The organism is Allobosea sp. 05T438, from assembly GCF_056396025.1.
In genome coordinates, this window is the sequence record NZ_JBFTKQ010000005.1 from 166,960 (window position 1) to 223,435 (window position 56,476).

54 protein-coding genes (2 of these 54 running past the window's edge) are annotated in these 56,476 nt (G+C 66.5%); 19 read left to right on the forward strand and 35 right to left on the reverse strand.

The window, feature by feature from the left end:
* The 3 genes from tsf to AC1DIN_RS13380 form a co-directional block, all read right to left on the reverse strand.
* Positions 1 to 349: the 5' portion of a translation elongation factor Ts gene (gene tsf / locus AC1DIN_RS13370; protein ID WP_476810170.1), read on the reverse strand. The gene continues 575 nt to the left of window position 1, outside the view; the window shows 349 of its 924 coding nt (coding positions 1-349); it begins with the start codon at positions 347 to 349; its stop codon lies beyond the left edge, outside the window.
* 177 nt (positions 350 to 526) lie between these two features.
* Positions 527 to 1,528, reverse strand: a complete 1,002-nt coding sequence (locus AC1DIN_RS13375; protein WP_441470564.1) for a 30S ribosomal protein S2 — start codon at positions 1,526 to 1,528, stop codon at positions 527 to 529.
* Between the two features lie 251 nt (positions 1,529 to 1,779).
* Positions 1,780 to 2,166, reverse strand: coding sequence for a pore-forming ESAT-6 family protein (locus AC1DIN_RS13380; RefSeq protein ID WP_476810171.1), 387 nt, complete (start codon positions 2,164 to 2,166; stop codon positions 1,780 to 1,782).
* 239 nt (positions 2,167 to 2,405) lie between these two features.
* On the opposite strand from AC1DIN_RS13380, the gene AC1DIN_RS13385 reads away from it, so the two are divergent.
* Positions 2,406 to 3,575, forward strand: coding sequence for a GGDEF domain-containing protein (locus tag AC1DIN_RS13385; RefSeq protein ID WP_476810172.1), 1,170 nt, complete (start codon positions 2,406 to 2,408; stop codon positions 3,573 to 3,575).
* Between the two features lie 19 nt (positions 3,576 to 3,594).
* On the opposite strand, the gene AC1DIN_RS13390 is transcribed toward AC1DIN_RS13385, so the two are convergent.
* From AC1DIN_RS13390 to coaD, 8 genes are all read right to left on the reverse strand, one after another.
* The gene (locus AC1DIN_RS13390; RefSeq protein WP_441470567.1) at positions 3,595 to 3,972 is read right to left on the reverse strand and encodes a VOC family protein; all 378 of its coding nucleotides are present in this window, start codon (positions 3,970 to 3,972) and stop codon (positions 3,595 to 3,597) included.
* Positions 3,973 to 4,041: 69 nt separating this feature from the next.
* Positions 4,042 to 4,737 carry a helix-turn-helix transcriptional regulator gene (locus AC1DIN_RS13395; protein ID WP_476810173.1) on the reverse strand — a complete coding sequence of 232 codons (696 nt, stop codon included), beginning with the start codon at positions 4,735 to 4,737 and terminating at the stop codon, positions 4,042 to 4,044.
* Positions 4,738 to 4,748: 11 nt separating this feature from the next.
* The gene (gene pncA, locus AC1DIN_RS13400) at positions 4,749 to 5,477 is read right to left on the reverse strand and encodes a bifunctional nicotinamidase/pyrazinamidase (protein ID WP_476810174.1); all 729 of its coding nucleotides are present in this window, start codon (positions 5,475 to 5,477) and stop codon (positions 4,749 to 4,751) included.
* 77 nt (positions 5,478 to 5,554) lie between these two features.
* Positions 5,555 to 9,028 (reverse strand): DNA polymerase III subunit alpha, encoded by a 3,474-nt coding sequence (gene dnaE / locus AC1DIN_RS13405; RefSeq protein ID WP_476810175.1) that lies wholly within the window; start codon positions 9,026 to 9,028, stop codon positions 5,555 to 5,557.
* Between the two features lie 520 nt (positions 9,029 to 9,548).
* The gene (locus tag AC1DIN_RS13410) at positions 9,549 to 10,238 is read right to left on the reverse strand and encodes an ABC transporter ATP-binding protein (protein ID WP_441470571.1); all 690 of its coding nucleotides are present in this window, start codon (positions 10,236 to 10,238) and stop codon (positions 9,549 to 9,551) included.
* Positions 10,239 to 10,242: 4 nt separating this feature from the next.
* Positions 10,243 to 11,535, reverse strand: a complete 1,293-nt coding sequence (locus tag AC1DIN_RS13415; RefSeq protein ID WP_441470572.1) for a lipoprotein-releasing ABC transporter permease subunit — start codon at positions 11,533 to 11,535, stop codon at positions 10,243 to 10,245.
* 43 nt (positions 11,536 to 11,578) lie between these two features.
* Positions 11,579 to 12,910: a proline--tRNA ligase gene (proS, locus tag AC1DIN_RS13420; RefSeq protein WP_476810176.1), complete on the reverse strand. Its 1,332-nt coding sequence runs from the start codon at positions 12,908 to 12,910 to the stop codon at positions 11,579 to 11,581.
* Positions 12,911 to 13,097: 187 nt separating this feature from the next.
* Positions 13,098 to 13,598: a pantetheine-phosphate adenylyltransferase gene (gene coaD / locus AC1DIN_RS13425; protein WP_476810177.1), complete on the reverse strand. Its 501-nt coding sequence runs from the start codon at positions 13,596 to 13,598 to the stop codon at positions 13,098 to 13,100.
* Between the two features lie 371 nt (positions 13,599 to 13,969).
* On the opposite strand from coaD, the gene AC1DIN_RS13430 reads away from it, so the two are divergent.
* Together AC1DIN_RS13430 and AC1DIN_RS13435 are read left to right on the forward strand one after the other, a co-directional pair.
* Positions 13,970 to 15,844, forward strand: coding sequence for an ABC-F family ATP-binding cassette domain-containing protein (locus AC1DIN_RS13430; protein WP_476810178.1), 1,875 nt, complete (start codon positions 13,970 to 13,972; stop codon positions 15,842 to 15,844).
* 159 nt (positions 15,845 to 16,003) lie between these two features.
* Complete coding sequence (locus tag AC1DIN_RS13435) at positions 16,004 to 16,690, forward strand: DUF2161 domain-containing phosphodiesterase (RefSeq protein ID WP_476810179.1); 687 nt, start codon at positions 16,004 to 16,006, stop codon at positions 16,688 to 16,690.
* A gap of 175 nt (positions 16,691 to 16,865) precedes the next feature.
* Here the strand turns inward: AC1DIN_RS13435 and AC1DIN_RS13440 are convergent, their stop codons facing one another.
* From AC1DIN_RS13440 to AC1DIN_RS13450, 3 genes are read right to left on the reverse strand one after another with little or no spacing between them, the layout of a single operon-like run.
* Positions 16,866 to 17,276 (reverse strand): hypothetical protein, encoded by a 411-nt coding sequence (locus AC1DIN_RS13440; protein ID WP_476765126.1) that lies wholly within the window; start codon positions 17,274 to 17,276, stop codon positions 16,866 to 16,868.
* Positions 17,273 to 17,725 (reverse strand): DNA polymerase III subunit chi, encoded by a 453-nt coding sequence (locus AC1DIN_RS13445; RefSeq protein WP_441470579.1) that lies wholly within the window; start codon positions 17,723 to 17,725, stop codon positions 17,273 to 17,275. The genes AC1DIN_RS13440 and AC1DIN_RS13445 overlap by 4 nt, the downstream gene beginning before the upstream one ends.
* Before the next feature lie 49 nt (positions 17,726 to 17,774).
* Positions 17,775 to 19,268, reverse strand: coding sequence for a leucyl aminopeptidase (locus tag AC1DIN_RS13450; protein WP_476810180.1), 1,494 nt, complete (start codon positions 19,266 to 19,268; stop codon positions 17,775 to 17,777).
* A gap of 155 nt (positions 19,269 to 19,423) precedes the next feature.
* On the opposite strand from AC1DIN_RS13450, the gene lptF reads away from it, so the two are divergent.
* From lptF to rsmA, 5 genes are read left to right on the forward strand one after another with little or no spacing between them, the layout of a single operon-like run.
* On the forward strand, positions 19,424 to 20,617 hold the full coding sequence (gene lptF, locus AC1DIN_RS13455) for an LPS export ABC transporter permease LptF (RefSeq protein WP_476765125.1): 1,194 nt from the start codon (positions 19,424 to 19,426) through the stop codon (positions 20,615 to 20,617).
* Positions 20,617 to 21,708, forward strand: coding sequence for an LPS export ABC transporter permease LptG (lptG, locus tag AC1DIN_RS13460; protein WP_476810181.1), 1,092 nt, complete (start codon positions 20,617 to 20,619; stop codon positions 21,706 to 21,708). Before lptF ends, lptG begins: the two co-directional genes overlap by 1 nt.
* Positions 21,709 to 21,757: 49 nt before the next feature.
* Positions 21,758 to 24,301: an LPS-assembly protein LptD gene (locus AC1DIN_RS13465; RefSeq protein WP_476810182.1), complete on the forward strand. Its 2,544-nt coding sequence runs from the start codon at positions 21,758 to 21,760 to the stop codon at positions 24,299 to 24,301.
* Between the two features lie 53 nt (positions 24,302 to 24,354).
* Positions 24,355 to 25,374, forward strand: coding sequence for a 4-hydroxythreonine-4-phosphate dehydrogenase PdxA (pdxA, locus tag AC1DIN_RS13470; protein WP_476810183.1), 1,020 nt, complete (start codon positions 24,355 to 24,357; stop codon positions 25,372 to 25,374).
* Positions 25,371 to 26,219, forward strand: coding sequence for a 16S rRNA (adenine(1518)-N(6)/adenine(1519)-N(6))-dimethyltransferase RsmA (gene rsmA, locus AC1DIN_RS13475; protein WP_441470585.1), 849 nt, complete (start codon positions 25,371 to 25,373; stop codon positions 26,217 to 26,219). The genes pdxA and rsmA overlap by 4 nt, the downstream gene beginning before the upstream one ends.
* 95 nt (positions 26,220 to 26,314) lie before the next feature.
* On the opposite strand, the gene gmk is transcribed toward rsmA, so the two are convergent.
* The 7 genes from gmk to fabD all read right to left on the reverse strand — a co-directional run bounded on the left by gmk (position 26,315) and on the right by fabD (position 33,056).
* Complete coding sequence (gene gmk, locus AC1DIN_RS13480) at positions 26,315 to 26,962, reverse strand: guanylate kinase (RefSeq protein WP_441470586.1); 648 nt, start codon at positions 26,960 to 26,962, stop codon at positions 26,315 to 26,317.
* Between the two features lie 6 nt (positions 26,963 to 26,968).
* Entirely contained in the window at positions 26,969 to 27,850 is an 882-nt protein-coding gene (locus AC1DIN_RS13485; protein ID WP_441470587.1) for a YicC/YloC family endoribonuclease, read from the reverse strand.
* A gap of 108 nt (positions 27,851 to 27,958) precedes the next feature.
* Entirely contained in the window at positions 27,959 to 29,308 is a 1,350-nt protein-coding gene (gene mltG / locus AC1DIN_RS13490) for an endolytic transglycosylase MltG (RefSeq protein ID WP_476810184.1), read from the reverse strand.
* Positions 29,309 to 29,508: 200 nt separating this feature from the next.
* A complete protein-coding gene (gene fabF, locus AC1DIN_RS13495) occupies positions 29,509 to 30,780 on the reverse strand; it encodes a beta-ketoacyl-ACP synthase II (protein ID WP_476810273.1) in 1,272 nt (423 codons plus the stop codon).
* Positions 30,781 to 30,835: 55 nt separating this feature from the next.
* Entirely contained in the window at positions 30,836 to 31,072 is a 237-nt protein-coding gene (locus AC1DIN_RS13500) for an acyl carrier protein (RefSeq protein WP_149128804.1), read from the reverse strand.
* A 259-nt stretch (positions 31,073 to 31,331) separates the two neighbouring features.
* Entirely contained in the window at positions 31,332 to 32,069 is a 738-nt protein-coding gene (fabG, locus tag AC1DIN_RS13505) for a 3-oxoacyl-[acyl-carrier-protein] reductase (protein ID WP_476810185.1), read from the reverse strand.
* A 42-nt stretch (positions 32,070 to 32,111) separates the two neighbouring features.
* Positions 32,112 to 33,056, reverse strand: coding sequence for an ACP S-malonyltransferase (gene fabD, locus AC1DIN_RS13510; RefSeq protein ID WP_476810186.1), 945 nt, complete (start codon positions 33,054 to 33,056; stop codon positions 32,112 to 32,114).
* A 334-nt stretch (positions 33,057 to 33,390) separates the two neighbouring features.
* On the opposite strand from fabD, the gene rpsF reads away from it, so the two are divergent.
* From rpsF to AC1DIN_RS13560, 10 genes are all read left to right on the forward strand, one after another.
* Positions 33,391 to 33,822 (forward strand): 30S ribosomal protein S6, encoded by a 432-nt coding sequence (rpsF, locus tag AC1DIN_RS13515; RefSeq protein WP_441470591.1) that lies wholly within the window; start codon positions 33,391 to 33,393, stop codon positions 33,820 to 33,822.
* 2 nt (positions 33,823 to 33,824) lie between these two features.
* Positions 33,825 to 34,070 carry a 30S ribosomal protein S18 gene (gene rpsR / locus AC1DIN_RS13520; protein ID WP_038367644.1) on the forward strand — a complete coding sequence of 82 codons (246 nt, stop codon included), beginning with the start codon at positions 33,825 to 33,827 and terminating at the stop codon, positions 34,068 to 34,070.
* Between the two features lie 180 nt (positions 34,071 to 34,250).
* A complete protein-coding gene (locus AC1DIN_RS13525; protein WP_476765121.1) occupies positions 34,251 to 35,198 on the forward strand; it encodes a DUF2232 domain-containing protein in 948 nt (315 codons plus the stop codon).
* A 32-nt stretch (positions 35,199 to 35,230) separates the two neighbouring features.
* Positions 35,231 to 35,794, forward strand: a complete 564-nt coding sequence (gene rplI, locus AC1DIN_RS13530; RefSeq protein ID WP_441470593.1) for a 50S ribosomal protein L9 — start codon at positions 35,231 to 35,233, stop codon at positions 35,792 to 35,794.
* Between the two features lie 220 nt (positions 35,795 to 36,014).
* Positions 36,015 to 37,502 carry a replicative DNA helicase gene (locus AC1DIN_RS13535; RefSeq protein ID WP_441470594.1) on the forward strand — a complete coding sequence of 496 codons (1,488 nt, stop codon included), beginning with the start codon at positions 36,015 to 36,017 and terminating at the stop codon, positions 37,500 to 37,502.
* A complete protein-coding gene (gene alr, locus AC1DIN_RS13540) occupies positions 37,502 to 38,629 on the forward strand; it encodes an alanine racemase (protein WP_476765207.1) in 1,128 nt (375 codons plus the stop codon). Before AC1DIN_RS13535 ends, alr begins: the two co-directional genes overlap by 1 nt.
* 163 nt (positions 38,630 to 38,792) lie before the next feature.
* Positions 38,793 to 40,193, forward strand: coding sequence for a DNA repair protein RadA (gene radA / locus AC1DIN_RS13545; protein WP_476765120.1), 1,401 nt, complete (start codon positions 38,793 to 38,795; stop codon positions 40,191 to 40,193).
* Between the two features lie 106 nt (positions 40,194 to 40,299).
* Positions 40,300 to 40,917 (forward strand): CvpA family protein, encoded by a 618-nt coding sequence (locus tag AC1DIN_RS13550; RefSeq protein WP_441470597.1) that lies wholly within the window; start codon positions 40,300 to 40,302, stop codon positions 40,915 to 40,917.
* Between the two features lie 40 nt (positions 40,918 to 40,957).
* A complete protein-coding gene (gene purF / locus AC1DIN_RS13555; protein WP_441470598.1) occupies positions 40,958 to 42,430 on the forward strand; it encodes an amidophosphoribosyltransferase in 1,473 nt (490 codons plus the stop codon).
* 16 nt (positions 42,431 to 42,446) lie between these two features.
* Entirely contained in the window at positions 42,447 to 43,187 is a 741-nt protein-coding gene (locus AC1DIN_RS13560) for an SDR family NAD(P)-dependent oxidoreductase (RefSeq protein WP_476810187.1), read from the forward strand.
* Between the two features lie 10 nt (positions 43,188 to 43,197).
* Here AC1DIN_RS13560 and AC1DIN_RS13565 read toward each other — a convergent pair whose 3' ends face one another.
* The 4 genes from AC1DIN_RS13565 to AC1DIN_RS13580 all read right to left on the reverse strand — a co-directional run bounded on the left by AC1DIN_RS13565 (position 43,198) and on the right by AC1DIN_RS13580 (position 46,849).
* On the reverse strand, positions 43,198 to 43,602 hold the full coding sequence (locus AC1DIN_RS13565) for an NUDIX hydrolase (RefSeq protein WP_476810188.1): 405 nt from the start codon (positions 43,600 to 43,602) through the stop codon (positions 43,198 to 43,200).
* 16 nt (positions 43,603 to 43,618) lie between these two features.
* Positions 43,619 to 44,716 carry an NAD(P)/FAD-dependent oxidoreductase gene (locus tag AC1DIN_RS13570; protein WP_476810189.1) on the reverse strand — a complete coding sequence of 366 codons (1,098 nt, stop codon included), beginning with the start codon at positions 44,714 to 44,716 and terminating at the stop codon, positions 43,619 to 43,621.
* Entirely contained in the window at positions 44,716 to 46,104 is a 1,389-nt protein-coding gene (der, locus tag AC1DIN_RS13575) for a ribosome biogenesis GTPase Der (RefSeq protein ID WP_441470602.1), read from the reverse strand. The genes AC1DIN_RS13570 and der overlap by 1 nt, the downstream gene beginning before the upstream one ends.
* Before the next feature lie 82 nt (positions 46,105 to 46,186).
* Positions 46,187 to 46,849 (reverse strand): tetratricopeptide repeat protein, encoded by a 663-nt coding sequence (locus AC1DIN_RS13580; protein ID WP_476810190.1) that lies wholly within the window; start codon positions 46,847 to 46,849, stop codon positions 46,187 to 46,189.
* A gap of 192 nt (positions 46,850 to 47,041) precedes the next feature.
* Between AC1DIN_RS13580 and AC1DIN_RS13585 the strand changes: the two genes are divergently transcribed.
* A complete protein-coding gene (locus AC1DIN_RS13585; protein ID WP_476810191.1) occupies positions 47,042 to 48,067 on the forward strand; it encodes a purine-nucleoside phosphorylase in 1,026 nt (341 codons plus the stop codon).
* A gap of 24 nt (positions 48,068 to 48,091) precedes the next feature.
* On the opposite strand, the gene queA is transcribed toward AC1DIN_RS13585, so the two are convergent.
* The 10 genes from queA to nuoN form a co-directional block, all read right to left on the reverse strand.
* Positions 48,092 to 49,177 carry a tRNA preQ1(34) S-adenosylmethionine ribosyltransferase-isomerase QueA gene (gene queA, locus AC1DIN_RS13590; protein WP_476810274.1) on the reverse strand — a complete coding sequence of 362 codons (1,086 nt, stop codon included), beginning with the start codon at positions 49,175 to 49,177 and terminating at the stop codon, positions 48,092 to 48,094.
* Positions 49,178 to 49,332: 155 nt separating this feature from the next.
* Entirely contained in the window at positions 49,333 to 49,803 is a 471-nt protein-coding gene (locus AC1DIN_RS13595; RefSeq protein ID WP_291658294.1) for a peptidylprolyl isomerase, read from the reverse strand.
* Positions 49,803 to 50,453, reverse strand: a complete 651-nt coding sequence (locus tag AC1DIN_RS13600; protein ID WP_476810192.1) for a hypothetical protein — start codon at positions 50,451 to 50,453, stop codon at positions 49,803 to 49,805. The genes AC1DIN_RS13595 and AC1DIN_RS13600 overlap by 1 nt, the downstream gene beginning before the upstream one ends.
* Before the next feature lie 25 nt (positions 50,454 to 50,478).
* Positions 50,479 to 51,027 (reverse strand): peptidylprolyl isomerase, encoded by a 549-nt coding sequence (locus AC1DIN_RS13605; RefSeq protein ID WP_441470607.1) that lies wholly within the window; start codon positions 51,025 to 51,027, stop codon positions 50,479 to 50,481.
* 454 nt (positions 51,028 to 51,481) lie between these two features.
* Positions 51,482 to 51,712, reverse strand: coding sequence for a DUF1467 family protein (locus AC1DIN_RS13610; RefSeq protein WP_441470608.1), 231 nt, complete (start codon positions 51,710 to 51,712; stop codon positions 51,482 to 51,484).
* A complete protein-coding gene (locus tag AC1DIN_RS13615; protein WP_476810193.1) occupies positions 51,709 to 52,101 on the reverse strand; it encodes a RidA family protein in 393 nt (130 codons plus the stop codon). The genes AC1DIN_RS13610 and AC1DIN_RS13615 overlap by 4 nt, the downstream gene beginning before the upstream one ends.
* Positions 52,102 to 52,106: 5 nt before the next feature.
* On the reverse strand, positions 52,107 to 52,511 hold the full coding sequence (mce, locus tag AC1DIN_RS13620) for a methylmalonyl-CoA epimerase (protein ID WP_476810194.1): 405 nt from the start codon (positions 52,509 to 52,511) through the stop codon (positions 52,107 to 52,109).
* A 36-nt stretch (positions 52,512 to 52,547) separates the two neighbouring features.
* Positions 52,548 to 54,218, reverse strand: a complete 1,671-nt coding sequence (locus AC1DIN_RS13625) for a ribonuclease J (RefSeq protein WP_441470611.1) — start codon at positions 54,216 to 54,218, stop codon at positions 52,548 to 52,550.
* 259 nt (positions 54,219 to 54,477) lie between these two features.
* Positions 54,478 to 55,233, reverse strand: a complete 756-nt coding sequence (locus AC1DIN_RS13630; RefSeq protein ID WP_476810195.1) for a biotin--[acetyl-CoA-carboxylase] ligase — start codon at positions 55,231 to 55,233, stop codon at positions 54,478 to 54,480.
* An 11-nt stretch (positions 55,234 to 55,244) separates the two neighbouring features.
* Positions 55,245 to 56,476: the 3' portion of an NADH-quinone oxidoreductase subunit NuoN gene (gene nuoN / locus AC1DIN_RS13635; RefSeq protein ID WP_441470613.1), read on the reverse strand. Its footprint extends 196 nt past the window's final position; only the last 1,232 of its 1,428 coding nucleotides appear in the window; its start codon lies off the right edge, out of view — the gene reads right to left on this strand; it ends in the stop codon at positions 55,245 to 55,247.

Below are 56,476 nucleotides of genomic sequence, written 5' to 3' on the forward strand. Positions count from 1 at the left end.
CAGGATAGTGATGGCCGAGCAGCGCCTCGACATCGCCGCCACGCTCCAGCGCGACATCGGCGATGGTCTTGGCAAGTGCCTGGAATTCCGGGTTGCGGGCGACGAAGTCAGTCTCGGAATTGACCTCGACGACGACGCCTTCGTTGCCCTGCACGGCGACGGCGACGAGGCCCTCGGCGGCGACGCGGCCGGCCTTCTTGGCGGCCTTCGACAGGCCCTTGGCGCGCAGCCAGTCGACGGCGGCTTCCATGTTGCCGTCGGTAGCAGAAAGGGCGGTCTTACAATCCATCATGCCCGCGCCGGTCTTGTCGCGGAGTTCCTTCACGAGTGCGGCGGTGATCGCTGCCATCTGTCCTGTCCTTGCTGTCGTTGCGGCACAGGCCCGAGGGCCGGCCGCGGATCGGAATGTCCGGACGCCTTATGGGGCAACGCCGACGCTCCGTTTCCGGTCGTCGGCGCTGGTCGGCGTCAAATCGAGAGCCTGATTGCGACGCGCCGATGACGCGCCGCCATCATGCAGTCTGTATCAAGCGTCGGCGAGTTCGCGCGCCTGGGCAACCCAGCCCTCGCGCTCGATCTTGCCGCCGAGCTTGAGGTCGTGGTCGACCTTGGTCACGTCGGCCGGCGACATCGCCGCGATCTGCCAGAAGTGATAGATGCCGCCATCGTTCAGCTTCTGGACCGCGTCGGGGCCCATGCCGGAGAGCTTGGTCAGATCGTCCGGAGCGCCGCGCGGAGTGGTCAGCGTCTCGAAGGCCTGGCCCTCGCCGGCGACCGGCTCGAGAGCCTCTTCGACGACCGGAGCGGCCGAGGCGCCGAGGTCGATGCCCTGGTCGCCCGAGGCGCGGCCGATGCCGTCGATCGCCGCGCGGGCGATCAGATCGCAGTAGAGCTGGATGGCGCGGCCGGCGTCGTCATTGGCCGGGACCGGGAAGGTGATGCCGTCCGGATCCGAGTTCGAGTCGACGATCGCGGCGACCGGGATGCCGAGGCGCTGAGCCTCCTTGATCGCCAGCTGCTCCTTGTTGGTGTCGATCACGAAGATCATGTCGGGCGTGCCGCCCATGTCCTTGATGCCGCCGAGCGCCTTCTCGAGCTTGTCGCGCTCGCGCGCCAGCATCAGGCGCTCCTTCTTGGTCAGGCCGCTGCCGCCGCCGTTGAGCATCTCGTCGACCTTGCGCAGGCGCTGGATCGAAGCCGAGATGGTCTTCCAGTTGGTCAGCATGCCGCCGAGCCAGCGGGAGTTGACGTAGTACTGGGCCGAGCGCTTGGCCGCATCGGCGATCGAGTCCTGCGCCTGACGCTTGGTGCCGACGAAGAGGACGCGGCCGCCGCGGGCGACGGTGTCCGAGACCGCCTGCAGGGCGCGATGCAGCATCGGCACCGACTGCGACAGGTCGAGGATGTGGATGTTGTTGCGGACGCCGAAGATGAACGGCGACATCTTCGGGTTCCAGCGGTGGGACTGGTGGCCGAAGTGGGCACCGGCCTCAAGGAGCTGGCGCATGGAGAAATCAGGCAGAGCCATGGTATTCTTGTCCTTCCGGTTGAGCCTCTGGAGCGCGAATGAACAGGCATGAGCTGCCGCGTCACCGGAACGCCTCGTAGGAAAGAGGCGATACGCTCCATGTGGGATGGGCTGCGCCTTACTAGGGATGGCGCCGCATTGCAAGTCGCCGAGCCAAGAAAGGCCGGTTCGACTTGTGAAAATCCCGCGCGAACGACGCGCGGGACGATTGATCGGTTACTCCGGTGCGGGCGGGAGGCCCCGGCCCGTCGTCACTGCGGCAGCTTGGCGCCCACCTGCTTCACGAGATCGCCAATCTGCTTGCAATAGGCGGCCGGCGTGCCGTTCTGCGCCTTCGCGATCACTTCGATGTTCTGCTCCATGCCCATGGCCGAGATCGTGCCCTTGCGGCCTGCGGCCTCCGCGGCGTCGCCGCCGCTTGCGTCGGCCGGCGCGGGGATGAGAGCGATCAGCTTCTTCTGCACCTCGACAGCGGAACCGTCGATATGGCCCTTCTCGGCGCAATAGCCGAGAATGCCGAGCTGATTGCGGGCGGCCTGATAGGCGACTTTCAACTGGTCTGCCTGCGTCTGGGCGAAGGAGGCGGACGACAGAACCGCGACGGCTGACGCGGCGATCAACGACTTATAAAAGATCATATTGGATATCCTCGGGCTATTATGATCCCAAGCATGCCACCATGCTCGCCCCCCAAGCGCATTCTGACTAGCCTCTGCGTCCAGCTTCCTCAACCTGCGACAATGCAGGCCCGGCAGGACGGCGACAGCGGGCATGGACAGCGGCGCCCCCTCGCCCTCCTCTTGCTCGGCCGTCCTTCGCAGCGCACAGAGACGCCGGTCGCGCTCGCTCCGCGTCTGCGAAACGGACCGGCACGGGCATGATTCTCGACCTCAGGACGATCTTCGTTACCGGTGCGCTGACCTGCTTCATCATCGGTGTGATGCAGCTGATGACCTTTGCCACCGGGCGCTTCAGCCGCAGCCCCGTCTGGTGGGGAACAAGCAGCCTTTGCATCGGAACGGGCCTCCTCGGCGCGGCGTTCCGCGACGCTATTCCGGACCTGATCTCGATCGAGTTTGCCAATACGGCGATGCTGGCCGGCTGCCTGCTGCTGCTGTTTGGGATCCGCCATTTCGGCGGGCGCGAGTTGCACTGGTTCGGCTTCGGGATCACCCTCCTCGCAGTCTGGATCCTGCTTTCGCTTTCGCCGGGCGAGCAGGGTTATGCGACACGGGTCATAATCGTTGCAGGCGTGATGGCATTCTGCGACGCCGCAATCGTGCGGGAAGCCATTCGCCTCGGATTGCAGGAGAAGCTGCGCTCGGCCTGGCTGCTTGCGGCGCTGTTTGCTCCGACAGTCCTAATCTATGTCGGGCGCATCGGGTTGGCGGCGTTTGATCGCGTCGGCACGACGCTCTTTCCGCGCGACGCCGGAGCGAATGCCTGGCTCGCGGCGACCGGCGTCGCCTTCATCATCCTGCGCGGCCAGGCGCTGCTGTTGCTCGCCACCGAACGCTCCAACCGTATGCTGGCGTCGCTTGCCCGGCGCGACCCCCTGACCGGCGCGATGAACCGCTCCGGTGTCGAGCAATGGCTCGACCAACAGGTCCGCGGGCGGCAACGGGGCGAAGTGCGGGTCTCAGTCCTTCTCGTGGACATCGACCACTTCAAGGCGCTGAACGACACGCGCGGCCATGCGGCGGGCGACGAAATCCTGCGGGTCTTCGCCCATGCCGTGCGGGGTCAATTGCGCAGCGACGACATCCTCGCCCGGCAGGGTGGCGACGAATTTGCGGTCATCCTCCCCGGCGTCGGCGTGCGCGAGGCCGTCCGGGTGGCCGAACGGATTCGCGGTGTCTTCAAGGATGCGCTGGCCGGGGCCAACGACCTGGCGGGTCCGCCGACGCTCAGCATCGGCGTCGCCGAAACCGACCTGCGCACCAGCAACCTCGACCAGCTGCTGGCTGAGGCCGACGAAGCGCTCTACCGGGCCAAGCGCCTCGGCCGCGACCGTGTCCAGGCGCAGCTCAAATTGGCCGAAGCCTGAGTACCTGGCCCCGGCGCGTTCAAGCCTCCCCGGAAAAGGGATGGAACACCCGCAACCGGTGCCCGTCCGGGTCGCGCGCAGTGAAGGTGCGGCCGAAATCGAGGTCGGTCGGCTCCTGCAGGATGGCGATGCCGCGTTTACGCCAATCCGAGCAGGCTGCATCGACAGCCCCAGCGCTCGCGACCACCATGGCGATCTCGGCCGCGCCGCCGGATCCGGCCGTGGCCGGCTCGACGGTATGGCGCGACCACAGGCCGAGCCTGACGCCAGACGGAAGCGCAAACATTGCGAAGGTAGGCGACAGCTCGAGCGGCTCGCTGCCCAGCAATTCCGCATAGAAGCGGGCACTCGCTTCAGGGCTGTCAACATGAAGCAGGATGAAGTGGGCGTCGAACATGATGGCCTCCGAAGGTTTCGAGATAGCGTGAGACTAGAATCAGATACTGCCAATTTCCGGCAGCGTCGTTCACGCTGATGGGGCAATCCCTTCCTTCTCGCGCCAGACCTTGAGCAGCGCCTGCCGCCGTTGTGGATAGCGGCTCTCCTGCGTCTCGAACCGCGTGAGCCGGTCCGTTCGAAAATGCCGGAAATCCTGCCGCAGCTCGCACCAGGCGACGAGCACGCGGACATGCTCGAAGAAGGACAGCGCGAGCGGCCAGACCACACGCCCGCTGACGTGGCCCTTGTCGTCGCAATAGCCGATGGCGGCCTTGCGCCCCGCGCGGATGGCCTGACGGATCGCTGCGAGATCGATCTCAGGGGCATCCACGGCCTTTCGCCCCGGGCCGAGGATCAGCGCCGCCTCCTCGACGCGGCCGGCCATGTCGGCAGGCAGAACGGCGACGATCTTGGCCATGGCGTCGCGCGCCGCAAGCGCGAGCGCTCCGTCCGCGCGGTCCGCCACCCAGCGCGAACCCAGCGCCAGCGCCTCGATTTCCTCTTCGCTGAACATCAGCGGAGGCAGCATGAAGCCCGGCTTCAGCACATAGCCGAGCCCGGGCTCGCCTTCGATCGGCGCACCCTGCCCCTGCAAAGTGACGATGTCGCGATAGAGCGTGCGAATGCTGACACCGAGCTCGGCTGCAAGCTTGCGCCCCGAGACCGGACGGCGGTGTCGGCGCAGCACCTGGACAAGATCGAGCAGACGCTGCGCGCGCGACAAGGGCTTGAACCTCAGCCCGGCAGATCGCTGGCCTTGATCCGCGTCACGTCGAGTTCGGCCATCTCGGCCCAGGCCTTGGCGAGCGAGCCTTCAAGATCGATGGCGCGGCAGGCATCTTCGACGACATAGGTGTCGAAACCGGCTCGGGCCGCATCCTGCGCCGTCCAGCTCACGCAGAAATCGGTCGCCAGGCCGACGATGACGGCCCGCAGGATGCCGCGCTCCCGAAGATAGCCGGTCAGGCCCGTCGGCGTCCGGCGGTCCGCCTCGACGAAACCGGAGTAGCTGTCGACCTCGCGGCGATAGCCCTTGCGGATAATTGTCTGAGCCCGAGCCAGCTCGAGATCGGCGCGGAACTCCGCCCCCTTCGTGCCCTGCACGCAGTGATCCGGCCAGAGTACCTGCGGCCCATAGGGCATCTGGACCATCTCGAACGGCTTCTTGCCCGGATGGCTCGACGCGAAGGAGGAATGGCCGGCCGGATGCCAATCCTGCGTCAACACGATGTTGGAGAAGCTTTTTGCCAGCGCGTTGATGACCGGGACGACTTCATCGCCCTTGGTGACGGCGAGGCTGCCGCCGGGGCAGAAATCGTTCTGGACATCGACGACGATGAGGACGGTACGCTCGTCGATCACGGGCTGCTCCTGTGCCTTGGCTGCGCGCGAGGCCGCCGCCGCAGTCAGGATCGTCGCTCCCGCGATCAACCCGCGCCTGTCGATCCCGCCCCGATCCGTCATGACCCGCCTCCCACCGACACTAACCTGCGCCAGCGACGCGCCAGCGGCAAGGCAACAACCGTGCCCGCGATGAATGACTAGCGCAGTTCGACGCTGACCACGCCCGGCGCGGCGCGCACCGCGTTGGCGATCTGCTGGTTGATCGGGAACTTGCCCGGCAGCTCGATCTCGACCTCCTGGGCACCGTCATCGAGAATCATCACGATCGAGACCTTGCCCTCCGCCCGCACGGCCTCGCGCGGGCGTATGCGTTCGGCGATGGAAGCGACTGCTTTCTCGTCGCGCAGATAGATCAGCAAATCCTGCTTCTGCCGCGAGGCGAGGTCGTCCAGCACCTCGACATCCTCGATGCGGGGGCGCACCTCCTCGCCGTCGAGCACGGCCGAGAGGCGCAGCACCAGCGCCCTGCCCGGCTCGAGCAGATCGCGGAAACGCATCAGCCCTTCCGAAAACAGCACCGCCTCGAACTGGCCGCTCGGATCGGACAGGTTGACGATGCCCATCTTCGAACCGGACTTGGTGCGACGCTCCGACTTGTCGATGACCGAGACCGCGACCTTGCCGACGCCGGTGCCGTTGGCGCGCACCGTCTGGGCGAAATCGGTATAGCGCTGCACCCGCAGGCGCTTCAGCACATGCTCGTAATCGTCGAGCGGATGGCCCGAGAGGAAGAAGCCGACCGCCTCGTGCTCGCGCTTGAGCTTCTCTGCCGGCGCCCAGGGCTCGACCTGCGGGATGCGGAAGGCTTCCTGGATCACGCTGCCGCCCAACAGATCGAACTGGCCGGCCGCCGCCTCGTCGCGGGTGCGGTTGGAGAGCGCCAGCATGCCGTCGATCGCCGCCATGGCGCGGGCGCGGTCCTCCTCCATTTCGTCGAGCGCGCCGGCCGCGATAAGGGCTTCGAGCGTGCGGCGGTTGACCAGCTTGGTGTCGATGCGGCGCGCGAGATCCGCAAGGTCGCGGAAGGGGCCGCCGGACTGGCGCGCCGTCACCACGGATTCCACAGCCGCCCGGCCGACACCCTTGATGGCGCCGAGCGCGTAGAAAATCTTGCCGTCGGCAACGTCGAACTCGACGCCGGAGCGGTTGATCGCGGGACGTTCGACCTTGATGCCGAGACGCTCGGCATCGCGGCGGAATTCCGAGAGCTTATCGGTATTGCCCATATCGAGCGTCATCGACGCTGCCAGGAATTCGACGGGGTAGTTTGCCTTCAGATAGGCGGTCTGGAAGGCGACGACGGCATAGGCCGCCGCATGGCTTTTGTTGAAGCCGTAATCGGCGAACTTGGCGAGCAGGTCGAAGATTTCGGAGGCCGTGTCCTTCTTGATGCTGTTCTCGATGGCGCCCTTCACGAAACGGTCGCGCTGGGCGTCCATCTCGGCCTTGATCTTCTTGCCCATGGCGCGGCGCAGCAGATCGGCTTCGCCGAGCGAATAGCCCGAGAGCGCCTGCGCCACCTGCATCACCTGTTCCTGGTAGACGATGATGCCGTGGGTTTCGCGCAGGTACGGCTCCATCCCCGGATGGAGATAGGTCGGATCCTCCAGCCCGAGCTTGCGTCGGCAATAGGTCGGGATGTTGTCCATCGGGCCCGGCCGGTACAGCGCCACCAGCGCGATCAGATCCTCGATGCGGTCGGCCTTCATCTCGACCAGCGCCTTGCGCATACCGACCGATTCCACCTGGAACACGCCGACCGTCTCGCCGCGGGCCAGCATGGCGTAGGTCGTCGGATCGTCGAAGGGCAGCTGGGCGAGGTCGATATGGATGTCGCGCTGGGCGATGAGCTTCACCGCCGTGGTCAGCGTCGTCAGCGTCTTCAGGCCGAGGAAGTCGAACTTCACAAGGCCAGCCTGTTCGACCCATTTCATGTTGAACTGGGTGACGCGCATGCCGGTGCGCGGATCGACCGAGAGCGCGACGAGCTGTTCCAGCGGCCTGTCGCCGATCACCACGCCTGCGGCGTGGGTCGAAGCATGCCGGTGAAGCCCTTCCAGCTTCTGGCCAATTTCGAGGAGGCGCGCGACGATCGGCTCCTCCTCGGCGGCCTGCTGCAGCTTCGGTTCGCCCTCGATCGCGTCCTTCAGCGAGATGGGCTTTGCCGGGTTCTGCGGCACCAGCTTGGTCAGCTTGTCGACCTGGCCGTAGGGCATCTCCAGTACGCGGCCAACGTCGCGCAGCACGCCGCGCGCCAGCAGGGTGCCGAAGGTGATGATCTGGGCGACACGCTGCTCGCCGTAATGGTGCTTGACGTATTCGATCACCTCTTCACGCCGGTTCTGGCAGAAGTCGATGTCGAAGTCCGGCATCGAGACGCGATCCGGGTTGAGGAAGCGCTCGAACAGCAGGCCGAAGCGCAGCGGATCGACGTCGGTGATGGTCAGCGCATAGGCGACGAGCGAGCCCGCGCCCGAACCGCGGCCGGGCCCGACCGGGATGTCGTGGTTCTTCGCCCACTTGATGAAGTCCGAGACGATCAGGAAGTAGCCCGGGAACTTCATCCGGGTGATGATCGAGAGCTCGAAATCGAGCCGCTTGTCGTAATCCTCGACGCTGAAGCCCTCGGCCGGGCCGTGCTTGGCGAGCCGCGCTGCAAGGCCGGCGCGGGCCTGCTCCTGCAGCTCCTCCGCCTCGTCGCGCCCCTCCTCGCCGAAGCGCGGCAGGATCGGCTTGCGGGTCGAGACGCGCCAGTGACAGCGCATCGCGATCTCGACCGTGCTCGCCAGCGCCTCCGGCAGATCGGCGAAACGCTTCTGCATCTCCGAGCGCGTGGCGAAGTAATGCTCCGGCGTGACGCGGCGGCGCTCGCCATCGGAGACGAGCCGGCCCTCGGCCACCGCGAGCAGCGCATCATGCGCGTCGAAATCGGCAGGCTTGGCGAAGAAGGGCTCGTTGGTGGCGACGATCGGCAGATCGGCATCATAGGCAAGGCGCAGGAGATGAGCCTCCAGCGCCGCCTCCCCGTCGCCGCCATGGCGCTGGATCTCGACATAGAGCCGGTCGCCATAGATCTCGGCCAACGTGGCCAGACGGGACGTCGCCTGCGGGAGCTGGCCGCTACGCAGCGCCATATCGATCGGCCCGCCATGGCCGCCGGTCAGGGCGATGAGCCCGGCATTGAAGGCGGAGAGCCGCGCGACCGTGGTGACCGGCTGCCCCGCGCCGCCTGTTGCCAGCGCGGCCTCGCTGACGAGCTTCATCAGATTGCCGTAGCCGGCCTCGTCCATGGCAAGCAGAACGATGTGCGGCAGTCGCTGCGGCTGGGCCGGCCTGCGGCCGCTTTCATTGTCATCAGCGAAATCGACGGAAAGCTGCACGCCGGCGATCGGCTGCAGGCCCGATCCCGCCAGCTTCTCCGAGAATTCGAGCGCGCCGAAGAGATTGTCGTTGTCCGTGAGCGCCAGCGCCGGCTGCCCGTCGGCGGCGGCCATCTTGGCCAGCGTCGCGACCGTCATTGCGCCTTCGAGCAGCGAATAGCTCGAATGGACGTGGAGATGGACGAAGCCGATGTCCGACAGGACGCGCGACTCGCCAGTTTCCCGACCCATGCCCTTCTCCCATCGTCGCAGCGCGACTCGTCGACCTCATTCTCCTTATGAAACCTGAGCCGGATGCGAAACCTCGGCACGCCCTGCGTCGAGGTTTCTCGGCCGATGCTGTGGATGGCTCCTGCCGCACTCAGACGTGCGGCCCGGAGAAGATCGCTGCCCAGAGCCAGATCATGCCGAGGAACACGCCGAGCGAGGCGATCTCGGCAAGGCCGGCGGCGAATTTACGCGCTGCAGTCATGAGAACCTCCGTTGTTCTTGATAGGTTCATTTTAGTTCATGATTTGTTCTCGTCAATCGATGTGCACGCGGCCAAGCATCCCGCGCTCTCGGGCGGTTAATGATGCCCTAACAGCCACTCGGGCCGCTTAACAGAGAAGGAGACCGTGGCTCCGCCGGCCCAGGTGGGCGCATGCCCTGCCCGGCGCCGACTTGTGCTGCTCGAGTTGAAAGAAATCAGCCGCGGCTGAAGCATCTCGGACCGGCGCAGCGCTCAGTCAGAGAATGGCGGCAGGCGCCCTCAGTCCAGCGCGACGACGAGCCCGTCGCGGATCGTCACCTGCCGGTCCATCTGGCCTGCCAGCTGCAGGTTGTGCGTCGCGATCAGCGCCGCGAGCCCCGACGCCCGCGCCAGCGCCATCAGCGTGCCGAACACGTGCTGCGAGGTATGCGGGTCGAGATTGCCGGTCGGCTCGTCGGCCAGCAGCAAACGCGGCCCGTTGGCGACAGCGCGGCCGATGGCGACACGTTGCTGCTCGCCGCCGGACAATTCGCCCGGCAGATGATCCAGCCGCTCGCCGAGGCCCAGGAAGGTCAGCAGCTCCGATGCCCGTTCCTCCGACACATCGCGCGGCAGGCCCCGGATGCGCTGCGGCAGAACCACGTTCTCCAGCGCCGTGAACTCAGGCAGCAGATGGTGGAACTGATAGACGAAGCCGATCTCGGTGCGGCGCAGGCGCGTGCGCCCGGCATCGTCGAGCTTGGTCGTGGCGAGCCCGCCGACGAAGACCTCGCCGGCATCCGGCTTCTCCAGCAGTCCGGCGACGTGGAGCAGGGTCGACTTGCCGGTGCCGCTGGGCGCGACCAGCGCGACGACCTCGCCCGGCCAGAGCGCGAAATCGGCCCGGCGCAGCACTTCGAGCGGCGCATCGCTTTGCGGATAGAAGCGTTCGACCTGCGAGAGGAAGAGCGCGGGCATCTCCTGCGCCATCTGCTTAGCCCATCCTCAGCGCTTCGACCGGGTCGAGCCGGGCGGCCTTCCAGGCCGGATAGAGCGTCGCCAGCAGCGACAGCGTCAGCGCCATCAGCACGACGCTCACCACCTCCCGCCAGTCGATGACGGAGGGGATGTCGCTCAGGAAGCGCACGGTCGGGTCCCAGAGATTGGCCCCGGTGATCCAGTTCAGCGCCGCCATGATCGACTTGATGTTGTTGGCGAAGAGCACACCGAGGATGAGGCCGGCGACCGTGCCGATGACGCCGATCGCCGCTCCGGTGATCAGGAAGACGCGCAGCACCGTGCCCCGCGTGGCCCCCATGGTGCGCATGATGGCGATGTCGGCGGTCTTGTCCTTCACCAGCATGATCAGGCCGGAGACGATGTTCAGCGCCGCCACAAGCACGATCAGCGTCAGGATGATGAACATCACGTTCCGCTCGACCTCGAGCGCGTTGAAGAAGCTTCGATTGCGCTGGCGCCAGTCCGAAAGGACGAGCGGCCGCGGCGCATCGGCCTCGATCGCGTCACGCACGGTCTGCGTCCGATCGGGATTGTCGACGAAGATCTCGATGACGTTCACGTCGCCATCGCGGTTGAAATAGGCTTGGCTCTCGGCGAGCGGCATGTAGACGAAGGTGCCGTCGAACTCGGTCATGCCGATCTCGAAGATCGCCTTGACCGGATAGGCCTTGATGCGCGGCGCCGTGCCGAAAGGCGTCGAGGCCCCCTGCGGCGAGACCAGCGTCATCGAATCGCCGACCTGGAGGCCCAGCGCATTGGCGAGGCGCCGGCCGATGGCGACGCCCGGCGTCCCGCTGTCGAAGCCGTCGAGCGTGCCGGACTTGATGTTGCCGCCGATGAAGGGAATCGCCTTGATGTCGGCCTCGCGCACGCCGCGGACCAGCACGCCGTTGTTGCCGGTCTGCGAGGAGGCCAGAGCCTGCCCTTCGACCAGCGGAATCGCGAGCTTGACGCCATGGATCTTGGCGAGCTTCTGGGCGACGCTGTCGTAATCGTCGAGCGGCCGGTCGATCGGCGTGGCGAAGATATGCCCGTTTACGCCGACGATCTTCTCCAGCAGCTCCTTGCGGAAGCCGTTCATCACCGACATCACGATGATCAGCGTGGCGACGCCGAGCAGGATGCCGAGGAAGGAGAAGCCGGCGATGACCGAGACGAAGCCCTCGCGCCGGCGCGTGCGCAGATAGCGCCCGGCCAGCAGCCATTCGAAGCCAGCGAAAGGCTTCGTTCCAGTCGGAATGACGGCATTCTCGGCGACAGCGCTCATGAAGCGGCTCTGACCATGCGAGGACCTTTGGCGCGGCGCTCCGTCACGCCGCCCGGCCCTTGAAGCGGTCGAGCGCAGCTTCCAGCGAGACGAGCTCGCGCTCGCCGCCCGCGCGGCGCTTGAGCTCGACCTTGCCCTCGGCCAGGCCCTTCGGCCCGACGATGATCTGCCAGGGCACGCCGATCAGGTCGGCCGTGGCGAATTTGGCGCCCGGCCGATCGTCGGTGTCGTCGAGCAGGGCGTCGTAGCCCTTGGCGAGCAGGTGCTTGTAGATCCGCTCGCTGGCGCCGTCCGTCGCGGCATCACCCACCTTGAGGTTGATGACGGAGACGTCGAAGGGCGCAATCTCGTCGGGCCAGACGATGCCGGCATCGTCATGGCCGGCCTCGATCAGCGCCGCGACGAGACGGCTGGGGCCGATGCCGTAGGAGCCGCCATGCAGCAGTACCGGCTGGCCGTCCGGGCCGGCCACAGCCGCGCCCATCGGCTCGGAATACTTGGTGCCGAAATAGAAGATGTGGCCGACCTCGATGCCGCGCGCCGAAACGCGCTTGTCCTCGGGGACCGCCTCGAAGGCCGCCTTGTCGTGCATCTCCTCGGTGGCGGCGTAGAGGCTCGTCCACTTGTCGACGACGCCCTGCAGGCCGGCGACGCTGTCGAAATCGGTGTCGGCGGCCGGTGTCTCGAAATTCAGGTAGTCGCTGTGGCAGAAGACCTCGCTCTCGCCGGTCGAGGCGAGCACGATGAACTCGTGAGAGAGATCGCCGCCGATCGGGCCGGTATCGGCCTTCATCGGGATCGCCTTCAGGCCGAGCCGCGCAAAGGTGCGCAGATAGGCGGTGAACATGCGGTTATAGGCGTGGCGCGCCGCATCCTTGTCGAGATCGAAGGAATAGGCGTCCTTCATCAGGAATTCGCGGCCGCGCATCACGCCGAAGCGCGGGCGCACCTCGTCGCGGAACTTCCACTGGATGTGGTAGAGATTGAGCGGCAGGTCCTTGTAGGACTTGACGTAGGCACGGACGATCTCGGTGACCATCTCCTCATTGGTCGGGCCGTAGAGCATGTCGCGATCGTGCCGATCCTTGATGCGCAGCATCTCCTTGCCATAGGCGTCGTAGCGCCCGCTCTCGCGCCAGAGATCGGCCGACTGGATGGTCGGCATCAGGATCTCGATGGCGCCGGAGCGGTTCTGCTCCTCGCGCACGACCTTGCAGATCTTGTCGAGCACGCGCAGGCCGAGCGGCAGCCAGGCATAGATGCCCGCCGACTGCTGGCGGATCATGCCGGCGCGCAGCATCAGCCGGTGCGAGACGATCTCCGCCTCCTTGGGCGTATCGCGCAGAAGGGGCAGGAAATAGCGGGAAAGACGCATCAGAAAACCTGTCGGAGGGCAGCGCGCGGGGGATCGCACCGGGGAACTACGCAACGAGTCGCTTTACCTGAGAGACACCATCGCTCTCGGCAAAATGCAAACCAAAATCACCAGAAAGCGGCGGAAGATGGCGAAGTTGTGTGTCTCTCGCCTCGATCTATTTCGCGTTTCGCTGCCTGAATTAGGTTCAGCTCCGAGCGAAGCGCGCCTTCAGCGCGGAGAGCACAGGCGCCGGTACGAAGGGGGAGACGTCCCCGCCCATCGCTGCGATCTGGCGCACCAGCGTCGCAGTGATGTAGCGCACAGCGGGCGAGGCCGGCAGGAACACGGTCTGCACCTCCGGCGCCATCGTCCCGTTCATGCCCGCCATCTGCATCTCGTAGTCGAGATCGCTGCCGTCGCGCAGCCCGCGGATGATGATCGAGGCGCCCGCGCGGCGGGCCGCATCGACCGCGAGATCATCGAAGGTCACGACATCGAGCACAGCCCCCTTCGCCGCAAGCAGCGGCGTCGCGACGGTGCGCACCAGCTCGGCGCGCTGCTCGGCGGCGAGAAGCGGCGTCTTGCCGGGATGGACGCCGATCGCGACGACGAGCTTGTCGCAAAGCCCGGCCGCAGCCGCGATCACGTCGGCATGGCCGTTGGTCACGGGGTCGAAAGAACCGGTGTAGAAAGCGATGCGTGCCATGATGCCAGCGTTAGCGGCTCATCCACAGCGCGACAAGCCGCATCCCCGATCCCAGCCAGGCTCGGCCTGCCCCAAGGCAAGCCGATGCAACCTCAGGAAAACGGGACGATTGCGGTGAGCGCAGCGGCACTGCCGAGGATGATCGACAGGCAGATCATCAGGGAGGCTAGCGAAGAAACGTGGCGGGACGCGACATCAAACGGGTAGGCATGCATCGAAGACTGCCTCGCGAATCGGAAGTTACTGCATTGCCGTTGGGTGACGGCGCCAGCGGGCCGCGACGAGGCGAGATTGTGACGAAACGGTGACGACAGGCCGGTTATGCCGGCTTTGCATTGCGTTTTCATAGGCAAACCGCCTAAACGACGGCCATGCTGACGATCAACGACATCACCTATCGCCTCGGCGAGCGCCTGCTGCTCGACCACACCGGCGCCGCCATTCCGGACGGCGCGCGCGTGGGGTTCGTCGGCCGCAACGGCACCGGCAAGACGACCCTCTTCAAGATCATCACAGGCGACCTCGGCACCGAGAGCGGCAACATCAGCCTGCCGAAAGGTCGGCGCATCGGGGGCGTGGCGCAGGAGGCCCCGGGCGGCCCGGAATCGCTGATCGAGGTCGTGCTCGCCGCCGACACCGAACGCACCGCGCTGATGCAGGAAGCGGAGACCGCGACCGACCCCCATCGCATCGCCGAGATCGGAACACGGCTCGCCGATCTCGGCGCCCATTCCGCGCCGGCCCGCGCCGCGATGGTGCTGCACGGCCTCGGCTTCAACGAGGAGGCGCAGCAGCGCCCCTGCTCCGACTTCTCGGGCGGCTGGCGCATGCGCGTCGCGCTCGCCGCCGTGCTCTTCTCCGAGCCCGATCTCCTCTTGCTGGACGAGCCGACCAACTATCTCGACCTCGAAGGCACGCTCTGGCTCTACGATTATCTCGAGCGCTACCCGCATACCGTGCTGGTGATCAGCCACGATCGCGAGTTGCTCGACACCAGCGTCGACCACATCCTGCATCTCGACCAGGGCAAGCTCACGCTCTACCGCGGCGGCTATTCTTCTTTCGAGAAGCAGCGCGCCGAGAAGCAGATGCAGCTCGCCCGCGCGAAGGAGAAGCAGGACGCCGAGCGCAAACATCTCCAGGCCTTCGTAGATCGCTTCAAGGCCAAGGCCACCAAGGCGCGCCAGGCGCAGTCGCGGGTGAAGCGGCTGGAGAAGATGGAGACCATCGCAGCGATCGTCGACCGCGACGTGCAGCCCTTCGTCTTCCCCGGGCCGGAGAAACCGCTCTCGCCGCCGATGATCGTGCTGGACGACGCCAGCGCCGGCTATGGCGAGCGCAAGGTACTGTCGCGGCTCAAGCTCAACCTCGCCCCGGACGACCGGATCGCCCTGCTCGGCTCCAACGGCAACGGCAAATCGACCTTCTGCAAGCTGATCGGCGGAAGGCTCGCCCCGCTCTCCGGCGAGATGAAGAAATCGAGCAAGCTGGAGACCGCCTATTTCGCCCAGCACCAGCTCGACGAGCTGAGGCTCGAAGATACGCCCGTCGGCCATCTGCGTGACGTGATGCCGGATGCGCCGGAGGCGAAGCTGCGCTCCAAGGCGGCGCAGATCGGCTTTCCCGCCAGCAAGGCGGATACGCCGGTGAAGCTGCTTTCGGGCGGCGAGAAGGCCCGTTTGATGCTGGGACTCGCCACCTTCCACGGCCCGCATCTGCTGATCCTCGACGAGCCGACGAACCATCTCGACATCGACAGCCGCACGGCGCTGATGACGGCGATCAACGACTACCCCGGCGCCGTCATCCTCGTCAGCCACGACCGCTTCCTGATCGAGGCCTGTGCCGACCGGCTCTGGCTGGTTGCGAACGGCACGGTGAAGAACTTCGACGGCGACATGGAAGACTACCGCGCCTTCGTGCTCGACACCGCCAAGGCCGAGCGGCGCGGCAAGCCCGCTCCCGAAGCGGGAGCCGCAAAGCCGAAGACGGACGAGCGCAAGGAGGCCGCGACCAAGCGGGCGGCGCTCGGGCCGCTCAGGCAGAAGCTCAACCTTGCGGAAGCGCGAATCGCCAAGCTGACCGGGCTGATCGAGAAGGTCGACGCGGCGCTCGCCAACGGAGCCTTCTCCCGCGAGCCTGAGAAGGCGCTGCAGCTCTCACGCCAGCGCGCTGAGCTGGGGGAGGCGCTGACGGCCGCCGAGGAGGAATGGCTGCTGCTCGGCGAGGAGCTGGAGAGCGCGTAAGGCCCGGCGGGCAGCGCTGTCGGGCGACCAAGGATCGCGCCCGTCGACCGCCGAGTTCGCAGGTTCTGCCGGTGGAGGCGCGGCGCCCTGCCCAGCACGGCGTTTGCCTCGCTGAAACGACTATGAGGGCATGCTCGACGCGTTGTCCGGAGATGCGGTGTGGAAACCTCTCTTTATCTGCCCGTCAAGCGCTTCCTCGAGGGCCTGGGTTATTCCGTCAAAGGAGAGATCGGACACTGCGATCTCGTCGGGCTTCGGGATGATGACCCGGCTGTCGTGGTGATCGGCGAGCTGAAGCTGACGTTCAATCTGGAGCTCATTCTGCAGGGCGTGGAGCGAATGAGCCTCGGCGATGAAATCTGGCTGGCAGCTCAGCTTTCCGCCAAGGGCAAGGGCCGCGAAAGCGATCCGAGATATCGCAACCTCTGCCGGCGCCTCGGCTTCGGTTTGCTGGGCATCTCCAAATCCGGCCATGTCGATATCCTGGTCTCCCCGACCGCGCCTACGCCGCGGAAGGATCCCCGTCGGCGCTCGAGACTGGTGGAGGAGCACAAGCGGCGCCAGGGTGACCCCGTCGCCGGCGGAGGCACGCGCAAGCCCATCATGACAGCGTATCGCCAGCAGGCGCTCGCCTGTGCCGCAGCGATGGCGTCGGCGCCGCAACGCCCGCGCGATCTCAAGCCATCGTTCCCCGATGCCCAGAAGATCCTGCGCCGGAATGTCTATGGCTGGTTCGAACGCTCCGAGCGCGGCGTCTACGCGCTGACCGAGACAGGTCGCAGTGCATTGGCGACCTGGCTACCCGAGCACGCCGCGAATCGGGAGAGCAGCCAGACATCCGCCTGAGCCCCGAACCGCCCCTCGGGTTCCGCCACACGACATCAGCTGTGGAAGACCGGGAAAACGCTGCACCCAAAGCAACAGCGGGGCCAGCGAGCATTTTTTCAGCTCGCGGCACGACGGCACACGTCAAAACGCGGCGGCAGCCGAAGCTCCCACGCGGCGTCCGAATATGTGCCGTTCACCCCTGCCCCGGCTTGACGATCCGGCTGAGGCGGTTGTCGGTGAACATGTAGATCTCGCGCCCGCCCGGCTCGGCATAGAGCACCTGGACCTCGCGCTGGCCCTTGCCGCTTTCGCCGATCAGCACGTCGGTCGGCCGCGTGCCCTTGAGCTTCACCAGCTCGCATTCGGTGATGCCGGGCGCGATCTCCTTCGGCAGCGGGCGCGTCGAGGGATCGAGCGAGGCGCCGACGCTGCAATCGCCCTCAGGCGTCAGCACCGGCTCCTGCGTCGAGATTCCGGCGCTGGCGCTGCTCGTCCGCGTCGTGGTCACGCCGCCCTTGGTTTCGGACTGGAAGGCGAAACCGCCCATGTCGACCGAGCAGCCCGCGAGTGTCGCGGCGCAGAGAAACAGAACCGGCAGTCTCACGCTTTCTTCTCCCAGCGACCGGCCTCGTCCTGCTGCCAATAGCTGGCGGCATGGCCGGAGGCCCGGGCTTTCTTCCAATCCTCGCGGGCCGCTGTCAGCGCCTCGGGATCGTCTCCATCGAATATCAGAACGATGCGCTCGTAGTCTTGCATTGCGTCGGGAATGCGAACTCCGTCGGCGCAGATCCGGACCTGCGCAGCGTTCGGATTGTGATCCTGCGTGGTGATCACCACCGGGTTCTGTGCGGCGTCCGCCTCCATCGCCGTGACATGCGGCAGGAAGCTCTCGTCGGCGTAAGTCCAGAGGTGATCGTCGATCACGCTCAGCCGCTCCTGGCTTGAGACCTCGACGACGACCTTCTGGCCGCGCGAGAGCGCCCGGTCGAGGATCGTCGGCAGGACCTGCTCCAGCGGGCGGGACTGCAGATGGAAGAACAGGATCTCGGCCATCGAAACCCTTTTCTCCTAAAACACTGACGTTCGTTCCGCAGAAATGACTTTAGCTTTCGTAGTGGTCGGCCACGAGCCGGTCGAGCAGGCGCACGCCCCAGCCGGGGCCCCAGGAGCGGTTGATCTCGCTGTCCTTGGCGCCCATGCCGGTGCCGGCGATGTCGAGATGCGCCCAGGGCGTGTCGTTGACGTGGCGTTGCAGGAACTGCGCAGCGGTGATCGAGCCTGCATAGCGCCCGGCCGAATTCTTCATATCGGCGAACTTCGAATCGATCATCTTGTCGTAGGCCTTGCCGAGAGGCATGCGCCAGACCGTCTCGCCGGTCGCGAGGCCGGCGGCCGTMAAACGCTGCGCCAGCTCGTCGCTGTTGGTGAAGAGGCCGGCATTCTCCTGTGCCAGCGCCACGAGGATCGCGCCGGTCAGCGTGGCCAGATTGATCATGAAGCGCGGCTTGAAGCGCTCCTGCGTGTACCAGAGCACGTCGGCGAGGACGAGGCGGCCCTCCGCGTCGGTGTTGATGATCTCGATGGTCTGGCCAGAGAGCGAGGTGACGATGTCGCCCGGACGCTGGGCGTTGCCGTCCGGCATGTTCTCGACGAGGCCGATGACGCCGATCGCATTGACCTCGGCCTTGCGGGCGGCAAGCGCGTGCATCAGACCGACGACGCAGGCAGCGCCGGCCATATCGCCCTTCATGTCCTCCATGCCGGCACCAGGCTTCAGCGAAATGCCGCCGGTGTCGAAGGTAACCCCCTTGCCGACGAAGGCGACGGGCTGCTCGTCCTTGCCGGCGCCGTTCCAGCGCATGATGGCGACGCGGCTCTCGCGACGCGAGCCCTGGCCCACCCCGAGCAAGGCGCGCATGCCGATCTTCTTCAGATCCTTCTCGTCGAGAATCTCGATCTCGACATCGAGCTTCTTCAGCTTGGCGGCCCGGTCAGCGAATTCTTCCGGGTAGAGGACGTTCGGCGGCTCGTTGACGAGGTCGCGCGCCAGCACGACGCCGGCGGCGACGGCATCGGCCGCCTTCAGGGCCTTCTTCAGGCCGGCAGGATCATCCGAGCGCAGCGTCACCGCGATCGGCCCGGCGTCATCCTTGTCCTTGCTCTTCGTCTTGTAGCGGTCGAAGGCATAGCTGCGCAGCTTCAGGCCCAGCGCCAGCTCGGCGCCACGCTCGGCCGCGATCGTTCCAGCCGGCAGCGCCAGGATGATTTCCGCCGTGCGCCCCGCACCGAGCCGGCCGGCGATGGCGCCACCGAGCTTGACGAAATCGAGATCGTCATTCTTGTCCGCGTCGCCGATCCCGACGACGATCAGCCGCTCGTAGGACGCCCCCTCGGGAGCAGGCAAGGTCAGGCCGGCATAGGCCTTGCCCTTGTAGCGCTCGGCCGCGGCGGCCCGCGTCAGGAGAGCCTGCGCAGCGCGCCCCGCCGCATTCTCGGCCGCGGACGGCAACACGAGCCGATCCGAAACCAGGATCACGAGATCCTGCCCTTCGACGGCATTCAGGGCTTTGACCTCGAGCTTCAGGCGCTGGGACATGATCCGCTCACAATCTTGCGACAAGTGCCGGGGAAGGACACAGGGATGGCCGGCGGCAAACGATTCCCGTTTGCGCCGCGAACGCGCCTATACCATATGGGGTGTCCGACGAACCACCTCGGGAATCTCCCATTCCCGACTGCCGGAAGTGATGCGTGCTGTTCAACCGCCTTGACCGATACATCCTGAAGATCGCGGCGGGGGCGGCGATCGTGCTGCTGTTCGGTCTCACGGGGGTCATCTGGGTCACGCAGGCCCTGCGCGAAGTCGACCTCATCACCGGCAAGGGCCAGACGGTCCTGATCTTCCTGACCGTCACGCTGCTGTCGCTGCCCGCGCTGATCGCCGGCATCGCGCCAGTCGCCTTGTTCATGTCGACGCTCTACACGCTCAACAAGCTCAACGGCGATTCCGAGCTGATCGTGATGAACGCCGCCGGCGTGGCACCGCACCGGATCGTCCGGCCCTTCCTCGCCCTGACCATCATCACCGCGGTCATTGTGGCGTGGATGACGATCTCGGTGATGCCCGCGAGCTTCCGCATGCTGCGCGATCTGATCACGCTGATCCGCGCCGACTTCGTCGCCAACGTCGTGAAGGAGGGGCAGTTCGTCTCGCTCGATTCCGGCGTCACCTTCCACTACCGCGAGAAGGCCGGCGACTCGCTGGTCGGCATCTTCATGCAGGATCGTCGCGACCCGGCGCAGCCTTCGATCTATCTCGCCGAGCGCGGACGAACGGTCGAGGCGGAAGGCCAGAGCTTCTTGATGCTCGAGAAGGGGACCATCCAGCGCGAGACCAAGAACACCACCACGACGTCCATCATCTCCTTCGAGCGCTACGCGCTCAATCTCTCGGCGCTGACCGGCGATCCGACCGGCGGCCCCGGGGAAGGCGACGGCGACAAGGTGGTCTACAAGCCGCGCGAACGCTCGACCTGGCAGCTCATCAATCAGAACCCGAACGAGAGCTACTACAAGATTCAGGAAGGCCGCTTCCGGGCCGAGCTGCACAATCGCCTGTCGGCGCCGCTTTACCCCTTCGCCTTCATGCTGATCGCCTTCGCGGCGATCGGCGAAGCGCGGACTACTCGCCAGGGACGTGCGCTGGCGATCCAGGCCGCGATCATGATCGTCGGCGCGACCCGCATTGCCGCCTATGCGGCCTGGACGGCGAGCGTCCGCTCGCCCTTCGCCGCCGCCCTGCTCTACATCCTGCCGATCACGGCCATCACGCTGGCCCTCGCCGTCATCTTCTACGGTGAACGCCTGCGCCCCGTTATGGCGCGACTCACTGCCCCTCTGACAACGCCGCTCGCCAATATTGCGGCCCGTTTCCGGCGCGCCTGATGCTCCTGTTCTCGACCTTCGGGCGCTATCTGACAAAGCGCTTCGCCCGCGCGATCCTCAGTGTGTTCGGCACCTTCTTCTTCCTGATCGGCACGCTCGATTTCGTCGAGCTGATGCGCCGGGCCGGCGATTCCCCCATCGCGACAACCCCGCGGATCGTGCAGCTCGCGCTCTTCCGCGCACCAGCCGTGGCCGAACAGATCTTCCCCTTCGCCGCACTCTTCGGCGGTATGTTCGCGCTGCTGACGCTGAGTCGTAAGCTGGAGCTGGTGGTCGCGCGCTCGGTCGGCGTTTCGGCCTGGCAGTTCCTGCAGCCCGCAGCGGCCGTCGCCGGGATGATCGGCCTGATGTCGATCATGATCTACAACCCGCTCGCGGCTGATCTGAAGCGCAAGGCCACCGCGCTCGAAACGCGGCTGTTCGTCCGCGCGAGCGGCAAGACGGGCGCTGCCCAGGATGTCTGGCTGAGGCAGCGCAGCGTCGATGGACAGGCCATTATCCGCGCGGCCGGCGCCCTGCCGGACGAGGACGGCTTGTCTCAGGTGGCGTTCTTCGTGTTCAACCACGACGGGTCGTTCAAGGAACGCATCGACGCGAAGCAGGCCGTGTTGCGTCCGGGACACTGGGAACTTACCGAGGCGCGCATCACCTCCGCCACGGAAGAGCCACAGAATTTCGCGAGCTACATGGTCGCGACGACCCTGGAGCCGGAACAGATGCGACAGAGCTTCACCCCGCCCGATGCGGTGGGGTTCTGGTCCATGCCAACGGTCATCGATCGGACACAGCGGGCCGGCCTCGACACGACGCCTTATGAGCTGCGATATCAGGCACTTATGGCGCGCCCGCTGCTGCTCATCGCCATGGTGCTGGTGGCAGCATCCGTTTCCTTAAGATTTTTCCGCTTTGGTGGTGTGACCAAGTTGGTGATAGGTGGCGTCGCGGCCGGGTTCGTGCTCTATGTTGCGACCCAGCTGTCGGAGGAACTCGGATCGTCGGGAATCGTCAATCCGATCGTCGCGGCGTGGTTGCCCGCAGCATTGGGGACGATGCTGGGCACCCTTGCCCTCCTCCATCAGGAAGACGGGTGAATCGTACTGTGCCTATGGTTAATTTTGGGTTTAACGGATGGTTTCGCGCGTGAACCGCGTGGCGCACTTTGCTGCGGCGACCGCTCTCGCCTCCAGCCTGGCCTATCTGCTGGCCGGGCCGGCCTATGCCCAGAATCGGGCGGCCGGCTCGAAGCCTGCGCCCGCCGCTGCCGCCGCCAAGCCGCAGGACCGGATGGTCGTCGATGCGCGCGAGCTCGTCTACGACAACGACAAGAAGACGGTCGCAGCCGTCGGCGACGTTCAGATTCTCTATCAAGGTCGGACGATCGAGGCCGATCGCGTCATCTACGACCAGGCCAACAAGCGGGTCACCGCCATCGGCAACGCCCGCATCACGGAGACCAACGGCACCGTCATCACCGGCGACAGGTTCAACCTGACCGATGACTTCCGCGACGGCTTCATCGATTCCCTGCGCGTCGTGAACCCGGATCGCACGCGCTTCTCCGCTCCGCGCGCGGAGCGGACCGACGGCGAGACTTTCATCTTCGAGAAGGGCATCTACACCGCCTGCGAGCCCTGCAAGGACAACCCCGAAAAGCCGCCGCTATGGCAGGTTCGGGCGGCCAGGATCATCCACAAGAAATCCGAGCAGACGGTTTACTACGAGGACGCCCGGCTGGAATTCGCCGGCATCCCGATGGCCTACTTGCCGTACATGTCGGGTCCGGACTCGACGGTAAAGCGCAAATCCGGCTTCCTGTCGCCGAAGTTCATCAACACCTCCGCCCTCGGCTTCGGTGTCGGCCTGCCGTATTTCCTCAATCTGGCGCCGAACTACGACCTGACGCTGACCCCGACCTTCCTCACCCGCCAGGGCGTACTCGGGCAGGCGGAGTGGCGGCATCGCCTGGTCAACGGCTCCTATACCATCCGCGCATCCGGCATCTTTCAGCAGGATCAGGAAGCCTTCCTCGCGAGTCCGCTCGGCCCGCGTGACAAGGAGTTCCGTGGCTCGGTCGAAACGAACGGCAAGTTCTACATCAATCAGAACTGGTCGTTCGGCTGGAACGCCGCGATGTCGACGGACCGCTGGTTCTACAAGAACTACCGGATCAAGAACGAGGCCTTCAGCACCACGACCTATCTGCAGGAATCGATCTCGACGGCCTATCTGAACGGCCAGAGCGCGACCGCCTGGTTCGATCTGCGCGGCTACTATTTCCAGCCGCTGAACTACCAGGACTGGCAGAAGCAGCAGCCGATGGTGCTGCCTGTGCTGGACTACGACAAGCGGGTCCACAAGCCGTCCTTCCTCGGCGGCGAGCTGGAATTCACTGTCAACGTCACCAGCCTGCATCGCGACACTGCCGCGTTCACGGAATTGCCGCAGCAGAAGACCTACCTGATCACGACGCCGAGCTATTCGCTCTATGACGGCTGTGCGGTGTACCAGAAGAGCACCTGCCTGGTGCGTGGCCTCGCCGGCAATGTCTCGCGCGCGACGGCCGAGGTTTCCTGGCGGCGCAACTTCATCGATCCGCTCGGACAGATGTGGACGCCCTACGCCTCGGTTCGCGCGGACGTCTTCTCGGTCAACCCCGACACCAGCAGCGTGATCAACTCGCGCGTCTCGACGATCGCGGATACCTCCGACGAGGTCTTCGGCCGGGTGATGCCGGCCATCGGCCTCATGTACCGCTATCCCTTCGTCGCCAAGACCGACTGGGGCACCCATATCATCGAGCCGGTCGCGCAGATCGTGGCGCGGCCGAACGAGACTCACAGCGTGCGTCTCGCCAACGAGGACGCTCAGAGCCTCGTCTTCGACGCCACGAACCTGTTCGAATGGAGCGGCAAATTCTCAGGCTATGACCGCGTCGAGGGCGGCACCCGCGCCAATGTCGGCGCGCTCTATACCGGCCGGTTCGGCAAGGAGGCTTTCGCCAATCTCCTCGTCGGCCAGTCCTTCCAGCTCGGTGGACGCAACTCCTTTGCCAGCGGCGACCTCGTCAATACCGGCCTCAACTCCGGCCTCGACACGAACAGCTCTGACATCGTCACCCGTGCGCAGCTTTCGCCGTTCAAGGGCTTCTTCCTGACCGGGGCCGCGCGCCTGAATTCGACGACCTTCGAAGCGCAGCGGATCGACGCCGCCGCGACCTATGCGAACAGCGTGATCACGGCCTCGGTCGGCTATGGTCGCTACGAGCCGCAGCCCGAACTCGGCATCTCGCGCCGGCGTGAGGGCCTGTCGCTCAACGGTTCGCTGCGCATTGCCGACAACTGGCGTCTCCGGGCCGGCGTGCTGTTCGATCTCGACAAGTACAAATACGATCGCGAGCGCTATCGCGACGCCTATGCGGCCTATCTGGCGGCTCCGTCGGTCGCGGCGGTACCGGTCTATCCCAACACGGGACCGTTCCAGACTGCCTCGACCTCGCTCGGTGTCAACTATACCGACGAGTGCACGATTTTCGACATCAGCTATTCGCAAAGCAATGCCGACCGGCAGTCGGGCGCGACCAAGGATACCCGCACGGTCATGTTCCGTCTCGAGCTGCGCACACTGGGCGAGCTCGCCTATTCGCAGAATCTCAACAGCTCATCGGCTGACGGCGTCAGTCAGTGACGATATCCGGGCCGCCGACGCGGCCCGTTTCCTCTTCGACGCGGAGTTCCGCCTTGCCGCCATTGCCGCTTGCGCTGACACAGGGCGATCCGGCAGGCATCGGGCCGGAGCTTGCCCTGCGGGCCTGGCTTGAGCGCCGGGAGCGCAAGCTGCCGGCCTTCGCCTGCGTTGCCAGCCCCGACGATCTCGCCGGATTGGCGAAGCGGTTGGGTTGGCATGTCCCGGTCCGCGTCTGCGGCTGGGATGATGCCGGGGGAGTTTTTCCGGAAGCGTTGCCGGTCATCGCGCTCGCGGCTACCGCCGCGGCGGAACCCGGCCGGCCCAACCCAGCGACAGCGCCGGCCACCATCGCTTCGATCGACATGGCCGTCGCCGCCGTGCGGACCAGCGAGGCCGCAGCTGTGGTGACCAACCCGATCGCCAAATCGGTGCTTTATCAGGCCGGTTTCCGGCATCCCGGCCATACCGAATACCTGGCCCATCTTGCGGCGGATGGCGGAAACGAGCCGCGCCCGGTGATGATGCTCTGGTGCGACGAGCTTGCGGTTGTGCCGGTGACGATACATGAGCCCCTGCGCCGCGTAGCAGAGCTCCTGACGACCGAACTCATCGTGGACACGGCACGCATCGTCGCGGCAGAACTGAAAGCCCGCTTCGGCATCGCCGCGCCGCGCCTCGCCTTCAGCGGCCTCAACCCCCATGCCGGCGAGAACGGCGCGATGGGCAGCGAGGAGATAGTGGTCATCGCGCCCGCCATCGCCGCCCTGCAGGCGGAAGGCATCGATGCGCGCGGTCCCTATCCGGCGGACACGATGTTCCACGCCCGGGCGCGGGCTGGATACGACGTGGCCCTGGCGATGTATCACGATCAGGCGCTGATCCCGATCAAGACGATCGCCTTTGACGAAGGCGTCAACGTCACGCTCGGCCTGCCCTTCATTCGGACTTCTCCCGACCATGGCACCGCCTTCGACATCGCAGGCAAGGGCATCGCGCGGCCCGACAGCCTCTGTGCCGCGCTGAAGCTTGCCGCACGCATGGCCGAAGGGCCGATGCAGGTGACCGCATCATGAGTCAAATCGACGATCTGCCGCCGTTGCGCGAGGTGGTCGAGCGCCATGGCCTGATGGCGCAGAAGGCGCTCGGACAGAATTTTCTGTTCGACCTCAACCTGACGGGCCGCATTGCAAGAGCGGCTGGGCCACTCGACGACGAGACCGTGGTGGAGATCGGACCGGGCCCCGGCGGGTTGACGCGCGCTCTGCTCGCCAACGGAGCGAGACGGGTGATCGCGATCGAGCGCGACCGGCGCTGCCTGCCGGCGCTGGCCGAGATCGCGGCACGCTATCCGGGTCGGTTGGAGGTCATCGACGGCGATGCGCTCGCCGTCGATCTGTCGCCCCATCTCAAGGGCGAGCACGCGAAAATCGTCGCCAACCTGCCCTACAATATCGGTACGCCGCTGCTGGTCGGCTGGCTCAGCCTCGAGCCCTGGCCGTCCTGGTGGAGCTCATTGACACTGATGTTCCAGCGCGAGGTGGCCGAGCGGATCGTCGCGACGCCGGAACAACGCGCGGATTACGGCCGGCTCGCCGTGCTGTCGAACTGGCGCTGCGAGACGAAGATACTGTTCGATGTTCCGCGCAACGCCTTCGTGCCGCCACCGAAGATCACCTCCTCGATCGTCCAGCTCGTTCCGCGCGAGCGGCCGGAGCCCTGCGACCGACGCCTGCTCGAGCGGGTCACGCTCGCGGCCTTCGGACAGCGGCGCAAGATGCTGCGGCAGAGCCTGAAGGCGGTGCTATCGGATCCCGCGCCGATCATCGCCGCCGCCGGCCTCTCCGAGACGGCGCGCGCCGAAGAAATCCCGGTTTCCGGCTTCGTTGCCCTGGCCAACGCGCTCGGTGCCCGGCTCTAGAGCACGCGCCGCCCGGATTGCAAGGCAATCTGGGCGGATCACGCCTTCTCGATCGATAGCTTAGAGCCGGGCTCGATCCGCCGGCTCCACGATCGTCAGGGCATCGCCTCATCGAGCAGTGTCTCGACGAAATCGGCAAGGCCGATCGCCCGGCTGCGCTTCAGCCGCTCGGCGGTGAGGATGGCCTTGATCGAGTCGTAGGCGTCGTTCAAATCGTCGTTGACGATGACGTAGTCGTACTTCTCCCAGCGCGCGATCTCGGAACGAGCGTTTGCGAGTCGCTTGGCGATGACCTCCTGAGCGTCCTCGGCGCGGCGTACCAGCCGCGAGCGCAGCTCCGCCATCGAGGGCGGCAGGATGAAGATCGTCACGACATCCTCGCGCGCCTTCTCGACGATCTGCATCGTGCCCTGCCAATCGATGTCGAACAGCACGTCACGCCCGCGCGCCAGCGCCGCCTCGACCGGCTTGCGTGGCGTACCGTAGCAATTGCCGTGGACCTCGGCCCATTCGAGCAGATCGTCATGGTCGCGCAGCGCCTCGAAGGTGTCCCGGTCGATGAAGCGGTAATGCACGCTATCGATCTCCGAGGGCCGGCGCTCCCGCGTCGTCACCGAGACGGAAAGGTCGATATTGGTTTCGCGCTGGCAGAGATTGCGCGTCAGCGTCGACTTGCCGGCGCCTGACGGCGAAGACAGGATCAGCATCAGGCCGCGCCGGGCCGGACGGGTCGTTTCGGCCATCACGGCTCACTCCACGTTCTGAACTTGCTCGCGCAACTGATCGACCACGGTGCGCAGTTCGAGGCCGATGCGCGACAAGCCGGGGTCGTTGGCCTTGGCGCAGAGCGTCGAGGCCTCGCGGCCGAATTCCTGCGCCAGAAAATCGAGCTTGCGGCCGATCGGCCCGCCTTTGGCCAGGAGTTCGCGCAGCGCGCCCACATGGGCCTGCAGCCGGTCGATCTCCTCGCGGATATCGGCGCGCACCGCAAGCAGCGCCGCCTCCTGGTGCAGGCGCTGCGGATCGAAGCCGCTATTGGCGCCGAGCAGGGTCTCGACCTGCGCCGCGATGCGCGCTCGGATGGCCTCGCTGCTGCGCGCCGGATGCTGCTCAGCTTCGCCGGCAAGCCGCGCGATGGTTTCGAGGTGGCCGAGAAGGATCGCCGCCAAAGCGCGCCCCTCGGCGGAACGGGCCTCCCTCAGAGCGAGAGCCGCAGCCTCCAGGCCGGCGAGCGCCGGGGCCTCCACGGCCCCCAGAATATCCTGCGCTTCGTCGGCGAATTCGACGACCCCGCGAATGCCGAGCAAGCCATCATAGGATGGCGGGTTGATCCCCGCCGCTGGCGGCAGCCGCTCGACCGCCTGCAGCAAGGCAACGAGAACGGCCTCGTTGATGCGCGGACGCGGCGGGCCAGCGTCGCTGGTGACGGCCAGATTGACGTGCAACGTGCCGCGGGCGAAGGCGCCGGCCAGATGCTTGCGCGCAGCTTCCGCGAGCGCCTCGAAGCCGGGCGGTACCCGGACGCGCAGATCGAGCCCGCGCCCGTTGACGCTGCGGATCTCCCACGCCCAGCCATGGATGCCGGCGGTCCCCGCGGCGCGGGCGAAGCCCGTCATGCTTTCGATGGCCATGGCCCTGCCGCTCCCGTTGTGATGCGGCGGGACCGTAGTGGCGCGCTCCGGCCTCGGCAAGCGCCGGAACACCGGAAAATGGGGATGACCCGCGCGATAATGGGCAGCTCAGGGCTTGAGCTGCGGAACCTGCTTGGGCGAGTTCAGATCGAAGGTCTTGTTGAGCAGCGGATCGCGCGGCGTGCCCTCGGAGGCGTCGAAGGCGCGGGCGCGGGTGCCGGCCACAGCGCCGGCGCCCGCCGGCTGGGCCACGGGCAGGCCGGCATTGTCGGCGCCAGGCTGGGTCGATGCCGGAGCTTCGGTCCGGTTGTCGGGGCCTGCCGGAGGTTCGATCTTGTCGACCACGTCGCCCGAGGGCTTTCCGCCCTGCTGCTGGCTGCGCGTCGTCTCGATCTGGCGCCAACGACCGACATTGCGGTTGTGCTGATCGAGCGTCTCGGCGAAGGCATGACCGCCGCTGCCATCGGCGACGAAGTAGAGTTCCTTCGTACGCGAATGATTGACCACGGCCTCCATCGCAGCGCGCCCGGGATTGGCGATCGGCCCCGGGGGTAGTCCGGTGATGACATAGGTGTTGTAGGGCGTCGCCTGCGTGATCTCGTTGCGCTGGATCGGCCGGCCGAGCGTGCCCTTGCCGCCGACGAGGCCGTAGACGATCGTCGGATCGGACTGCAGCTTCATCTTCTGGTTCAGGCGGTTGATGAAGACGCCGGCAACGCGCGGACGCTCATCGGCGCGGCCGGTCTCCTTCTCGACGATCGAGGCGAGAATCACGAGTTCCTGCGGCGTCTTGATCGGCAGGTCGGCAGGGCGACGCTCCCAGATTCGCGCCAGGATAACGCGCTGATCGCGCGCCATGCGGTCGATGATCGCCTGCCGCGAGAAGCCACGCGGGAACCGATACGTGTCCGGCAGGATCGAGCCTTCCTTTGGCGCCTGGACGATCTCGCCGGTCAAAAGCTCGTTGTTGCGCAGACGCTCGACGATCTGCTCGCTCGTCAGCCCTTCCGGAACGGTGATCGAATGCTCGACCACCTTGCCGCTGGAGATGATGTCGAGAATCTCCTTCGGGCTGACGCGCGCCTTGAACAGATACTCGCCGGCCTGAAGCTTGTGCCAGTCGCCGCCGACGATCGCCGCGATGCGGAAGCTCAGCGGGTGCTCGATCAGCCCCTCGCGCTGCAGCAGCTCCGCGATCTCGGTCAGCCCGCTTTCCTTCGGGATGATGAGGACGCGGTCACCCGCAAGCGGACCTGGCGACTTGCTCTGGCTGGAGACAACGGCGATGCCTGCGCCGACGACGCCGGCGCCGACCAGCGCGATCGTGAAAAGACCGCTCAGCATCGACAGGAAGGGACTGCGGCGACGGCGGCGCACCTTCGGCGGCGGCGCCGGGGGCGCTACGGGCTTGAGGGCCTCGCTCGGACTCTTCGGGGCGACGCGGGGCGTATCATTCACGATCAAGACGCTCGCAGGATGAAGTAGACTGTCTCGGCACGACCGCGCGCCGGAGGGATTCTGGCCCCAGGCGCATCAGGCTTGAAACCGCCATATTAGAACCGGTTTCCTCGTGGCTGTGAACGCGGAATCACGCGTTCGCCAACGCTGGCGCCAAACTCTACCCAACATTATGGCAAAACGGAGCTGACCCGTTCAGATCAGCTATCGGAATGGTAGCGCCGCAGGACCAGCGAGGCGTTGGTACCGCCGAAGCCGAACGAATTCGACAGCGCGTAATCGATCTCGCGCTTGCGCGCGACATGCGGGACAAGATCGATATCCGTCTCGACGGAAGGGTTGTCGAGATTGATGGTCGGCGGCGCGATCTGATCGCGGATTGCCAGCACGGTGAAGATCGCCTCGATCGCTCCGGCCGCGCCGAGCAGATGGCCCGTCGCCGACTTGGTCGAGGACATCGAAGGCCGCTTCGGCGCGTTGGCCAGCAGGCGCTCGACGGCGCGCAGCTCGATTTCGTCGCCGAGAGGCGTCGAGGTGCCATGGGCGTTGATATAGTCGAGATCAGCCGCCGCGATGCCGGCCCGTCCGAGCGCGGCCTGCATGCAGCGATAGGCGCCATCGCCGTCCTCGGCCGGCGAGGTAATGTGGTAGGCGTCGCCGGACATGCCGTAGCCTACAACCTCGGCATAGATCTTCGCGCCACGGCCCAGCGCGTGCTCGAGTTCCTCGAGCACGACGACGCCGGCGCCCTCGCCCATGACGAAGCCGTCGCGGTCCTTGTCGTAGGGACGCGACGCCTTCTCGGGCGTATCATTGAAACCGGTGGACAGCGCCCGGCAGGCGCAGAAACCGGCAATACCGATGCGGTTGACGGCAGATTCGGCGCCGCCCGCAACCATGACATCCGCATCGCCCAGCGCGATCATGCGCGAGGCGTCGCCGATGGCATGCGCACCGGTCGAGCAGGCCGTCACGGCCGCGTGGTTCGGACCTTTGAGCCCGTGCTCGATCGAGACATAGCCGGCAGCGAGATTGATCAGGCGCCCGGGAATGAAGAAGGGCGAGAGCCGGCGCGGCCCGCGCTCCTTCAGCAGCAGGGAAGCCTCGTAGATGCCTCCGAGCCCGCCGATGCCGGAGCCGATGGCGACACCGGTCCGGATCTGGTCCTCGTAGCGTTCCGGCTTCCAGCCGGCGTCCTGCAGCGCCTGCGTGGCGGCGGCCATCGCAAAGACGATGAACTCGTCGACCTTGCGCTGTTCCTTCGGCTCCATCCAGGCGTCGGGATCGAAGGTCCCGTCGCTGCCGTCACCCCGCGGGATGCTGCAGGCAATCTGCGCCGGCAGGTCGCTGGCGTCGAAGCTGGTGATGGGGCCGGCGCCGCTGGCACCGGCCAGGAGACGCGCCCAGGTCGGCTCGACGCCGCAAGCGAGCGGCGTCACCATGCCGAGCCCGGTCACGACCACGCGCCGCATCGGAAAACTGCGAGAAGCCATGATGCCTTCTGTGTCGATCAGCCTGGGAGGCCGATCACGCGCTCTTCGCCGAGAGGAACTTCACGGCATCGCCGACCGTCACGATCGTCTCGGCCGCATCGTCCGGGATCTCGACGCCGAACTCTTCCTCGAAGGCCATCACGAGCTCGACGGTGTCGAGGCTGTCCGCACCCAGGTCCTCGATGAAGTTGGCGCCATCGACAACCTTCTCGGGCTCGACGCCGAGGTGCTCGACCACGATCTTCTTCACGCGCTCGGCGACATCGCTCATGAGTCTCTTCCTTAGAAACTGAAAACGCATCGCAGAGCGCGACGCGCGTTATGGACTTTCATTCCGAGCCGCCGCGCCATCGTGACGATGCCCGCGACCCGGAAAGCTCGAAGCCTGCACAAACGCAACAACCGAGGTTTCGTCAAGTCCCCTCGGCTCGCTCGCCAGCAGCGCGACGGCGCTAGTTAACATAACCTTTCAAGGCTGGCGAGAGCGCCGCAACGTTATCAAAACCAATCTAGAAATGGCGCTAACGCGCCTAGATCATTGCCATTCCGCCGTTCACATGAAGCGTCTGGCCGGTGACGTAGCCGGCCTCCGTGCTGGCAAGGAAGGCGACGGCGGCGGCAATGTCCGCGCCCGCACCCAGCCGGCCCATCGGCACGTCCGAGAGAATGCTCTCGCGCTGCTTCTCGTTCAGGGCCTGCGTCATCGGCGACTCGATGAAGCCGGGAGCGACCACGTTGACCGTGATATTCCGGCTCGCAACCTCGGCAGCGAGCGCCTTCGACATGCCGATCAGGCCGGCCTTGGCGGCAGCGTAGTTGCCCTGCCCGGGATTGCCCGTCGTACCGACGACGGAGCCGATCGAGACGATTCGGCCGTAGCGCTTGCGCATCATCGACTTCACGGCCGCGCGCGACAGACGGAAGGCGGCCGTCAGGTTGACGGCGAGAACGCTGTCCCAGTCCTCGTCCTTCAGGCGCAGGAACAGGTTGTCGCGGGTGATGCCGGCATTATTGACGAGGATGTCGAGCCCGCCGAGCTTCTCCTCGGCCGTCGGCACCAGCGCCTCGACCGAATCCTTGTCGGAAAGGTTGCAAGGCGACACGACGACGCGCTCGCCGAGCTCGGCCGCCAGGGCCTCCAGCGCCTCAGCGCGTGTGCCGGAGATCGCGACGCTCGCACCCTGCGCATGGAGGGTCCGTGCGATGGCTCCGCCGAGGCCGCCGGTGGCACCGGTGACCAGGGCCTTGCGGCCCGTCAGATCAAACATGTTCGCTCCCTTTTCGGCGTTCTGCCGTTCTTGCCCGCGCCGTCAGGCGCCGCGGGCCTTGTAGGCGGCAATATCCTCTGCCGTACCGATCGACACCGGCGACGAGCCGGCGACGATACGCTTCACCAGGCCGGCAAGCACCTTGCCGCTGCCGAGTTCGACGAAATCGGCGACGCCCGCGGCAGCCATGGCCTGCACGCATTCGCGCCAACACACGGTGCCGGTGACCTGCGCCACCAGCGAATCCCGGATCGCTTCCGGAGCACTGAGCGGCGCGGCGCCGACATTGGCCATCACCGGCACGACCGGGGCCTGCATCGACACCTTAACCAACGCCTCGCGCATCGCATCGGCAGCCGGCTGCATCAGGGCGCAATGGAACGGAGCGGAGACCGGCAGCAGCATGGCACGCTTCACACCACGCTCGCCCGCGAGCGCGATCGCCCGCTCGATTGCCGCCTTGGCGCCGGACAGGACGACCTGGCCGCCGCCATTATCGTTCGCTGCCTCGCAGACTTCGCCCTGGGCGGCATCGGCCGCGATTGCGCGGGCCTGGTCCAACTCGGCGCCGAGAAGGGCCGCCATCGCGCCCTGCCCGGCCGGAACCGCCTTCTGCATGGCATCGCCGCGGATGCGCAGCAGCCGGGCGGCGTCCGCGATGGAGAAGGTGCCGGCGGCGGCGAGCGCCGAATACTCGCCCAGCGAATGGCCGGCGACGAAAGCGGCGTCGCGCTTCAGATCGAGCCCGGCCTCGGCCTCGAGCACGCGCACCACCGCCAGGCTGACGGCCATCAGCGCCGGCTGGGCATTGGCGGTCAGGGTCAATTCCTCGGAGGGGCCGTCCCACATCACAGCCGATAGCTTCTGCGACAGCGCCGCATCGACCTCGTCGAAGACCGACTTCGCGACGGGGAAGTTTTCGGCCAGGCTCTTGCCCATGCCGACCGCCTGCGAGCCCTGGCCCGGAAAGATGAACGCTGTCGTCATGCTGTGAAACGCCCCGGTCTTCACCAATGGTCTTATATGACGCGGCTGTCACATCGGTTCCGCCGCCAAGTCAAGCGCGGAGGCCAAGTTTTCCGCATATGCCCGGCACTTCGGGCCAGATTCCGATTGCCATGACGCCCCGAACGCTGTAACGACCGCCTCCTGCTTGTTCGGCCGGAGGCTGAACGGATGGCGCTTGGCCGCTACGGTCTGCGCAGGCTCTGATGGAGTCGTCATCCCGTGTCTCCGCCTTCGAAGAAATCCTGTCGGGCCTTATCCAGGGCTCGGAGGGCTCCGCGCCGGGCGAAGCAGGGTGAAACAAGGAAGGCCACATATGGCATTGTACGAGCATGTGCTGCTCGCGCGGCAGGATGTCAGCGCGCAGCAGGTCGAAGCTCTTGTCGAGCAGTTCAAGGGCGTGATCGAAGCGAATGGCGGCGCCATCCGCAAGGTCGAGTACTGGGGCGTCAAGTCCCTCGGCTACCGCATCAAGAAGAACCGCAAGGCTCACTACACGCTGCTGAACATCGAGGCTCCCTCCGCCGCCGTGCTGGAGATGGAGCGCCAGATGCGCATCAACGAGGACATCCTGCGCTTCATGACCGTCAAGGTCGACGAGCTGGAGGAAGGCCCGTCGGCCATGCTCCAGAAGCGTGACCGCGAGGACCGTCCGGAGCGTGGCGGCGATCGTTTCGAGCGCGGCCCGCGCCGTGATCGTCCGCGTCGTGAAGACGAAGCGACCGAAACCGTCGAAGCGGAGGCCTGAGAATGTCGACTGCATCCGCTGGCGCCCGTCGCCCCTTCTTCCGCCGCCGCAAGTCCTGCCCGTTCTCGGGCGAAGGCGCCCCGAAGATCGACTACAAGGACGTGCGTCTGCTCTCGCGCTACATCTCCGAGCGCGGCAAGATCGTTCCGTCCCGCATCACGGCGGTCTCCGCCAAGAAGCAGCGCGAGCTCGCCCAGGCGATCAAGCGCGCCCGCTTCCTCGGCCTGCTGCCCTACGTCATCCGCTGAGCCGTTCACCCGGTTCCGGATACCGATAATTCCCGGAGGCGCCTCCCGCGCCTCCGGTTCTCGCTTTCAAGATCAACCAGTCGCCTGGCGGTGAAACTCCACCGGGTTCGTTGAGGCCCGAGCGCCTCTCACCCTGCCGAGCCGGAAGGCTTGCGAGCAGCGGGACAGCAGGACGGACGCATGATTCCGATTGTCGGCATCGGCGCGGGCCTCGTTTCGGCCCTGCTTTTTTCAGTGGTGATCACCGGATCGCCGCTGGCGGCGTTGCTGTATTCAGCCGCCCCCCTCCCGATCTTCATCGCTTCGCTCGGCTGGAACCACCGTTCCGGACTGTTCGCCACGGCTGCCGGAGCGCTCGCCGTCGCGGTTGCGCTCGCGCCGACGGGCGGCATCGCCTTCGCCCTGATCATCGGCCTGCCGGCCTGGTGGATCGCCTATCTCGCCTTGCTCGCCCGCGGCGACGCCCAGGGCGGGGTCGAGTGGTATCCCCTCGGCAACCTGCTGCTCTGGATCGCCGCCACCGCCGCGATCGCCACTGTCGGCAGCGCGCTGGTGATGACGACCGACTACGAGACCTATCGGTCGGTCATCGCGCGGATGATCGAGAACCTGCTGAACGAGATGGTGCGCGGCAAGATTGTCGCCCTGCCCGCCGACATCCAGGTGAAGGAGCTCGCGCAAAGCCTCGCGCCGGCCGTGCCGCTCGGCATCGGCGCCTCCTTCGTCACCACCATCACCGCCAATCTCTGGCTCGCGGCGCGCACCGTGAAGATGTCCGACCGGCTGCCGCGCCCCTGGCCCTTCATTCCGTCGGCCTCCCTGCCGCGCCAGGCGCTGCTGCTTCTGGCCGGCGCTGCCGTGGTTGCGGCGATGGGCGGCTTCATCGGTGTCGCCGCGACCGCCCTGGTCGGCGCGCTGTTCGCCGCCTTCATGTTCAGCGGGCTTTGCCTGCTGCACGACATCTCGCGCGGCCGCCCCTGGCGGCTGCCGATGCTGGTCTCGGTCTATGTCGCGCTCATCGTGATGCAGGCCGTGCTGACGCCGCTGCTCGCGCTCGTCGGCCTCGTCGATACGCTTTTCGGCCTGCGCAGACGGGCCGCGCTGCCGCCTCCGCCTACCCGTTCCTGAAACCCAGACTTAAGACATCAAGGAGAAGACCCATGGAAGTGATCCTGCTCGAGCGCGTCGCCAAGCTTGGCCAGATGGGCGACGTCGTCCGCGTCCGCGACGGCTTCGGCCGCAACTACCTGCTCGCCCGCGGCAAGGCGCTGCGCGCCACCGAGGACAACAAGAAGCGCTTCGAGAGCCAGAAGCTCGAGCTCGAGACCCGCAACCTCGAGCTCAAGTCGGAGGCCGATTCGGTCGCCGAGCGCCTGAACGGCCAGAGCGTTACCATCCTGCGCCAGTCCGGCGAGTCCGGCGTGCTCTACGGTTCGGTCTCGACCCGGGACATCGCCGAGGCGCTGACCAAGGACGGCTTCCACGTCTCGCGCGGCCAGGTGACGCTGAACACCCCGATCAAGACGCTGGGCCTGCACACTGTCCCGGTCGTGCTGCACCCGGAAGTCGCGGTCACGATCACCGTCAACGTCGCCCGCTCGGCTCAGGAAGCCGACCGTCAGGCCGCCGGCGAGAACGTCACCGCCCGCGAGGAGTTCGATCTCGACGATCTCGGCCTCGAGGTCGGCGCGGCGCTGGCCGAGGCCGGCGACGACGACCGCTGAGCCAAATCGCCTCCGGGCTGAGTCAAGGGCGCCGTGGCAACACGGCGCCTTTTTCGTTCTGTGGCCTGTGCAAAGGCGTGGATCGCGCAGCGTCCTACTGGCAGGAGCTGTCGGGGTGCTAATCTAGATATCTTCCGACTCAGCAGCCGCCTTGCGTTCCGTGTACCGCGGCCGAATGTCGGCTTGAAACGTAAGCCCGCCCTTACCTATCAAGGCAGCCATGGCCTCCGCGACAGCCCTCGTCACCCGCCTCGAAAACCGCGAGCCGGATTTTCGCGTCCAGCCTCACAACATCGAGGCCGAGCAGGCGCTGCTGGGCGCGATCCTGGTCAACAACGACGCCTTCTATCGCGTCTCCGACTTTCTGCTGCCGGACCATTTCTTCGAGCCGATCCACCAGCGCGTCTTCGAGCTGGTGGCGAGCCTGATTCGGGCCGGCAAGATCGCGACCCCGATCACGCTCAAGACCTTCGTCAACGACCTCGACCTCGGCGAGATCACGCCGAGCCAGTATCTCGCCCGCCTCGCTGCCGAAGCGACGACCGTCATCAATGCCGGCGACTACGGCCGCACGATCTACGATCTGGCCGTGCGCCGGCAGCTCATCGGCGTCGGCGAGGACCTCGTCAACGTCGCCTATGACGCGCCGGTCGAGATGCCGCCGCGTGAGCAGATCGAGGAAGCCGAGCGCAAGCTCTACGAATTGGCGGAAAAGGGCCGCTACGAAGGCGGCTTCCAGAAATTCGACGGCGCGCTTCGCCTCGCCATCGATATGGCGGCGAGCGCCTATCAGCGCGCCGGCGGCCTCTCCGGCATCTCCACCGGCCTGCGCGACGTCGACCAGCGCATGGGCGGCCTGCAGCGCTCCGACCTGCTCGTTCTTGCCGGCCGCCCCGCCATGGGCAAGACCTCGCTCGCCACCAACATCGCCTTCAACATCGCCAAGGCCTGGCGCGGCGAGCGGCAGGAAGACGGCACGATCAAGAGCGTCGACGGCGGCATCGTCGGCTTCTTCTCGCTCGAAATGTCGGCGGATCAGCTCGCGACGCGTATCGTCGCCGAGCAATCCAGCATCTCGTCCTACAAGATCAGGCAAGGCCGCATCACCGAGGGCGATTTCGCCCGGCTCACCGACGTCGCCGCGCAGATCGAGAAGCTGCCGCTCTACATCGACCAGACCGGCGGCATTTCGATCGCACAGCTGATGGCGCGCGCCCGGCGGCTCAAGCGCCAGAAGGGGCTCGACGTCCTCTTTATCGACTATCTCCAGCTCCTTTCCGGCTCGGCCAAGAGCGGGCAGAACCGCGTGCAGGAGCTGACCGAGATCACCACCAGCCTGAAGGCGCTGGCAAAGGAACTGAACGTCCCGATCATCGCGCTTTCCCAGCTCTCACGTCAGGTCGAGAGCCGAGACGACAAGCGCCCGCAGCTCTCGGACCTTCGCGAATCCGGCTCGATCGAGCAGGACGCCGACGTTGTGATGTTCGTCTACCGCGAGGAATACTACCTCAAGGGCAAGGAGCCGCGCCCCGGCACCGAAGAGCACAACAAGTGGCAGATCGAGATGGAGGCCATGCACGGCGTCGCCGAGCTGATCATCGGCAAGCAGCGCCATGGCCCAACCGGCGCCGTGGCCTTGCAGTTCGACGCCGATGTGACGCGCTTCTCCGACCGCGCCGACGATCTGCGCCTTCCGGACCGTGAATGATGACAGTCGATTCCCATGATTCCGGCGCCTATGGCGCAACGCTGACGATCGATCTCGACGCGCTGGTCTCGAACTGGCGTCTTCTCGGCGAGCGCGCCGGCACCGAGGCTGGCGCCGTCGTCAAGGCAGACGCCTATGGCCTCGGCATCGAGCCGGTCGTGACCGCGCTGGCGAAGGCCAGCTGCAAAAGTTTCTTCGTCGCGCATCTCTCCGAGGGCATTCGTGCCCGCAAGGTTGCGCCCGAGGCGGCGATCTATGTGCTGAACGGACTGCTGCCCGGAACCTGCGGCGCCTATGCCGAGCATGCGCTCTCGCCCGTCCTCGGCTCGCATGAGGAACTGCTGGAATGGGCCTCGTTCCGGCAGACCGGCGCCCGGACACGCCCCGCTGCGCTGCATGTCGACACCGCGATGAACCGGCTCGGGCTCTGGCCCGGCGAAGGGCTCAATCTCGCCCGCGAGAAATCCGGCGTGATCGCAGCGGCCGATATCGGTCTGGTGATGAGTCATTTCGCTTCGTCGGAGGACAAGACCGATCCGGCCAATGCCCGCCAGATCGCGGCCTTCGCGGAGATCGCGGCCGCGCTCCCCGATGTTCCGGCCTCGCTCAAGAACTCCTCGGGTCACTTCCTCGAAGACTGCCCGTCCTATCAGCTGACCCGGCCGGGCTATGCGCTCTATGGCGGCAACCCGACGCCCGGAAAGCCGAACCCGATGCGGCCCGTCATCGGGCTGGAAGCGCGGATCATCCAGATCCGCGAGGTCGAAGGTGGCACGCAGGTCGGTTATAACGGCCGCTGGACCGCCAAGGGCAAGCGCAAGCTCGCAACGATCAACCTCGGCTATGCCGATGGCTATCCCCGCAACGGCAGCTGGACCGACGCCACGACCGGCGGCTCGGCGCTGCTGGATGGCGTCCTCTGCCCCTTCGTCGGCACGGTCTCGATGGACCTGATCATCATCGACGTCAGCGAGGCTCCGGCAGACGCGGCCCAGCGCGGAGCGAGCGTGACGCTGATCGGCGGCCCGCTCGACCTCGAAGCCGTAGGCGCCGGCGCCAAGACGATCGGCTACGAGGTCCTGACCAGCCTCGGGCGACGCTACGAGCGCCGCTATGTGGGGCTTTGACAGTGAGTCACGCCGTCATTCTCGGGCGAAGCGCAGCGCAGACCCGAGAATCGCATGACGCGAAGGCAGCAGCGCCGTCTTCGGAAGGAGATGCTCGGGTCAAGCCCGAGCATGACGCGGCTGCAATGACATTCGCGCCTTGCCAACCGCGGCTCCTCGGCTGATGGCCAAGCGCGGTCCGACCTACCATTGCCAAGCCTGTGGCGCGGTCTATCACCGCTGGCAGGGCAAATGCGACGCCTGCGGGACATGGTCCTCGCTGGTCGAAGATGCGCAGGTTGCGCCCGTCCCGGGCGGCGGAAGGCCGTCCTCGAACGGGCGGGCGCGCGGCCGTGTCTTCGCGCTGGAGACGCTGAAGGGCGAGACTCAGGATGCCCCGCGCATCATCTCCGGTATCGGCGAACTCGACCGCGTCACCGGCGGCGGCTTCGTGCCGGGCTCGGTGCTGCTGATCGGCGGCGATCCCGGCATCGGCAAGTCGACCCTGCTGATGCAGGCCTGCGCCGCGCTCGCCAATTCCGGCAGGCGCGTCGTCTATGTCTCGGGCGAGGAATCGACCGGCCAGGTCCGGTTGCGCGCCGAGCGCATGGGGCTGGCGGAGGCGCCGGTCGAGCTCGCGGCCGAGACCAATGTCGAGGACATCGTCGCGACGCTCGGCCAGGGCCAGCGCCCTGCCCTCGTGGTGATCGACTCGATCCAGACCATGTGGTCGGGCGAGGTCGAGAGCGCGCCGGGCACGGTGACGCAGGTGCGCGGCTCGGCGCAGGCGCTGATCCGCTATGCCAAAACCAGCGGCGTCTGCCTGATTCTCGTCGGCCACGTCACCAAGGACGGCCAGATCGCCGGCCCACGCGTGGTCGAACACATGGTCGATGCCGTGCTCTCCTTCGAGGGCGAAGGCGCCCATGCTTTCCGCGTTCTGCGCGGCCAGAAGAACCGCTTCGGTCCGACCGACGAGATCGGCGTCTTCGAGATGACCGGCAAGGGACTGTCGGAGGTCACCAATCCCTCGGCGCTTTTCCTCTCCGGACGCGACCAACCGGCGCCGGGTGCGGCGGTCTTCGCCGGCATCGAAGGAACGCGGCCGGTCCTGGTCGAGATCCAGGCGCTGGTCGCGCCGACGTCACTCGGCACGCCGCGGCGCGCCGTGGTCGGCTGGGAGAACAGCCGCCTCGCCATGGTGCTCGCCGTGCTCGAAACGCATGGCGGCCTGCGGCTCGGGCAGCACGACGTCTACCTCAACGTCGCCGGCGGCCTGCGCGTCAACGAGCCGGCGGCCGATGTCGCGGTCGCGGCGGCGCTGGTGTCCTCGCTCAGCGGCGCGACCCTGCCGCCTCACGGAGTTTACTTCGGCGAGATCGCGCTATCGGGCGCGATTCGGCCGGTTTCGGTCACGCCGGCCCGCCTGCGAGAGGCCGCCAAACTCGGCTTCGAGGCCGCGCTGATGCCTGCCGGTGGAGCCGATCACGGCGATGGCGGCGGGCTCAATCTGCGCCGTTTCGGCCATGTCACGGAACTCGTTGCCGATATTGCCGCGCGCGCACCTCGCAGAGATGTGAAATGACTTCCCCGAAAGGGTGACGCAGACGGCGGGAACGCGTATAGCAAAGCCGAAACGGTCACTCTATTTGCGGCCGGCCGGCACCAGACCACAGCAAAGCGGCCCTCCCATGCCTGTAACCATTCTCGATCTCGTCGTCATCGGCGTGGTTCTGATCTCGGCTTTGCTCGCTGCCGTCCGCGGCTTTACGCGCGAAGTGCTTGCGATCGCCTCCTGGATCGCCGCCGCAGCGGTCGCCTGGGTGTTCCACCCGCAGCTCCTGCCCTTCGTGAAGCAATACATCCCGGCAAGCTCGGCGCAGGACACGATCGCCCTCGTCGCCTCGATCGCCGCGCTGTTCCTCGCCACGCTGATCGTCGTTTCGATCGTCACGGCCAAGATTTCCGACTTCGTGCTCGATTCGCGCATCGGCGCGCTCGACCGCACGCTCGGCTTCGTCTTCGGCGCCGCGCGCGGTCTGCTGCTGGCGGTGATCGGCTATCTCTTCTTCACAGGGCTGGTCGGCAACGAGAAGATGCCGACCTGGGCCAAGGACGCCAAGGCCAAGCCTGTGCTGGAGGAGACCGGGCGCTCGCTGCTCGCGATGCTGCCGCAGGATGTGAACGCCGATTTCATCAAAAACCTGCTGAAAAAGCAGAAGCCGGAGGAAACCACCGAGGCCCCGGCGGAGGAACCGCGTAGCCCGGCGGCGCCGGCACCGGTTGCACCCGCCCCAACCCGTCCCTAATTGACGCGTAGAGTCACCGTCCCCACGCGTGGAGCTCGCCATGATCTCGCAGACCGAGACTGAGACCGCCTTCGACCCCAATGCCGACCGGCTGCGGGAGGAATGCGGCGTCTTCGGCATTTTCGGCCACTCCGACGCGGCGGCGCTGACCGCGCTCGGCCTGCACGCGCTCCAGCATCGCGGCCAGGAGGCGGCGGGCATCGTCTCCTTCGACGGCAACCGCTTCCATTCCGAGCGCCGCCTCGGTCTCGTCGGCGACGCCTTCTCGGAAGCGAGCGTCATCGACAAGCTCAAGGGCAAGCAGGCCATCGGCCACGTCCGCTATTCGACGACGGGCGAGACTATTCTGCGCAACGTCCAGCCGCTCTTCTCCGAGCTGCATGGCGGCGGTTTCGCCGTGGCGCATAACGGCAACCTCACCAACGGCCTGACACTGCGGCGCAATCTCGTCCGCGACGGCGCGATCTATCAGTCGACCTCCGACACCGAGGTCCTGCTCCATCTCGTCGCCCGCAGCCGCAAGCAGCAATTCGTCGACCGCTTCATCGAGGCGATCCGCCAGATCGAGGGCGCCTATGCCTTCGTCGGCATCACCAACAAGAAGCTGATCGGCGCACGCGATCCGCTCGGCATCCGCCCGCTCGTGCTGGGCGAGCTCGACGGCTGCCCGATCCTGACCTCGGAGACCTGCGCGCTCGACATCATCGGCGCCAAGTTCATCCGCGAGGTCGAGAACGGCGAGGTCGTGATCATCTCCGAGAGCGGTATCGAGAGCCACAAGCCCTTTCCGCCGGTGCCCGAGCGGCCTTGCATTTTCGAGTACATCTACTTCGCCCGCCCCGATTCCATCGTGAAGGGCCGCAGCATCTATGAGCGCCGCAAGGCAATGGGCGCGGTGCTGGCGCAGGAATCCCCGGCCGATGCCGATGTCATCGTGCCCGTGCCGGATTCCGGCGTGCCGGCAGCGCTCGGCTATTCGCAGGCGAGCGGCATCCCCTTCGAGCTCGGCATCATCCGCAACCACTATGTCGGCCGCACCTTCATCGAACCGACGCAGAAGGTCCGCGAGCTCGGCGTCAAGCTGAAGCACTCGGCCAACCGCTCGGTCGTCGAGGGCAAGCGCGTCGTGCTGGTGGACGATTCGATCGTGCGCGGCACGACCTCCTTCAAGATCGTGAAGATGATGCGCGAGGCCGGTGCCCGCGAGGTGCATTTCCGCATCTCCTCGCCGCCGATCACCCATCCCGACTACTACGGCATCGACACGCCCGACCGCGAGAAGCTGCTCGCCGCCACGCATTCGCTGGAGGAGATGCGGCAGTTCGTCGGCGCGGATTCGCTGGCCTTCATCTCGGTGAACGGGCTCTACCGCGCCATGGGCCATGAAGGGCGCGACCCCGCGCGGCCGCAATTCACCGACCACTGCTTCACGGGCGACTACCCGACCTCACTGACCGACGTGATCGGCGAGAGCGCCAAGCAGCAGATCTCCCTGCTGGCCGAAGCCGGCTGAGCCACCGGAAGCCGATATGACCAAGCCTCTCGAGGGGCGCCTCGCGCTCGTCACCGGCGCCTCGCGCGGCATCGGCCGCGCCGCCGCGCTCGCCTTCGCGCGGGCCGGCGCCCATGTCGTCGCGCTCTCCCGTACGGCCGGCGCCCTGGAGGAGCTCGACGACGAGATTCGCGAGATCGGCGGAGCCGCCACGCTCGTACCGCTCGACCTCAGCGACGCCACGGGGCTGGAAAAGCTCGGCCCTGCCCTGCTGGAACGTTGGGGCAAGCTCGACATCCTGCTGGCGAACGCCGGCATCCTCGGCCCTCTCACCCCGCTCGGCCACGCGACCGAGAAGGACTGGGCCAAGGTGCTCGACACCAACGTCACCGCCAACTGGCGGCTGATCAAGTCGCTCGATCCGGCGCTCCGCGCCTCGGATGCAGGCCGTGTCCTGCTGATGTCGTCCGGCGCTGCGCATAAGTGCACGGCCTATTGGGGGCCGTACTCGATTTCTAAGGCCGCCGTGGAGGCGCTGGGGCGCACCTACGCTGCCGAGACGGCAACGACGCCGGTCAAGGTCATGCTGGTCAATCCAGGGCCGCTGCGCACCCGCATGCGCGCCGAGGCGATGCCGGGCGAGGACCCGATGACGCTGAAGACGCCGGAGGATCTGGCGCCGCATCTGGTCAGGCTCGCCTCGCCGGACTGGACCGAGAGCGGCAAGATCTTCGACTTCCCGCAGGGCAAGGTGCTGAACCCGCAGCTGCCGGCCTGAGCCGGCTGCGTCAGCCCTGCGAGGCCCGCGCGAGTGTGATCAGGTCGAGAATGGTCAGGTTGGGGAGAGCCGCCATTTCCTCCAGGCTGAACCAGCGGATCTCGTCATGCTCGTCGACGAGATTGGCAGCCTCGCCGCCTTCCCAGGCGCTGACGACGTAGATGTGGTGCAGCGCCGCGCCATTGCGCTCGGGAAAGCGCTCGGCTTCCGACAGCACGAGTTCATATCGGGTCGGCGTCAGCCCGACCTCCTCGCGACACTCGCGGATCAGAGCGCGCTCCAGCGCCTCTCCGGGCTCCACGCGCCCGCCGATCGCGTCCCAATGGCCGGGCCACGCCTGCTTCCAGACGGCGCGCAGCCCGAGCAGCACCTTCCGGTCCCGGTCGACGAAAAGCGCGCTCACGGTTTCGAGCATGCGCGCCCCGCCGTGCTCACTCGGCCCTGAGCCAGCGCAGCAGCCCGGCCTGATCGCCGCTCTCGACCGCCGCCGCAACGCGCCGGCCGACCGAGGCTCCGAACTTGTAGCCATGGCCGGAGCAGGCCGAGACAGCCGTCACCCGGCCGATCTGCCGTGAGAGGAACTTGCGGTCCGCGGTGAAGGTGTAGGCGCAGGTCACGACGCGATCGACCCGGTACTCGGCGATGCGTGCGAAGGGCGGCGAGAAATAGTCGCGCAGCATCTCGCCCTCGCCTAGGCGCGGCTCACGCTCCTCGGCTGGCTGGCGTGGGCGCTTGTGGATGCCGGCGCCGAACTTGAGCCCGGTTCCGTCGACCGGCGGCAGGACGTAGCCGTCGATCGTGCCGCCGACATCGACGATGACCGGCGCCGCCTGCCAGGCTGCCTTCAGATCCTCCGGCGGGCCGAGATAGACCACCGCGGTGCGATAGGTGGTCAGGGTCTCGGCCAGATCGGGCAGCAGCTTCAGCACCCAGGCCCCGGCCGACACCACGACGCGGTCGAAGCTCGCCTGCTCGCCATCGGCCAGGGTCAGCTTGCCGGCCTCCGGATCGATGGCTGCAACCTCCACGCCCTCGCGAATCATGGCTCCGCGCTCGCGCAGCAGGCGCACCAGCCCGACCGCAATGCGGGCCGGAAACAGCGCACCGCCCTCCCGGTTGAGGTAGGCGTAGCGGATCGTTGCCGCGTCGAGGAAGGGGTAGCGCCGGGATGCTTCCGCCGGCTCGTAGAGCTCATAGGGCGAGCCGACTCGGTCGAACCCCTGCAGATAGGCGTCGCCTTCGTCATCCGGCGTCTGCGAGACGCCAAGCGTGCCGCAGGGTGCGTAATGGCGCGTGCGGAGATCGGCCCAGAGCTCCTCCCAGGCCTCGAACGCCTCGCTGATGGTGCGGGCATAGCCGTCTGCGCCGGCATAGGCACGGCGGATGATGCGGTGCTGGTCGCCGGAGGCAGCGTAGGGGTTGGGGATCTGCGGCGCCTGCTCGAAGAGCGTGACGTCATGCCCGCGCTTGTTCAGCGACCAGGCGGTGGAAAGCCCGGCGATTCCGGCGCCGACGACCGCGATCCGCATCAGCCCTTGCGCTCCTTGTCGTAGGGATTCTGGCCACCGCGCCGGTGCAGCCGGATCGGCGTGCCCGGCAGGTCGAAGCCTTCCCGCAGGTTGTTCACGAGATAGCGGACATAGGAGATCGGCAGATGCTCGAGCTGGTTGCCGAACAGCGCGAAGGTCGGCGGGCGCGCCTTGGCCTGCGTCATGTAACGAATCTTGATGCGCCGCCCGGCCACGGCCGGCGGCGGATGCGCCGAGAGCACGCCTTCCAGCCAGCGGTTGATGCGCGCTGTCGAGACGCGGCGGTTCCAGACCTCGTAGGCCGAGAACACCGCCTGCATCAGCCGGTCGATGCCCTCACCGGCGAGGCCGGAAAGCGGCACGATCGGCACGCCACGCACCTGCGCGAGCAGATGATTGGCCTTCTCCTTGAGCTCGGCGAGCAGGCCCTGCTTGTCGGCGACGAGGTCCCATTTGTTGAGGCCGATGACGACGGCCCGGCCCTCGCGCTCCGTCAGGTCGACCAGCGTCAGGTCCTGCTTTTCGAAGGGGATGGTGGCGTCGAGCAGCACGACCACGACTTCGGCGAAGCGGATGGCGCGCAGCGAATCCGCAACGGAGAGCTTCTCAAGCTTCTCCTCGATGCGCGCGCGCTTGCGCATGCCGGCAGTATCGAAGAGCTTGACCTTGCGGCCGCGCCATTCCCAGTCGACCGAGATGGTGTCGCGGGTAATGCCGGCCTCGGGGCCGGTCAGCAGACGTTCCTCGCCGATGATGCGGTTGACCAGGGTCGACTTGCCGGCATTGGGGCGGCCGATGATGGTGACGCGTAGCGGCCGGTCGGGATTGTCGTCCTCGTCGGCAACCTCCGCCGGAACGTCCGCCCAGGGGTCTTCCTCTTCTTCCTCGGGCTCGTCCGGGATGAAGGGTACCAGAGCTTCGAGCAGATCGGCCGTACCCTCGCCATGCTCGGCCGAGAACGGCACGGGGTCGCCGAGGCCCAGCGAATAGGAGTCGATGATGCCGTCAGCGCCCTTCTTTCCCTCCGCCTTGTTGGCGAGCAGGATCACGGGCTTGCCGGAGCGGCGCACCAGATCGGCAAAGGGCTGATCCATCGGCGTCAGGCCGAGGCGCGCATCGATCATGAACACCACGACATCCGCCTGGGCGATCGCGGTCTCGGTCTGGGCGCGCATGCGGCCGGCGAGCGAATCCTTGTCCGCCTCCTCAAGGCCGGCCGTATCTATGACCTTGAAGCGCAGATGGCCGAGCGTGGCATCGCCCTCGCGGCGATCGCGCGTGACGCCCGGCCGGTCGTCGACCAGCGCGAGCTTCTTGCCGACGAGCCGGTTGAACAGCGTCGACTTGCCGACATTGGGCCGGCCGATGAGGGCGACGATGGCTGTCATCAGACTTCACATTCCATCGTCACTCCGGCGCGGCCGCAAGACCGGAACGGAGTGACGGAAGCGTTGGGAGCCAGGCTCCGGTTCAGTTCTTCACCGTGACGGGCCCGCCGCGGACGAGGGCGAGATACAGTTCCACGCGCTGGCGCAGAGCCTGCGGAGCCTGCGGATCGGTGATCGCGGCATCGAACCAGCGGCCGGCTTCGTCGAATTGATTGGCCTTGAGCGCGGAGATGCCGAGGAATTCGCGGGCCGAATGGCGCCAGGCCCCCTGCGGGCTCGCCAGCGGCTCCAGTGCCGTCTTGACCTCCGCATAGGGCGAGAGATCGACGCGCAGGATGCCGGCACGCAGCTTGGCGAGGTCGCGATAGGTCGCGTCCAGCGTGGCGTCGTTGGCGAGCGCATCGAAGGCGGCAATGCCGGCAGCCGCATCGCCCTTGGCGGTTTCGGCTGCAAGGCGGAAGCGCGCGATCAGGCGATAGCCGGCGGGCGCGCCGCTGGCGAGTTCCTTCAGGATCGTCTCGGCCTGCGTGCTGTCACCGTCTCGGGAGGATTTCAGGGCCGCTTCGAGACGCGCGCCCACGGCCTGCGAGGCCTGGTTCTCGCGGTGCAGCCAGAATTGCCAGCCTGCTACCGCGACTACGGCCAGCACTGCGAGGCCGGTGATGAGCCAGCCATATTTCTTCCAAAGCTCCGCCGCCTTGTCGCGCCGGACTTCCTCATCGATCTCGCGAAAAATATCGGCCATTTGACTGTCAAAATCCCTGTTGGGAGCCCGGTAGCATTTTCGAGCGGCGAAGGCGAGCCGGTTCAGCGAACGGATCGTCACGCCTATGACAAAGCCGCGATGGACGCCCCTGCCCGCGCCATGGCAGAAGCGGCGCAGCGCTTGCTGCGCCCGACCCGGACGGCCCTTTCAGTTTTGGCCGTGGAGAGACCCATGAATCAGATCACCGCCAGACGGAGCGGCCTCGCCGCCCTGACCCTTGCCGCCTTTGCATTCGGCTCGCTCGCGCTTCCCGCCGCGGCGCAAACCCAGCCGATCAAGGTCAAGGTCTTCGTCGGCGCCATGTTCGAGATCGGTGAGAACATGGGCGACCGGGCGGGCGAATTCCAGCACTGGTACGAGCGTTACTGGAAGGCGAGCCAGCCGCACACGGTCAAAGGCGCGTTGAAGCCGATCTACTGCAACGACGACGGCGTCTGCGGCGCAGTGCTCGGCATGGGCAAGGTCAATTCCTCGTCCTCGATGCAGGCGATTCTGCTCGATCCGGCCTATGACTTCTCCCAGACCTATTTCGTAATCAGCGGCGTTGCCGGCACGCCGCCTTCGCGCGGCACGATCGGCGACGTCTCCTGGGGCAGCTGGCTGGTCGACTACGACCTCGGCCATCGCTGGGCGCCGGAGGAAGGCAAGCCGGGCGAGCCCGTCTTCATGCCGCGCAAGGGCTATGAGAGCTACCGCGTCTTCCAGCTCAACCCCGCGCTCGTCAACTGGGCGGTGAAGCTCAGCTCGGGCGTCAACCTGCAGGATTCCGACTCGGCCAAGCAGTATCGCATGCGCTACCCCGACAAGCGGGCGCAGGCTGCGCCATCCGTGACCGTTGGCACGCATATGACCGGCGACACCTTCTTCCACGGGCCGGGCCTGTCGAAGGAAGCGCAGTACATGGCCAAGCTCTACGGCGCCGACGACTATGTCATCACCGAGATGGAAGCCGCCGCGATCACGCTGGTGATCAAGCGCCAATTCGGCACCGACCGGATCCTGAGCCTGCGCGGTGCGGTCAATTTCGACCAGGGCAACCCCAACGAGACGACGCTGCAGCATCTCGACCCGGCACCGGGCCAGACCGCCGGCGGCTTTGCCGAGACCGTCGCCAATATCGAAGCTGTCGGCTCGCGGGTGGTCGATCACATCACTGCCAACTGGGCGGAATGGCAGAACGGAGTGCCGGCGAAATAAGGCCCGCCAAAGGGCCCGGGACGCTCAGCCTGCCCGGAAGAGCAGGCTGCCGTCCCCGTAGGAATAGAAGCGATAATTCGCAGCGATCGCATGGGCATAGGCCCGCTTCATCATGTCGAGCCCGCAGAAGGCGGAGACGAGCATGAACAGCGTCGAGCGCGGCAGATGGAAGTTCGTCATCAGCAGGTCGACCGCCCGGAAGCGATAGCCAGGCGTGATGAAGATCGCCGTGTCGCCCGAGAAAGGCCGGATGGTTCCGTCTTCACCCGCCGCGCTCTCGATCAGGCGCAGCGAGGTGGTGCCGACGCAGACGATCCGCCCGCCCTTCGCCTTGACGGCGTTGAGGGCAGCCGCCGTCTCGGCCGAAACGGTGCCCCATTCGGAATGCATGCGATGCTCGTCGGTATCCTCCGCCTTCACCGGCAGGAAGGTCCCAGCGCCGACATGCAGCGTGACGAAATGGCGTGAGACGCCGCGCGCCTCCAATTCAGCCAGAAGCTCTGGCGTGAAATGCAGCCCGGCGGTCGGCGCTGCCACGGCGCCGTCGTTGCGGGCGAAATTCGTCTGGTAGTCTGTGGCATCGGCGCTGTCCGTCGGGCGCTTGCCGGCGATATAGGGCGGCAACGGCAATTCGCCGAGCCGCGCGATCGCTTCGTCGAGATAGGCGCTGGTCAGGCTGAACAGCAGCTCGATCTCGCCCCCCTCGCTCTTGCCGATCACCTCGGCCTGCAGCCTGCCGAGCTCGCACGCATTGCTCGCCCCATCCACGTCGAAGACCACGGTCTCGCCGAGCGCCAGCTTCTTGGCCGGCCGGGCGAAGGCGAGCCAGCGATCATCGCTCTCGCGCTTGTGCAGCATGATCTCGATGCGGGCCGAATCGGCGCCGCGATAGCGCCGGCCGCGCAGGCGGGAGGGAATGACGCGCGTGTCGTTGAGGACGAGCGCGTCCCCGGGCTGGAGCAGCGAGACGAGATCGCGAATGCCGCGATCCTCCAGCGGCTCGGGCGCATCCGGGCGCACCACGAGCAGCCGCGCCGCATCGCGCGGGCTAACGGGCCTCAGCGCGATCCGATCTTCCGGCAGGTCGAAGTCGAAGAGACCGACATCCATCGTCAGCAAGACTCTTCCAAAAGCAGCGAGCCCTCATCCTGAGGAACGAGCGGAGCTCGTGTCTCGAAGGATGTGCCAGTGTGTACTGGAACCGCCCTTCGAGACGCCGCGCAAGCGCGGCACCTCGGGACGAGGGCTCGCCTTGAGCGAAGTCCTCAGGCCGCGTCGGCCATCACCTTCATCGAGACGATCGAATCGGGATCGCGCACCGGCTCGCCGCGCTTGATCTTGTCGACATTGTCCATGCCTTCCACGACCTCGCCCCAGACCGTGTACTGCTTGTCCAGGAAGCGCGCGTCGTCGAACACGATGAAGAACTGGCTGTTGGCCGAGTTCGGATTCTGCGCGCGAGCCATCGAGCAGATGCCGCGGACATGCGGCTCGGCGTTGAACTCCTGCTTCAGGTCCGGATAGCTCGAGCCGCCGGTGCCGGTGCCATGCGGGCAGCCGACCTGGGCCATGAAGCCGTCGATGACGCGATGGAAGACGATGCCGTCATAAAAGCCCTCGCGGGCAAGCAGCTTGATGCGCTCGACATGGCCGGGAGCGAGGTCGGGGCGCAGCTTGATGACCACCTTGCCCTTGGTGGTTTCCATCACGAGGGTGTTTTCGGGATCGAGCGACATTAGCTCTGCCTTTCGTTAGGCGGCACACGGCCGTGGAAACGGATGATGAAGGGTCGCCCCGCGATACTCGCTCCGAGGCCCTTCGACAACCTCATCGGTGTGCAGGAATGGATGGCGGCAACGGCGGAATCGCTGAAGCGCCTCTGGAACTCGGGATCGCCGCGTCGCGTCTCCCAAGTCACGCGCGGCTGCCCGAAGAGGCTGCCGTCGCGGCGCAGGCTGAAGCGAAGCGAAACCATCGCGCCAGTGAGATCCCCCGGCAAGGGCGGCGGATTCCAGCAGCGCCGCAGGGCCGGCGCGATATCGGCCAGCTTGTCGGCGGTCCCCCCCTCTTCCCGCGGCGTCTCCGGCGAAACCGAGCCGATCAGGCCGATTTCGCCGTTGCGGCGCATCAGACTCTGCGCCCCTATGCGGCGCTGCTCCATGCCCGGAATGTCTTTGTCGCCGCCGAACGGCCCGCCGATGCCGGGGTTATAGCGCTGACCGCTCTGAGGCGGCAGGATCGGATTCTGGGAGCCGGAAGGCGGCGGCAGCACGGGATTCTGCGAGCCGGAGGCAGGCGGCAGACCGAGGTCGCGCGTATCCTGCGCGCCCGCGCCGCCGCCGAGGATCAGCAGAGTGAGAATGCCTGAAAGGGCCGTCCGCAGCATGGTTCCAGCCCTCCCCGGTTACATCTCACTTGGCGTCGGTGGCCATCCGCATGCGGACGATCTTGTCGGGGCCGGTCACCTGGCCGCTACCCTGCGCACCCTTCTTGATCTTGCGCACGGCGTCCATGCCGGAGACGACCTCGCCGAAGAGCGTGTACTGGCCGGTCAGCGGGCCGCAACCCTCATAGCAGATAAAAAACTGGGAATTCGCCGAATCCGGCGACTGCGAGCGCGCCATGCCGACGGAGCCGACCTTGTAGGGGGTCGGAGTGAACTCGGCCGGCAGGTTCGGCAGGTCGGACTTGCCGGTGCCGGTTCCGGTCGGATCGCCGGTCTGGGCCATGAAGCCGTCGATGACCCGGTGGAAGACGATGCCGTCATAGAAGCCGCGCTTCACCAGAGCCTTGATCTGGGCGACATGCTTCGGTGCCAGATCCGGCCGCAGGCGGATCGTCACAGGCCCGTCCTTGGTCTCGAGGATGACGGTGTTCTCCGGATCCGGCTTCGGGCTCTGGGCCTGGGCGAAACCGAGCGAGGCGACGACTGCAAGGGCGGCGAGCGAGCTGCGCAGCATGAATATCTCCATGGCCACCGGCGAGCCCGGCGGATGGCCGTAGGTAGCGATATCCTTTGACCGGAACAAGGCACCCTTCCCTCGCGAGCACGGCCGCGGGCACCGGCGAAAAGAACGTTGTTGCACTGCACAAGTGCAATGGAGATCAAACTTGCAAAAATTTCAGGCTGCATTTGTCTAAACTGATGACAGAGCCGTCACAATCAGCTAGACCATCTCCCGCTGGGAGCGCTTTGCTAGACAGGGCGCTGCGGACCAGGTCTCGGGAGGACAAACGCCCGCCTAGTATCCGAGTCGCACGCAACTAGACGCGCGCCGATGCTGCGGTAAAAAAGACTACCCAAGGCAAGGCAGTGGCCTTGCCTTTTTCTTTGCCGGCTCTCCGGCGAGCTGCCGGACGAACCTTCCCAGATCGACTGCAGGTGGAAACGCCCCGCAACCTGGGGCGCCGCGCTCAGATGTCGTAGGTCACCCAGACATACCAGACACCGGCGAAGATCACCGCGGCGATGACCGAGGTGACCGCGGCCTTCTTGAGCAGCCCCGGCAGGATCGGCGCGCCGGGCTCCGTACCTTCGACGACATCCCCTGTCTCGTGCTGGCTGCGGATGCCGAAAGGCAAAACGGCGAAGAGCGTGATCCACCAGATCACGAAGTAGAGCGCGAGGCCGCCGACGACGTTCATGCGCCCCTCCCGGCCAGAGCGATGCAGGAAAATGCCACCCGGGCCTCGGTCGGCACGCCGAAGCGCGCGGTGTGGCGTGCCGGCAGGCCGTTCGGGAAATGCTTCACATATTCGGCGTTGCAGGCGGCATAGTCGGCGGGATCGGTGATCAGCATGGTCATCTGCACGACGCGGTCGAGCCCGCTGCCGGTCTCCGCCAGAATTTCGGCGATGCGGCCGAGCGCGTTGCGGACCTCGTCCGCCGGCGTATCACCGCGATGAATGCCGCGCGCCGGGTCGTGCGGCGCCGAATGGCCGGATACGAAGATCATGCCGCCGGCAGCGGTCGCCGCGCTGAAGGGACGTGGCGAGCCCGGCTCGGGCTCCCCGACGAAAGCGATCTCGGACATGACGTTCAGGCCTGTTCCAGTTCGACCAGCGTGCCGAGGAAATCCTTGGGATGCAGGAAGAGCACGGGCTTGCCATGGGCGCCGATGCGCGGCTCACCCGAGCCGAGAACGCGCGCGCCCTGCGCCTTCAGCCGGTCGCGCGCAGCGAGGATGTCGTCAACCTCGTAGCAGATGTGGTGGATGCCGCCGTCGGCATTGCGCTCGAGGAACTTCGCGATCGGGGAGTCGGCGCCGAGCGGCTCCAGCAACTCGATCTTGGTGTTCGGCAATTCGACGAAGACCACGGTGACGCCGTGCTCCGGCTCAGGCTGCGGCTGCGACACCCGCGCACCCAGCGTGTCACGATAGAGCGCCGTCGCGGCCGCGAGGTCCTTCACCGCGATGGCGACATGGTTGAGGCGTCCGATCATCTTCGTCTTCTCCAGCCCGGCGGCGCTGCGCCCGTTCTACACCTCGACCACCAGCGCATGCACCAGCGGCTTCTTGCCCCACTCCTCGTTCACGGCACTGCGCACCCCGCGCTCCAGCGCGTTGCGAAGGGCTTCCGGGTCGCGGCGGCGGGCCTTGGGGATACCGTCGAGCAGCTCGCCGACGGTGTCGGCGACATATTCGTCGAAATCGGTGCCGTCGCGGGTGCGCGGCGGCAGGCCGAGCACGGCGATCTCCGGCTCGCCCGCAATACTGCCCTTCTCGTCGACCGCAACCGCAATCGAGACGATGCCCGCGAAGGAGAGCCGCCGGCGCTCCTGCAGCGTCTTCTCCAGCGCGTTCACCAGCAGCGAGCCGTCCTGATAGAGACGGCCGTGCGGGGCTTCATCGACCTTTCGGGCGCCCTCGCCCGAGATCGCCACGACGTCGCCATTGCCGGCGCGCAGCACATGCTTCACGCCGAGGCTGCGGGCGAAGCTCTCATGCTCGGCGAGATGCAGGTCCTCGCCATGGGCGGGAATCGCGATCTGCGGCTTCAGCCAGCCATAGAGCCTGGCCATCTCCTCGCGGCGGGGATGGCCGGAGACATGCACGAGATGGGTGCGGTCCGTGATGATCTCGATGTTGTCGCGGGCCAGCGCATTGAGGATGTTGCCGACCGACTTTTCGTTTCCGGGGATGGTGCGCGACGAGAAGATCACGCGGTCGCCCGGCGAGAGCGCGATCTCGGGATGGTCGTCCGCGGCGATGCGCGAGAGCGCGGCGCGCGGCTCGCCTTGGCTGCCGGTCAGCAGCGCCACGACCTTGTCGCGCGGCAGATAGCCATAGGCATCGACCGGCCGGAAGGCGGGGATACCATCGAGATAGCCGCATTCGCGCGCGACGTCGATGACGCGGTCCATGGCACGGCCGACGACCACGACCTCGCGCTCGGCAGCCATTGCGGCTTCGGCGACGGCGCGCAGCCGGGCGACGTTGGAAGCGAAGGTGGTGACTGCGACGCGACCGGGCGCCGACGCCACCAGTTCCTTGAGCTTGGCAGCAACGTCGGCCTCGCTCGGGCTGATGCCGTCGCGCATCACATTGGTCGAGTCGCAGACGATGGCCAGCACGCCCTCCTCGCCGAGCTCGCGCAGGCGCTTCTCATCGGTTGGCAGGCCGACGCGCGGCGTCGGGTCGATCTTCCAATCGCCGGTATGGACGACGAGGCCGGCCGGGGTGCGGATGGCGAGCGCGTTCGACTCGGGAATCGAGTGGGCCACGGGGACATATTCGATGTCGAACGGTCCAAGCGTGATGCGCCCACCCTGCGGCACGACGTTGATCTCGACATTCGGCGCGCCCGGCTCCGAAAGCCGGCGCGTCGCGAGAAGGCCGGCGGCAAAGCGCGTGCAATAGACCGGCGCGCGGAGGCTGGGCCAGAGCGCGGCGAGCGCGCCGATATGGTCCTCATGGGCATGGGTGATGACGATGCCGAGGAGGTTCGCCCGCTCCTCGATGATGTAGCGCAGATCGGGCAGCACGATATCGACGCCCGGCGCTTCCGGGCCTGCGAAGGACAGGCCGCAATCGACCAGAATCCATTTGCGTCTCCCCTCGGGCCCGAAGCCGTAGAGAGCGGCGTTCATGCCGATCTCGCCGAGGCCGCCGAGGGGAACGAAAACGAGCTGGTCGCTGGAACGGGTCACTGGCAATCCTGAAGGCATGGCAGTCGCCAACAGCGCATCATTGCGCGCCGATGCCGACTTCCGGGAGGTCTTTCGGGATACGCGGTGCATCCCGGACGAAGCGAAGCGGAGATCCGGGATCCATGCCGGCGCGATTCCGGCTCGCGTTCCGGCATGGATCCCGGGTCGTCCTTTCGGCCGCCCGGGATGACCGCGTGGAACCGACGAATTCCTCTAGCATGGTCGCGACGCGGCAGGCCAGCATGGCCGCCCACGCATCTCAGGCCGCTCCGAAGAAGAGATCGCCCGCATCGATGACCCGCCGGCCGGCTTCCATTTCGAGTTCAAGACGCCCTGTCGGGTCGAGACCGACAAATCGCCCCGCCAGCGGACCGTCAGGCAGGCGGATGGTGATGGTCTCGCCGAGAAAGGCGGCGCGCTCGAGCCAGGCGGCACGGATCGGCCCGAAGCCACCGGGCTGGGACCAGATGGCGAAGCGCTGGGCGAAGGCATCGCTCAGCCCCGTCAGCATCGTCTCGACATTGGCCTGCGGCACCGCCGCCTTGAGGAAGGTCGCGGGATAGGGCGTGTCGGAGGGGCAGGACGCGATGTTGACCCCGCAGCCGACGATGACGTTGAGCCGCCCGGCCCGGCTCTCGCCTTCGAGCAGCAGGCCCGAGGTCTTGGCGCGGTCGAGCAACAGGTCGTTCGGCCATTTCAGCTTGAGTCCCGACGCGGCCGGGCCGAGCAGTTTCGCGGCGGCATCGTGCAGGGCGAGCCCCACCACGAAGCCGAGCTGCGGCGCCAGGGCCGGCTCGCAAGGGTCGGTCAGCAGCAGGCTCGCATAGAGATTGCCGGGGGGCGAACCCCATTGCCGGCCGTGCCGCCCTCTGCCCGCATTCTGGCTGCGGGCGACGATCCAGAGCTTGCCCGGCTCGCCCTGATCGAGCGCGCGACGAGCCTCCTCCATGGTGGAGCCGACCTCGTCCCGAATGATCAGCCGGTAGCCCGCGGCGCGGGCGGCCTCACCGAGCACGCGCCCTCGGCTCAGAAGAGCGACTTCGCCGCTGCCTCTGCCGCATTGAAGAGCGGCGCCGGCAGGAGCGAAAGCACCAGCACGAAGATGGTCGAGAACAGCAGCACGGTGCGCACACCGTAATCCGCAGTCTCGAAGGCCGGCTTCGGATCGTCGAAGTACATCACCTTGACGAGGCGCAGATAATAGTAGGCACCGACGACGCTGGTGATCACGCCGACGACGGCGAGCACGTAGAGCTTGGCCTCGATCGCGGCGAGGAAGACGTACCACTTCGCCCAGAAGCCGGCGAGCGGCGGGATGCCGGCGAGCGAGAACATCATCATCGACATCGCGAACGCCATCCAGCGATTGGTACGGGACAGGCCGGCAAGCTCCGAGATGTCCTCAACCAGTTTGCCGTCACGGCGCATCATCAGCACGCAGGCGAAGGCGGCGAGCGTCGTGGCGAGATAGATCGCCATATACGTCATCACGCCCTGCACGCCGCCGGGGGTGCCGGCGGCGAGGCCGACCAGCGCGTAACCCATGTTCGCGATCGAGGAATAGGCGAGCAGGCGCTTGATATTGCGCTGGCCGATCGCGGCGAAGGCGCCGAGCGCCATCGAGGCGATCGAGATGAAGACGATGATCTGGCGCCAGTCCTGGATCGCGCCCGGGAAGGCGCCGACGAAGATGCGGACCACCATCGCCATGGCGGCCATCTTGGGGGCCGAGGCGAAGAAGGCGGCGACCGGGGTCGGAGCGCCCTCATAGACGTCCGGCGTCCACATATGGAACGGCACGGCCGAGATCTTGAATGCGACGCCGGCGGCGATGAAGACGATGCCGAAGATCAGGCCGATGCCGGCATGCCCGCCCTGCGTCGCCGCAGCGATGCCGGAGAAGGTGACGGTGCCGGTGAAGCCGTAGACCAGCGAGGCGCCATACAGCAGCATGCCGGAGGAGAGCGCGCCCAGCACGAAGTACTTCAGGCCCGCCTCGGTCGACTTCGCATTGTCGCGGTCGAAAGCGGCGACGACATAGAGCGCCAGCGATTGCAGCTCGAGTCCGACATAGAGGCTGATGAGATCGTTGGCCGAGATCATCATCATCATGCCGATGGTCGCGAGCACGACGAGAATGGGGAATTCGAAGCGCATCGCCCCCTCGCGCCGCAGAGTGTCGGCGGAGAGAAGGATCGTGGCGCCGGCGCCGATCAGCGTCAGCACCTTCATGAAGCGGGAGAAGCCGTCGGCGATGA

Excerpts from the sequence above, each read along its gene's own strand:
- mce (WP_476810194.1), bottom strand. The coding sequence starts at position 52,511 with ATGATCGGACGCCTCAACCATGTCGCCATCGCGGTGAAGGACCTCGCG.
- AC1DIN_RS13550 (WP_441470597.1), top strand. The coding sequence starts at position 40,300 with ATGCCTGTAACCATTCTCGATCTCGTCGTCATCGGCGTGGTTCTGATC.
- AC1DIN_RS13560 (WP_476810187.1), top strand. The coding sequence starts at position 42,447 with ATGACCAAGCCTCTCGAGGGGCGCCTCGCGCTCGTCACCGGCGCCTCG.
- AC1DIN_RS13380 (WP_476810171.1), bottom strand. The coding sequence starts at position 2,166 with ATGATCTTTTATAAGTCGTTGATCGCCGCGTCAGCCGTCGCGGTTCTG.
- AC1DIN_RS13600 (WP_476810192.1), bottom strand. The coding sequence starts at position 50,453 with ATGCTGCGGACGGCCCTTTCAGGCATTCTCACTCTGCTGATCCTCGGC.
- purF (WP_441470598.1), top strand. The coding sequence starts at position 40,958 with ATGATCTCGCAGACCGAGACTGAGACCGCCTTCGACCCCAATGCCGAC.
- rpsF (WP_441470591.1), top strand. The coding sequence starts at position 33,391 with ATGGCATTGTACGAGCATGTGCTGCTCGCGCGGCAGGATGTCAGCGCG.
- AC1DIN_RS13375 (WP_441470564.1), bottom strand. The coding sequence starts at position 1,528 with ATGGCTCTGCCTGATTTCTCCATGCGCCAGCTCCTTGAGGCCGGTGCC.
- proS (WP_476810176.1), bottom strand. The coding sequence starts at position 12,910 with ATGCGTCTTTCCCGCTATTTCCTGCCCCTTCTGCGCGATACGCCCAAG.
- AC1DIN_RS13410 (WP_441470571.1), bottom strand. The coding sequence starts at position 10,238 with ATGGCGCAGGAGATGCCCGCGCTCTTCCTCTCGCAGGTCGAACGCTTC.
- AC1DIN_RS13525 (WP_476765121.1), top strand. The coding sequence starts at position 34,251 with ATGATTCCGATTGTCGGCATCGGCGCGGGCCTCGTTTCGGCCCTGCTT.
- fabG (WP_476810185.1), bottom strand. The coding sequence starts at position 32,069 with ATGTTTGATCTGACGGGCCGCAAGGCCCTGGTCACCGGTGCCACCGGC.
- AC1DIN_RS13415 (WP_441470572.1), bottom strand. The coding sequence starts at position 11,535 with ATGAGCGCTGTCGCCGAGAATGCCGTCATTCCGACTGGAACGAAGCCT.
- gmk (WP_441470586.1), bottom strand. The coding sequence starts at position 26,962 with ATGGCCGAAACGACCCGTCCGGCCCGGCGCGGCCTGATGCTGATCCTG.
- AC1DIN_RS13595 (WP_291658294.1), bottom strand. The coding sequence starts at position 49,803 with ATGTCGCTCGATCCCGAAAACACCCTCGTGATGGAAACCACCAAGGGC.
- AC1DIN_RS13535 (WP_441470594.1), top strand. The coding sequence starts at position 36,015 with ATGGCCTCCGCGACAGCCCTCGTCACCCGCCTCGAAAACCGCGAGCCG.
- AC1DIN_RS13385 (WP_476810172.1), top strand. The coding sequence starts at position 2,406 with ATGATTCTCGACCTCAGGACGATCTTCGTTACCGGTGCGCTGACCTGC.
- queA (WP_476810274.1), bottom strand. The coding sequence starts at position 49,177 with ATGGATGTCGGTCTCTTCGACTTCGACCTGCCGGAAGATCGGATCGCG.
- AC1DIN_RS13445 (WP_441470579.1), bottom strand. The coding sequence starts at position 17,725 with ATGGCCGAGATCCTGTTCTTCCATCTGCAGTCCCGCCCGCTGGAGCAG.
- AC1DIN_RS13580 (WP_476810190.1), bottom strand. The coding sequence starts at position 46,849 with ATGGCCGATATTTTTCGCGAGATCGATGAGGAAGTCCGGCGCGACAAG.
- fabD (WP_476810186.1), bottom strand. The coding sequence starts at position 33,056 with ATGACGACAGCGTTCATCTTTCCGGGCCAGGGCTCGCAGGCGGTCGGC.
- AC1DIN_RS13605 (WP_441470607.1), bottom strand. The coding sequence starts at position 51,027 with ATGCTGCGCAGCTCGCTCGCCGCCCTTGCAGTCGTCGCCTCGCTCGGT.
- AC1DIN_RS13430 (WP_476810178.1), top strand. The coding sequence starts at position 13,970 with ATGCTGACGATCAACGACATCACCTATCGCCTCGGCGAGCGCCTGCTG.
- pncA (WP_476810174.1), bottom strand. The coding sequence starts at position 5,477 with ATGACGGATCGGGGCGGGATCGACAGGCGCGGGTTGATCGCGGGAGCG.
- AC1DIN_RS13485 (WP_441470587.1), bottom strand. The coding sequence starts at position 27,850 with ATGGCCATCGAAAGCATGACGGGCTTCGCCCGCGCCGCGGGGACCGCC.
- lptG (WP_476810181.1), top strand. The coding sequence starts at position 20,617 with ATGCTCCTGTTCTCGACCTTCGGGCGCTATCTGACAAAGCGCTTCGCC.
- dnaE (WP_476810175.1), bottom strand. The coding sequence starts at position 9,028 with ATGGGTCGGGAAACTGGCGAGTCGCGCGTCCTGTCGGACATCGGCTTC.
- rsmA (WP_441470585.1), top strand. The coding sequence starts at position 25,371 with ATGAGTCAAATCGACGATCTGCCGCCGTTGCGCGAGGTGGTCGAGCGC.
- AC1DIN_RS13565 (WP_476810188.1), bottom strand. The coding sequence starts at position 43,602 with ATGCTCGAAACCGTGAGCGCGCTTTTCGTCGACCGGGACCGGAAGGTG.
- alr (WP_476765207.1), top strand. The coding sequence starts at position 37,502 with ATGACAGTCGATTCCCATGATTCCGGCGCCTATGGCGCAACGCTGACG.
- fabF (WP_476810273.1), bottom strand. The coding sequence starts at position 30,780 with ATGCGGCGCGTGGTCGTGACCGGGCTCGGCATGGTGACGCCGCTCGCT.
- AC1DIN_RS13500 (WP_149128804.1), bottom strand. The coding sequence starts at position 31,072 with ATGAGCGATGTCGCCGAGCGCGTGAAGAAGATCGTGGTCGAGCACCTC.
- AC1DIN_RS13610 (WP_441470608.1), bottom strand. The coding sequence starts at position 51,712 with ATGAACGTCGTCGGCGGCCTCGCGCTCTACTTCGTGATCTGGTGGATC.
- der (WP_441470602.1), bottom strand. The coding sequence starts at position 46,104 with ATGACAGCCATCGTCGCCCTCATCGGCCGGCCCAATGTCGGCAAGTCG.
- rplI (WP_441470593.1), top strand. The coding sequence starts at position 35,231 with ATGGAAGTGATCCTGCTCGAGCGCGTCGCCAAGCTTGGCCAGATGGGC.
- AC1DIN_RS13585 (WP_476810191.1), top strand. The coding sequence starts at position 47,042 with ATGAATCAGATCACCGCCAGACGGAGCGGCCTCGCCGCCCTGACCCTT.
- AC1DIN_RS13570 (WP_476810189.1), bottom strand. The coding sequence starts at position 44,716 with ATGCGGATCGCGGTCGTCGGCGCCGGAATCGCCGGGCTTTCCACCGCC.
- AC1DIN_RS13390 (WP_441470567.1), bottom strand. The coding sequence starts at position 3,972 with ATGTTCGACGCCCACTTCATCCTGCTTCATGTTGACAGCCCTGAAGCG.
- radA (WP_476765120.1), top strand. The coding sequence starts at position 38,793 with ATGGCCAAGCGCGGTCCGACCTACCATTGCCAAGCCTGTGGCGCGGTC.
- rpsR (WP_038367644.1), top strand. The coding sequence starts at position 33,825 with ATGTCGACTGCATCCGCTGGCGCCCGTCGCCCCTTCTTCCGCCGCCGC.
- coaD (WP_476810177.1), bottom strand. The coding sequence starts at position 13,598 with ATGGCACGCATCGCTTTCTACACCGGTTCTTTCGACCCCGTGACCAAC.
- AC1DIN_RS13615 (WP_476810193.1), bottom strand. The coding sequence starts at position 52,101 with ATGTCCGAGATCGCTTTCGTCGGGGAGCCCGAGCCGGGCTCGCCACGT.